Source organism: Streptomyces sp. NTD91, assembly GCF_059510455.1.
The window spans coordinates 57,672-113,478 of record NZ_JCAJZW010000022.1 but is presented as its reverse complement, the minus strand read 5'-3'; the positions used below and the strand labels follow the sequence as shown (position 1 = coordinate 113,478).

52 protein-coding genes and 7 pseudogenes (1 of these 59 running past the window's edge) are annotated in these 55,807 nt (G+C 69.4%); 37 read left to right on the top strand and 22 right to left on the bottom strand.

The genetic code is table 11. The features are described from left to right. Positions 1-109: pseudogene (locus AC5WRT_RS22740) on the top strand (pyridoxal-phosphate dependent enzyme) (its annotated part extends 239 nt beyond the left edge of the window); the annotation flags it as partial. A gap of 65 nt (positions 110-174) precedes the next feature. On the opposite strand, the gene AC5WRT_RS22735 reads toward AC5WRT_RS22740, so the two are convergent. Then, complete coding sequence (locus AC5WRT_RS22735) at positions 175-1,398, bottom strand: MFS transporter (RefSeq protein WP_496100551.1); 1,224 nt, start codon at positions 1,396-1,398, stop codon at positions 175-177. A 47-nt stretch (positions 1,399-1,445) separates the two neighbouring features. Between AC5WRT_RS22735 and pdxR the strand changes: the two genes are divergently transcribed. Next, positions 1,446-2,909, top strand: a complete 1,464-nt coding sequence (pdxR, locus tag AC5WRT_RS22730; protein WP_496100550.1) for a MocR-like pyridoxine biosynthesis transcription factor PdxR — start codon at positions 1,446-1,448, stop codon at positions 2,907-2,909. Between the two features lie 309 nt (positions 2,910-3,218). Here pdxR and AC5WRT_RS22725 read toward each other — a convergent pair whose 3' ends face one another. Continuing rightward, positions 3,219-5,507, bottom strand: coding sequence for a SpoIIE family protein phosphatase (locus AC5WRT_RS22725; RefSeq protein ID WP_496100549.1), 2,289 nt, complete (start codon positions 5,505-5,507; stop codon positions 3,219-3,221). 342 nt (positions 5,508-5,849) lie between these two features. Further along, positions 5,850-6,104 (bottom strand): annotated as a pseudogene (locus AC5WRT_RS22720) (cupin domain-containing protein); the annotation flags it as partial. Positions 6,105-6,185: 81 nt separating this feature from the next. On the opposite strand from AC5WRT_RS22720, the gene AC5WRT_RS22715 reads away from it, so the two are divergent. Continuing rightward, positions 6,186-6,536, top strand: a complete 351-nt coding sequence (locus tag AC5WRT_RS22715) for an Rv3488 family transcriptional regulator (protein WP_496095415.1) — start codon at positions 6,186-6,188, stop codon at positions 6,534-6,536. Between the two features lie 845 nt (positions 6,537-7,381). Beyond that, complete coding sequence (locus tag AC5WRT_RS22710; protein WP_496095414.1) at positions 7,382-8,671, top strand: APC family permease; 1,290 nt, start codon at positions 7,382-7,384, stop codon at positions 8,669-8,671. Positions 8,672-8,764: 93 nt separating this feature from the next. Here the strand turns inward: AC5WRT_RS22710 and AC5WRT_RS22705 are convergent, their stop codons facing one another. Then, a complete protein-coding gene (locus AC5WRT_RS22705; RefSeq protein ID WP_496095413.1) occupies positions 8,765-10,045 on the bottom strand; it encodes an FAD-dependent oxidoreductase in 1,281 nt (426 codons plus the stop codon). A gap of 407 nt (positions 10,046-10,452) precedes the next feature. On the opposite strand from AC5WRT_RS22705, the gene AC5WRT_RS22700 reads away from it, so the two are divergent. Beyond that, complete coding sequence (locus AC5WRT_RS22700) at positions 10,453-11,886, top strand: alkaline phosphatase family protein (RefSeq protein WP_496095412.1); 1,434 nt, start codon at positions 10,453-10,455, stop codon at positions 11,884-11,886. 37 nt (positions 11,887-11,923) lie between these two features. Next, positions 11,924-12,553, top strand: a complete 630-nt coding sequence (locus tag AC5WRT_RS22695; RefSeq protein WP_496095411.1) for a hypothetical protein — start codon at positions 11,924-11,926, stop codon at positions 12,551-12,553. A 36-nt stretch (positions 12,554-12,589) separates the two neighbouring features. Here AC5WRT_RS22695 and AC5WRT_RS22690 read toward each other — a convergent pair whose 3' ends face one another. Further along, entirely contained in the window at positions 12,590-12,883 is a 294-nt protein-coding gene (locus AC5WRT_RS22690) for a DUF8730 family Cys-rich protein (RefSeq protein ID WP_496095410.1), read from the bottom strand. A 1,002-nt stretch (positions 12,884-13,885) separates the two neighbouring features. Here AC5WRT_RS22690 and AC5WRT_RS22685 point away from each other — a divergent pair. Both AC5WRT_RS22685 and AC5WRT_RS22680 read left to right on the top strand, forming a co-directional pair. Next, complete coding sequence (locus AC5WRT_RS22685; protein WP_496095409.1) at positions 13,886-14,542, top strand: YeeE/YedE family protein; 657 nt, start codon at positions 13,886-13,888, stop codon at positions 14,540-14,542. Continuing rightward, a complete protein-coding gene (locus AC5WRT_RS22680; protein WP_496095408.1) occupies positions 14,542-14,958 on the top strand; it encodes a YeeE/YedE thiosulfate transporter family protein in 417 nt (138 codons plus the stop codon). Before AC5WRT_RS22685 ends, AC5WRT_RS22680 begins: the two co-directional genes overlap by 1 nt. A gap of 97 nt (positions 14,959-15,055) precedes the next feature. Here the strand turns inward: AC5WRT_RS22680 and AC5WRT_RS22675 are convergent, their stop codons facing one another. Then, complete coding sequence (locus AC5WRT_RS22675; protein ID WP_496100548.1) at positions 15,056-15,361, bottom strand: hypothetical protein; 306 nt, start codon at positions 15,359-15,361, stop codon at positions 15,056-15,058. A 1,162-nt stretch (positions 15,362-16,523) separates the two neighbouring features. On the opposite strand from AC5WRT_RS22675, the gene AC5WRT_RS22670 reads away from it, so the two are divergent. The 4 genes from AC5WRT_RS22670 to AC5WRT_RS22655 all read left to right on the top strand — a co-directional run bounded on the left by AC5WRT_RS22670 (position 16,524) and on the right by AC5WRT_RS22655 (position 18,339). Beyond that, positions 16,524-16,736, top strand: a complete 213-nt coding sequence (locus AC5WRT_RS22670; protein ID WP_496095406.1) for a hypothetical protein — start codon at positions 16,524-16,526, stop codon at positions 16,734-16,736. A gap of 312 nt (positions 16,737-17,048) precedes the next feature. Then, positions 17,049-17,306, top strand: a complete 258-nt coding sequence (locus AC5WRT_RS22665) for a helix-turn-helix domain-containing protein (protein ID WP_496095405.1) — start codon at positions 17,049-17,051, stop codon at positions 17,304-17,306. Between the two features lie 8 nt (positions 17,307-17,314). Further along, positions 17,315-18,046 carry an IS3 family transposase gene (locus tag AC5WRT_RS22660; protein ID WP_496095404.1) on the top strand — a complete coding sequence of 244 codons (732 nt, stop codon included), beginning with the start codon at positions 17,315-17,317 and terminating at the stop codon, positions 18,044-18,046. A 41-nt stretch (positions 18,047-18,087) separates the two neighbouring features. Next, positions 18,088-18,339, top strand: coding sequence for a hypothetical protein (locus AC5WRT_RS22655; RefSeq protein WP_496095403.1), 252 nt, complete (start codon positions 18,088-18,090; stop codon positions 18,337-18,339). Between the two features lie 34 nt (positions 18,340-18,373). On the opposite strand, the gene AC5WRT_RS22650 is transcribed toward AC5WRT_RS22655, so the two are convergent. Next, the gene (locus AC5WRT_RS22650) at positions 18,374-18,745 is read right to left on the bottom strand and encodes a helix-turn-helix domain-containing protein (protein ID WP_496095402.1); all 372 of its coding nucleotides are present in this window, start codon (positions 18,743-18,745) and stop codon (positions 18,374-18,376) included. 855 nt (positions 18,746-19,600) lie between these two features. On the opposite strand from AC5WRT_RS22650, the gene AC5WRT_RS22645 reads away from it, so the two are divergent. Continuing rightward, on the top strand, positions 19,601-20,158 hold the full coding sequence (locus AC5WRT_RS22645; protein WP_496095401.1) for a DUF3291 domain-containing protein: 558 nt from the start codon (positions 19,601-19,603) through the stop codon (positions 20,156-20,158). 286 nt (positions 20,159-20,444) lie between these two features. Here the strand turns inward: AC5WRT_RS22645 and AC5WRT_RS22640 are convergent, their stop codons facing one another. The 3 genes from AC5WRT_RS22640 to AC5WRT_RS22630 form a co-directional block, all read right to left on the bottom strand. Next, positions 20,445-21,443 (bottom strand): BN159_2729 family protein, encoded by a 999-nt coding sequence (locus AC5WRT_RS22640; RefSeq protein WP_496095400.1) that lies wholly within the window; start codon positions 21,441-21,443, stop codon positions 20,445-20,447. Continuing rightward, positions 21,440-22,039 carry a sigma-70 family RNA polymerase sigma factor gene (locus AC5WRT_RS22635; RefSeq protein ID WP_496095399.1) on the bottom strand — a complete coding sequence of 200 codons (600 nt, stop codon included), beginning with the start codon at positions 22,037-22,039 and terminating at the stop codon, positions 21,440-21,442. Before AC5WRT_RS22635 ends, AC5WRT_RS22640 begins: the two co-directional genes overlap by 4 nt. Positions 22,040-22,159: 120 nt before the next feature. After that, positions 22,160-22,450: a helix-turn-helix domain-containing protein gene (locus AC5WRT_RS22630; RefSeq protein WP_496095398.1), complete on the bottom strand. Its 291-nt coding sequence runs from the start codon at positions 22,448-22,450 to the stop codon at positions 22,160-22,162. A gap of 235 nt (positions 22,451-22,685) precedes the next feature. On the opposite strand from AC5WRT_RS22630, the gene AC5WRT_RS22625 reads away from it, so the two are divergent. From AC5WRT_RS22625 to AC5WRT_RS22590, 8 genes and pseudogenes are all read left to right on the top strand, one after another. After that, the gene (locus tag AC5WRT_RS22625; protein WP_496095397.1) at positions 22,686-23,243 is read left to right on the top strand and encodes a transcriptional regulator; all 558 of its coding nucleotides are present in this window, start codon (positions 22,686-22,688) and stop codon (positions 23,241-23,243) included. A gap of 406 nt (positions 23,244-23,649) precedes the next feature. Beyond that, positions 23,650-23,877 (top strand): hypothetical protein, encoded by a 228-nt coding sequence (locus AC5WRT_RS22620; protein WP_496095396.1) that lies wholly within the window; start codon positions 23,650-23,652, stop codon positions 23,875-23,877. A 932-nt stretch (positions 23,878-24,809) separates the two neighbouring features. Continuing rightward, a complete protein-coding gene (locus AC5WRT_RS22615) occupies positions 24,810-25,022 on the top strand; it encodes a hypothetical protein (protein ID WP_496095395.1) in 213 nt (70 codons plus the stop codon). A gap of 365 nt (positions 25,023-25,387) precedes the next feature. Next, entirely contained in the window at positions 25,388-27,298 is a 1,911-nt protein-coding gene (locus tag AC5WRT_RS22610) for a zinc metalloprotease (protein ID WP_496095394.1), read from the top strand. Between the two features lie 37 nt (positions 27,299-27,335). Next, on the top strand, positions 27,336-28,028 hold the full coding sequence (locus AC5WRT_RS22605) for a hypothetical protein (protein ID WP_496095393.1): 693 nt from the start codon (positions 27,336-27,338) through the stop codon (positions 28,026-28,028). 854 nt (positions 28,029-28,882) lie between these two features. Beyond that, positions 28,883-29,719 (top strand): annotated as a pseudogene (locus tag AC5WRT_RS22600) (MAB_1171c family putative transporter); the annotation flags it as partial. Further along, positions 29,665-29,790 (top strand): annotated as a pseudogene (locus AC5WRT_RS22595) (hypothetical protein); the annotation flags it as partial. The pseudogenes AC5WRT_RS22600 and AC5WRT_RS22595, both read left to right, overlap by 55 nt. Positions 29,791-30,060: 270 nt before the next feature. Next, positions 30,061-30,489 (top strand): hypothetical protein, encoded by a 429-nt coding sequence (locus tag AC5WRT_RS22590; RefSeq protein WP_496100558.1) that lies wholly within the window; start codon positions 30,061-30,063, stop codon positions 30,487-30,489. A 315-nt stretch (positions 30,490-30,804) separates the two neighbouring features. On the opposite strand, the gene AC5WRT_RS22585 is transcribed toward AC5WRT_RS22590, so the two are convergent. Then, entirely contained in the window at positions 30,805-31,221 is a 417-nt protein-coding gene (locus AC5WRT_RS22585) for a transposase (protein WP_496095391.1), read from the bottom strand. 308 nt (positions 31,222-31,529) lie between these two features. Here AC5WRT_RS22585 and AC5WRT_RS22580 point away from each other — a divergent pair, with 308 nt between their 5' ends. Continuing rightward, positions 31,530-31,958 (top strand): hypothetical protein, encoded by a 429-nt coding sequence (locus tag AC5WRT_RS22580; RefSeq protein WP_496095390.1) that lies wholly within the window; start codon positions 31,530-31,532, stop codon positions 31,956-31,958. 6 nt (positions 31,959-31,964) lie between these two features. Continuing rightward, positions 31,965-32,297 carry a winged helix-turn-helix domain-containing protein gene (locus tag AC5WRT_RS22575; protein ID WP_496095389.1) on the top strand — a complete coding sequence of 111 codons (333 nt, stop codon included), beginning with the start codon at positions 31,965-31,967 and terminating at the stop codon, positions 32,295-32,297. A 149-nt stretch (positions 32,298-32,446) separates the two neighbouring features. Here AC5WRT_RS22575 and AC5WRT_RS22570 read toward each other — a convergent pair whose 3' ends face one another. The 5 genes from AC5WRT_RS22570 to lxmK all read right to left on the bottom strand — a co-directional run bounded on the left by AC5WRT_RS22570 (position 32,447) and on the right by lxmK (position 35,509). Next, positions 32,447-32,635, bottom strand: a complete 189-nt coding sequence (locus AC5WRT_RS22570; RefSeq protein WP_388184701.1) for an LxmA leader domain family RiPP — start codon at positions 32,633-32,635, stop codon at positions 32,447-32,449. A 60-nt stretch (positions 32,636-32,695) separates the two neighbouring features. Continuing rightward, positions 32,696-32,878 carry an LxmA leader domain family RiPP gene (locus AC5WRT_RS22565; protein ID WP_388184700.1) on the bottom strand — a complete coding sequence of 61 codons (183 nt, stop codon included), beginning with the start codon at positions 32,876-32,878 and terminating at the stop codon, positions 32,696-32,698. Positions 32,879-33,090: 212 nt separating this feature from the next. After that, complete coding sequence (locus AC5WRT_RS22560; RefSeq protein ID WP_496095388.1) at positions 33,091-33,396, bottom strand: hypothetical protein; 306 nt, start codon at positions 33,394-33,396, stop codon at positions 33,091-33,093. Beyond that, positions 33,393-34,370, bottom strand: coding sequence for a T3SS effector HopA1 family protein (locus AC5WRT_RS22555; protein ID WP_496095387.1), 978 nt, complete (start codon positions 34,368-34,370; stop codon positions 33,393-33,395). Before AC5WRT_RS22555 ends, AC5WRT_RS22560 begins: the two co-directional genes overlap by 4 nt. Then, the gene (gene lxmK / locus AC5WRT_RS22550; RefSeq protein ID WP_496095386.1) at positions 34,367-35,509 is read right to left on the bottom strand and encodes a class V lanthionine synthetase subunit LxmK; all 1,143 of its coding nucleotides are present in this window, start codon (positions 35,507-35,509) and stop codon (positions 34,367-34,369) included. The genes AC5WRT_RS22555 and lxmK overlap by 4 nt, the downstream gene beginning before the upstream one ends. Before the next feature lie 201 nt (positions 35,510-35,710). Here lxmK and AC5WRT_RS22545 point away from each other — a divergent pair, with 201 nt between their 5' ends. The 13 genes from AC5WRT_RS22545 (at position 35,711) to AC5WRT_RS22485 (ending at position 49,273) form a co-directional block, all read left to right on the top strand. Continuing rightward, complete coding sequence (locus AC5WRT_RS22545; RefSeq protein ID WP_496095385.1) at positions 35,711-36,985, top strand: M16 family metallopeptidase; 1,275 nt, start codon at positions 35,711-35,713, stop codon at positions 36,983-36,985. Continuing rightward, a complete protein-coding gene (locus AC5WRT_RS22540; RefSeq protein ID WP_496095384.1) occupies positions 36,982-38,286 on the top strand; it encodes a M16 family metallopeptidase in 1,305 nt (434 codons plus the stop codon). Before AC5WRT_RS22545 ends, AC5WRT_RS22540 begins: the two co-directional genes overlap by 4 nt. Continuing rightward, a complete protein-coding gene (locus AC5WRT_RS22535) occupies positions 38,279-39,148 on the top strand; it encodes an ABC transporter ATP-binding protein (RefSeq protein ID WP_496100547.1) in 870 nt (289 codons plus the stop codon). Before AC5WRT_RS22540 ends, AC5WRT_RS22535 begins: the two co-directional genes overlap by 8 nt. After that, positions 39,145-39,942: an ABC transporter permease gene (locus tag AC5WRT_RS22530; protein ID WP_496095382.1), complete on the top strand. Its 798-nt coding sequence runs from the start codon at positions 39,145-39,147 to the stop codon at positions 39,940-39,942. Before AC5WRT_RS22535 ends, AC5WRT_RS22530 begins: the two co-directional genes overlap by 4 nt. A 7-nt stretch (positions 39,943-39,949) precedes the next feature. Beyond that, complete coding sequence (locus AC5WRT_RS22525; RefSeq protein WP_496100546.1) at positions 39,950-40,936, top strand: LLM class flavin-dependent oxidoreductase; 987 nt, start codon at positions 39,950-39,952, stop codon at positions 40,934-40,936. Next, complete coding sequence (locus tag AC5WRT_RS22520; protein ID WP_496100545.1) at positions 40,929-41,552, top strand: flavoprotein; 624 nt, start codon at positions 40,929-40,931, stop codon at positions 41,550-41,552. The genes AC5WRT_RS22525 and AC5WRT_RS22520 overlap by 8 nt, the downstream gene beginning before the upstream one ends. After that, positions 41,549-42,490 (top strand): hypothetical protein, encoded by a 942-nt coding sequence (locus AC5WRT_RS22515; protein WP_496095379.1) that lies wholly within the window; start codon positions 41,549-41,551, stop codon positions 42,488-42,490. Before AC5WRT_RS22520 ends, AC5WRT_RS22515 begins: the two co-directional genes overlap by 4 nt. A gap of 35 nt (positions 42,491-42,525) precedes the next feature. Continuing rightward, positions 42,526-42,837 (top strand): hypothetical protein, encoded by a 312-nt coding sequence (locus AC5WRT_RS22510; RefSeq protein WP_496095378.1) that lies wholly within the window; start codon positions 42,526-42,528, stop codon positions 42,835-42,837. Beyond that, the gene (locus tag AC5WRT_RS22505) at positions 42,834-44,579 is read left to right on the top strand and encodes an ABC transporter ATP-binding protein (RefSeq protein WP_496095377.1); all 1,746 of its coding nucleotides are present in this window, start codon (positions 42,834-42,836) and stop codon (positions 44,577-44,579) included. Before AC5WRT_RS22510 ends, AC5WRT_RS22505 begins: the two co-directional genes overlap by 4 nt. A 256-nt stretch (positions 44,580-44,835) precedes the next feature. Continuing rightward, positions 44,836-45,285 (top strand): hypothetical protein, encoded by a 450-nt coding sequence (locus AC5WRT_RS22500; protein ID WP_496095376.1) that lies wholly within the window; start codon positions 44,836-44,838, stop codon positions 45,283-45,285. 753 nt (positions 45,286-46,038) lie between these two features. Further along, positions 46,039-46,548 carry a SigE family RNA polymerase sigma factor gene (locus AC5WRT_RS22495; RefSeq protein WP_496095375.1) on the top strand — a complete coding sequence of 170 codons (510 nt, stop codon included), beginning with the start codon at positions 46,039-46,041 and terminating at the stop codon, positions 46,546-46,548. A 60-nt stretch (positions 46,549-46,608) separates the two neighbouring features. Further along, entirely contained in the window at positions 46,609-47,322 is a 714-nt protein-coding gene (locus tag AC5WRT_RS22490; RefSeq protein ID WP_496100544.1) for a hypothetical protein, read from the top strand. 274 nt (positions 47,323-47,596) lie between these two features. Continuing rightward, a complete protein-coding gene (locus AC5WRT_RS22485; RefSeq protein WP_496100543.1) occupies positions 47,597-49,273 on the top strand; it encodes an LCP family protein in 1,677 nt (558 codons plus the stop codon). Positions 49,274-49,388: 115 nt separating this feature from the next. On the opposite strand, the pseudogene AC5WRT_RS22480 reads toward AC5WRT_RS22485, so the two are convergent. Together AC5WRT_RS22480 and AC5WRT_RS22475 are read right to left on the bottom strand one after the other, a co-directional pair. After that, a pseudogene (locus tag AC5WRT_RS22480) lies at positions 49,389-49,804 on the bottom strand (transposase family protein); the annotation flags it as partial. 74 nt (positions 49,805-49,878) lie between these two features. Next, positions 49,879-50,307 (bottom strand): annotated as a pseudogene (locus tag AC5WRT_RS22475) (carboxymuconolactone decarboxylase family protein); the annotation flags it as partial. A gap of 86 nt (positions 50,308-50,393) precedes the next feature. Between AC5WRT_RS22475 and AC5WRT_RS22470 the strand changes: the two are divergent. Then, positions 50,394-50,534: pseudogene (locus AC5WRT_RS22470) on the top strand (sigma factor); the annotation flags it as partial. Between the two features lie 82 nt (positions 50,535-50,616). Here AC5WRT_RS22470 and AC5WRT_RS22465 read toward each other — a convergent pair. From AC5WRT_RS22465 to AC5WRT_RS22450, 4 genes are all read right to left on the bottom strand, one after another. Beyond that, positions 50,617-51,309 (bottom strand): hypothetical protein, encoded by a 693-nt coding sequence (locus AC5WRT_RS22465; protein ID WP_496100542.1) that lies wholly within the window; start codon positions 51,307-51,309, stop codon positions 50,617-50,619. A 283-nt stretch (positions 51,310-51,592) separates the two neighbouring features. Then, positions 51,593-51,754, bottom strand: a complete 162-nt coding sequence (locus AC5WRT_RS22460; RefSeq protein WP_496095371.1) for a hypothetical protein — start codon at positions 51,752-51,754, stop codon at positions 51,593-51,595. Positions 51,755-51,991: 237 nt separating this feature from the next. Continuing rightward, complete coding sequence (locus AC5WRT_RS22455) at positions 51,992-52,651, bottom strand: hypothetical protein (protein ID WP_496095370.1); 660 nt, start codon at positions 52,649-52,651, stop codon at positions 51,992-51,994. 834 nt (positions 52,652-53,485) lie between these two features. Then, the gene (locus AC5WRT_RS22450; protein WP_496100541.1) at positions 53,486-55,471 is read right to left on the bottom strand and encodes a pentapeptide repeat-containing protein; all 1,986 of its coding nucleotides are present in this window, start codon (positions 55,469-55,471) and stop codon (positions 53,486-53,488) included. Between the last annotated feature and the right edge of the window lie 336 nt (positions 55,472-55,807).

Below are 55,807 nucleotides of genomic sequence, written 5' to 3'. Positions count from 1 at the left end.
CCGCGACCGCTTCGCCGGCCGACACGTGGTCACCATCGTGTGCGGCAGCAACGTCGACGTGGACGCCTATCACCGCTGGGTCGGTGCGGCGCCCGTCCACAGGTCTTGACAATCGCCCGTGGGGCTCAGGGGGCAGGAGACCCCCTCAGCCCACCGGGTCGTCCGTCCCGCTGCTCACACCCGTGACCGGCGGTCACGCACCGCCGGCACCAGTGCCCCCGTCATCAGCAACCCCGTCAGCGCGAACCCCCACGCATACCCCGTGCGCGCCGCGAGCAGACCGAAGCCCGCAGCACCCACCCCCATACCGCCGTCGTAGGCGAGGTTCCACAGCGCGGAGACCGTGCCGTACGACGGACGGGAGACGCGGCCGTACATGAGGGCGAGGGTGGCATTCTGGAGGACGCCGAAGCCGGCGCCGAAGACCGCCGTGCCCACCAGCACGGCGACCGGGCCGGCCGTCGCCGCCAAGGTCGACAGCCCCGCCGCCGAGGCGAGCAGACCCGGGGTGATCAGCCGTGCGGAGCCCCAGCGATCGCCGTACCGGCCCGCCACCCAGCGGGCCACGGCGGAAGCGGTGCTCTGTACCAACAGCGCCGCCGTCGCGACACCTGCCGAGGAGCGTGGGACGGCCAGCGGCACGAACGTCACCAGGATCCCGGCGGCGACCGCGCCGGCGGAGAACACCAACGTCGGACGCCGCAGCCGCGCGGCACGCATGGCGGCCACCATGCCGAGCGCTTTCGCATCGGCGGTCCTGCCTTCGGCTCCTGAGGGCTTCGGCGCCTGGACCTCCCGAAGTCCCGGCACCGTCGGGATCGCCACCAGGGCCGCCAAGCCCGCGGCCGTGGTGACCGGGGTGTAGCCGAGGTGCTGGGACATCCAGACGCCCAGCGGCAGGGTGACGAGCGAGGGCACGCCACCCACCACGCCGACGAGGGCCAGGCCCTCGCCGCGGCGCTCGTCGGGGATCAGCGCCGCGGTCAGGGCGCCGCCGGCGACCATCGTGAGCCCGAATCCCAGGCCGCGCACGAGGCACACCGACGCGGTCCAGGTCGCGCCGTCGTCCAGGGGCAGGGCGAGCGCGGGGGCGCCCAGCAGGACCAACCCGGCCGCCAGCGGCCCCCGGTGGCCGTACCGGCCGAGGATCCAGGGCCCGGTCAGCTCGCCGAGCACCGTGGACAGCATCAGTGCGCCCGTCGCGAGGCCCGCCGCACCGCGGCCGACGTGCGTCGGCACCGCCGACAGCAACAGGAAGAAACTCACCGTCACAGCCACCACGCTCACGAACCGCAGCAGCAGGGCGCGGCTCAGCAAGGGCGGTCGCGACGGTGCGGTGGTCCTCGCGGCGGTGGAGTTTGAGGCGGGGTTCGCGGCCGGGTCGGCAGGAGGAGTCATGCCGTCGACGCTAGGCAGCGACCGGATCCCCGGTAAGGTCCAATTCCATGACTGTGCAGTGGACCGGTCAGTCCCCCGAGCTGCTGCTGGCCGTCGACCGGAACAGCGGTGAGCAACTCCGCGTCCAACTGGAACGGCAGTTGCGGGACGCGATCCGCAGCGGCCGCCTTGCCGCGGACGAACGCCTTCCCTCCTCGCGTGAACTGGCCCGCTCACTGGGCCTGTCGCGCGGCCTGGTCCAGGACTGCTACGCCCAGTTGCAGGCCGAGGGCTACCTGGTCACCCGCATCGGCTCGGCCACCCGTGTCGCCGCCTGCGCGCCCGCCGCCCCCGTCGAGCCGTCGGCCGAGCGCACTCCGCAACACCCGCGCCTGATCGCCGACTTCCGGCACGGCGTGCCGGACCTGGCCTCGTTTCCGCGTGCCGACTGGCTGTGGGCGGTCCGGGAGGCGACCCACCGGATGCCGACCGCCGACCTCGACTACGGCGATCCGCGCGGCAGCTTGGACCTGCGCGCGGTCGTCGCCTCCTACCTGCGCCGGATCCGCGCGGCCGCCGCCGAACCGGACCGCACACTCGTCTGCTCCGGCTACGCCCAGGGGCTGGCCCTCGCCCTCCAGTCGCTGGCCCGTGCCGACGTCCGTGCCGTCGCACACGAGGATCCCGGCAGTCCGGCCATGACGAGCGCGGCCATCCGCGCGGCGGGTCTCACCCCGGTCCCCGTCCCGGTCGACGCGCACGGCGTCGATGTGGCGGCCCTGGAGGCGACCGCCGCTCGCGCGGTGATCGTCACCCCCGCCCACCAGTGGCCCACCGGAGTGGTCCTCGCCCCGCAACGGCGGCACGCACTGCTCGCCTGGGCGCGGCGCCGCGACGCGTATGTCATCGAAGACGACTACGACGCCGAGTTCCGCTACGACCGGGAGCCGGTCGGCGCTCTCCAGGGCCTCGCGGCCGACCGGGTGGTCTCGATCGGCACCGTCAGCAAGTCCCTGGCCCCCGCTCTGCGCATCGGCTGGCTGCTGAGCCCTCCGGCGCTCGCGGCGCCGCTCACCGAGGCGAAGCGGAGCGCGGACCGCGGCACGCCCACCCTCGACCAGCTGGCTCTGGCCCGGCTGATCGAATCAGGCCGCTACGACCGCCATCTGCGCCGTATGCGCACGCTGTACGGGGCCCGCTGCAGGGCGCTGCGAGCCGCCCTCGCCGAGCATGCCCCACAGGTGCGCCTGACCGGCCTCGCCGCGGGGTTCCACGCCGTTGCCCACCTTCCGGACGGGGCGGACGAATCCACGGTGATCGCCGCGGCGCGCGCCCGGCGCGTCGGTTTGTACGGTATGAGCGCGTGCCGCGCCTCGGGCGGTCGCGAGCCGTCCCAACTCGTGCTCGGCTTCGGCGACGTGCCCGAGCGGGCGATCGCGGAGGGGATCGCGGCGGTCGGTGACCTGCTCGGTCACGGCCGCGTGCCGACGGCGGGCACGCGCAGCGAGCCGAGATCGAGAGTGGCGCGGTAGAGGAGGTGCCGAGCGGCGCGCAGCAGGTCGGTGACCGTATCGGACACGGCGTGCAGGTGCCCGACCCGGTCAGGGCGCCCGGAACTGCGGCCGGTTCGAGGACGGCGGCGACTCCCGCAGGGGCAGACGTTCCAGGACGTCGGGTGCGACGGCGCAGAGCACCTGGCCCGCGTACTTCCCGGCGTTGAAGAAAGCCCGCGGTCCGGTCAGTCCACCGGCCACCGCGAAGCGGGGGGATTGCCCGCCGACCCGCCACCTGTCCGAACCACGTGCGGCCGACCCCTGCCGGCCGGCAGACGTGACGAAGCACTACGGGGCGGGTTGCTCGGCCCACACCGTTTTCCCACCGGCGTGATAGCGGGTGCCCCAGTTGTCGGTGAGGGTGGCGACGATGAACAGTCCACGTCCCGTTTCGTCGACGGTGCGGGCGTGCCTGACCTGAGGGGCGCTGGTGGAGGCATCGCTGAGCTCGCAGGTCAGCACCCGGTCGTTGATCAGGCGCAGGCGAAAGGGCGGAACGCCGTAGCGAACCGCGTTGCCGACGAGTTCGCTGGTGATGAGTTCCGTGGTGAATGCGGTTTCCTCGTCGAGGTTCCAAGCCCTCAGCTGACGGCGTACGGCTGCGCGCGCCAGGGGTGCCGCTTCGGGTCCGGCCGGCAGGGGAAGGGTCAGGATCTGTTCAGCGGGCAGGGCCTTGGTGCGCGCGAAGAGCATGAGCGCTTCCTCCGACCGGTCCTCGTCGGTGAGTGCGTACGCGATCGTGTCGCACTGGTCGGCCAGGGGCCGGTCTGCGACCTCGTCGAGGAGGGGCCGCAGGGGCGCGTTCGGAGCGAGAGCCTTCTCGGCGAGCGGGGCCGTGCTGATCACAAGGGTGCTGCCTGCGGGAAGGTCGACCACGGTCGCGGGGAAAGGGGCGTTGCCGGTACCGGCGAGCAGGGGACCGGCGGGCACGGACAGAGTAGCCGAGCTGCCGTCGGCGTAGGTCGCGACCGGTTCGCACAGACCGGCGCGGACGATGGTGCAGGTGTGTTCCACGGGGTCGTAGAGGGCGATCAGGCATCCGGCGGTGAGCGGCTCGCGATGCAGCGGGTCGCCCGCGGGGAGTGCGGCACGTTCGGCAGCCAGGCGGGCGGCGGTGTCGTTCAGACGGGCCATCAGGTCGTCCGGCTGCAGGTCCAGTGCTGCGAGGGAGTGGATGACGGTACGGAGTTGTCCCATCGTGGTCGCCGCGGCGATCCCCCGGCCGGCTACATCGCCGACGACCAGCGCTGTGCGCGCCCCTGCCAACGCGATGACGTCGAACCAGGCGCCCCCGCCCTCGACGCCGGGAATGTGCAGGTGCGAGGTGTCCACGGTGGACGACGCTTCCTGCTGCTGGGGGAGCAGCCTGCGCTGTACCGTCGCAGCGATGGTCCGTTCGCGTGTGTAGCGGCGGGCGTTGTCGATGCACAGGGCGGCATGGGCGCACACATCGGACGCCAGAGCGATGTCCGCCTCCTCGAACGGGTCCTCGTCGGTGTGGCGGTAGAAGCTGACCACGCCCAGCGCCTCGCCACGCAATGCCAGCGGAGCCACGATCAAAGAGTGCGCGCCGGACTGCTTGATGACCTCGGCCCGGACAGGATCGGCGGCCAGCCACAGGCTGTCCTCCTCCACCGAGACGAGCCGCGGGCGCAGATCCGTCAGTACGCGCGCGAAGGGCGTCCCATGGGGCAGATGCCGCACATCGCCGACGGGATACGCCGACACCCGGCCCCGAAACGCTGCCCGCCGCAGCGGCACATCGTGATCGACGGGGATCAGGGGTGGCGCCTCGCCGCGCACCACGTCCTCGATCACCTCCACCACCGCGATTCCCGAGAAGGCGGGCACCACCGCATTCACCACGGCCTCGCCGACGGCGATCACGTCCAGCCGTTCACCCACCCACTTGCGGACCTCCTCCAGCACCCCGAGGCGCTGCACCGCCCGCTCGCGGTCGGTCACATCGACGGCGGAGGCCACCAGGCCCAGCACCTCACCGCGCGGGTTCTCCAGGCGCACGTAGCTGACGGAATAGATGCCGCGCCTTTGGCTCATCGACCTCGGCCCGCCCCGCACCAGCCGGTTCACCTCCGGCTGTCCGCTCTCCAGGACTCTGCGCGCCGCAGCCTCTTCGGCCTGCGGATTCGCCAGCTGATAGACCTCGGTGAAGACCCGGCCCAGCAGACCCCCGGCCGGGATGCCACGCAGCCCACGTGTCGCCGTGTTCATGCGAACGATGCGCAGCTGGTCATCGAGGACGTGCAGACCCACCGGCGACTGGGTGAACATCGCACGCAGGATCGCCAGATCCTGACCTGAAACAGCGTCTGCGGGGGCTCGGGCCTCCCACTCCACGGACGAACCCGTCAGCACGGGCCGCACCAGCACACCACCCGCATGCTCGATCCGCGCCCGGCGCCACTGCTCATCGGCCGCAGCCTCGCCGACAAGAGCAGCGACGGACCGCCCGACTGCCTCATCGGCAGACCACCCGAACATCTCCTGCGCGAGACGGCTCCACTGCGTCACCCGCCCGCCCTCGTCCACCCGCATGAGAACGTCACCACTCACCATGGGCACCACACCTCCGGCCCATCCATGCCCGCGCACACGAACGGCGGTGCCGCGCAGCGGCAAGTACCGCCGATCGGCGCAGCGGCCACGTCGGGCGATGGATCCCGGGATTCCCCGGTCCGGCTGAGGGCGGTGGTCACGGGTGCCGTATCAGGCAACGACCGCCCTGTTGTGATGACGCGCCGCTCGGGTGGTGGCGCAGCCGTGCGACATCATGAGCCGGTCCGGGCGGCAGAACGTGCGCGGGTTCGTGAGATCGATGACGGTGAAGGCCGGAGGTTGCAGCAAGGCCCGGAATCTGGCTCGGTGTTCCGGACTCCGCACTCTTGTCGATCCCGCGGGTCAGTCTCCGGGGGGACGCGGGGCCCGCAGGTGCGCCCGTTCCTTCAGCTCTTCCTCGTCGACCGGCGTGAGCATCGGCTGACCCGGCGCGCACACCATGGTCACCACGAACTTGGTCGGTGCGTCCGCCAGAGCGTTGCCGTCCTGGTAGTGGATCACGTCACCGCCTGGCTCCCAGAACGTCCCACCGGCCTCGACCACGCGCTCCGGCTCACCCTCGAGCTCGAACCGGAGAGCGCCCTCCATCACGTAGCCGGCCCGGCCGCGCCCTCGGCATAGACTCGTATGCCGATATCGGTTTCGTCACTGCCTGGTCAGGCGGAGTGGGGGTGGACAGTGCGTGAGTTTCAGCGCGGTGCGGTGCGGCTGCACATCCTGCACCACGCCGCCGAAGGGGAGATCCACGGGGCGTGGATGACGGAGGAACTGGCCCATCACGGCTACCAGATCAGTCCCGGCACCCTGTATCCGACGTTGCACCGGCTGGAGGCCGACGGGCTGCTCGTGTCTGAACAGCGCGTCGTCGAGGGCCGCACCCGGCGTGTCTACAAGGCCACCGAGGAGGGCGAGAAGGCACTGGCCGAGGACCGCCGCGCGTTGGCGGAGCTGGCCCGCGAAGTCCTGGGGGAGGGCGCTCGTAGTGGGCCGCCTTCCGCTGACGGGCAGCGGGAGCCCAAGCGATCTTGATGGTCTTGGAGACGGTGACCTCGTCGATGTCGGTGGTGCGGACGGTGAGCCGCGTGGTCCAGGTGCCGGAGAGCGGCAGTCGCAGGATGTCGGTGCCCCAGTAGCCGCCCTGATCGGTCGGCTTGGCGTCGCTGGGGCCGAGGTTGCGTGCGGGCGGGGTGAGGGCGAGGCGGAGTTCCGGCACGGTGCCGTCGGCGCCGTGGACCACGGCGGTCACCTCGACGCCGTGCGGCCGGTGGCGATCTCCATCTCGGCCTTTCCACGGCCGATTCGGGGGCCCGACCGAAGGGTGCCGTCGCCGCGGCGGCGCCCTGGAGCGATGCCGGGGCTGCGGATTCGGCAGCGGTCCGGCCTGGCCGGGTGTCGGTGAGGACGGTGGTGTGATCGCCATGACGAAGACGCGACGGCCACCTCCCCCGGAACCGTGCGCCGCGTGCCCCGCCTGCCGCCGGGGGAGCAGGCCGACGCCTTCGCTGAAGGCCGGCGTCACCGGTTTCGGCGCCCGCTTCACGACGCGGCCGTCGGCCGGGGCGCCTGTCGTCGGCGTGGCGGGCCGAAGGCCGTACCGGCCCCGCCGAACAGGAGCACGACCAGCAGGGCGCCTGCCGCGGCCAGTCCACCGACAGGCCCGTGGATCACTCCCGCGCCCCCTGGGCCCTGCGTCGTCCGTGCCCCTGTGCGCCCATGCCGCGTCTCTGTATCCGCCACCCACCGGTCCCGGATACGTACGGACACCGCGCACGCTCTGCTCGTCGCACTGGGGTCGTCCGGACCGAGGGGCACGAAGCGTGCCACCCGATGTTCACCCCCGGCAGGTATCGTCTTTCGATATCGGAAGACGATAGATGGGTGGGTGCGGAGTGAGCCAGGCGTCGCAGAGCGGCGGAGCCGTGGTCCTGGAGCGGAGGCTGGGCGTTTTCGACGCGGTGGTCATCGGGCTGGGCTCGATGATCGGCGCGGGGGTCTTCGCCGCCCTGGCGCCGGCCGCGCGGGCGGCCGGGTCCGGGCTGCTGGTGGGGCTGGCCGTCGCCGCTGTGGTGGCGTACTGCAACGCCACGTCCTCAGCCCGGCTGGCGGCACGTTACCCGCAGTCCGGTGGGACGTATGTGTACGGCCGTGAGCGGCTGGGCGAGTTCTGGGGCTACCTTGCCGGTTGGGGCTTCGTGGTGGGCAAGACCGCCTCGTGCGCGGCGATGGCGCTCACCGTGGGGTCGTACGTGTGGCCCGGCCAGGCGCACGCCGTCGCGGTGGCCGCCGTGGTGGCATTGACCGCGGTGAACTACGTGGGTGTGCACAAGGCCGCATGGCTGACGCGGGCGATCGTCGCCGTGGTCCTGGCCGTGCTGGCCGCCGTGGTGGTGGCCTGCCTGACCTCCAGTGGTGCTCGGGCCGGGCGGCTGGACATCGGCTCGGACGCCTCCGTGACGGGGGTGCTGCAGGCGGCCGGACTTCTGTTCTTCGCCTTCGCCGGGTACGCGCGGATCGCGACCCTGGGCGAAGAGGTGCGGGATCCCGCCCGCACCATTCCCCGGGCCGTTCCGCTCGCCTTGGGGATCACGTTGATCGTGTACGCGGCAGCCGCCGTGTCCGCGCTGACGGTCCTCGGCCCGAACGGGCTGGCTCGGGAGAGCGCGCCGCTGGCCGAGGCGGTACGGCAGGCGGGAGTGCCGGGGCTGGTGCCGGTGGTTCGGTTCGGGGCGGCGGTGGCCGCACTCGGCTCGCTGCTCGCGCTGATCCTGGGCGTCTCGCGGACCACGCTGGCCATGTCCCGGGACCGCCACCTGCCCCACGTCCTGTCCGCCGTGCATCCGCGATTCAAGGTTCCCCACCGCGCCGAACTCCTGGTGGGCACCGGGGTGGCGATCCTGGCCGCCACCACGGACGTGCGCGGCGCGATCGGCTTCTCGTCCTTCGGCGTACTGGCCTACTACGCCGTGGCGAACGCCTCCGCCTGGACCCTGACCGAAGAGGAGAACCGGCCGGCGCGCATCGTCCCCGCCCTCGGGCTGGTCGGCTGCGTGGTCCTGGCTTTCACCCTGCCGGCGACGTCGGTGGAGTGGGGGGCGGCGGTGCTCGCCCTCGGAGCCGCGGCCTACGGCGTACGGCGAAGCCTCACGGCACGGAAGGCGTCGTAGCGCCCGGCCCGTGACGCCGTGCGAGGGGTCTGCGCCGCCCCTGGTCCGCCCCGGGGGTACGGCATGCCGATCCTTCCCTCGGCCGCGTACGGCTCAGCGGAGCGAGGGGAGCCGGGATGCGTGCCGGGTGATACGTGTGGCGGCGAACTTCGTTCCTGCCACGAACCGCATCATCGGGCCGAACATCGGGGCGGCGAGCGAACCGGCGAAGTACAGGCCGGGCACCGATGACTCGAGTGATGCGGACAGGTCGGGTGCTTTCGAGCCGGGGACACGGGCCAGGCCGGCGCGCACCGAGGGAGAGAGGAACGGGACCGCGTCCAGGTCGAGCCGGTAGCCGGTGGCCGCAAGCACGTGATCGATGGTGAGCGTCTCCGACCCGCCGGGCCCGGCGAGTTCCAGGCGCGCCCCGTGCCCGTCCGCCTCGGCCCGGGTGACGCGGGTGGCTGTGCGGACCGGCACGATGCCTTCGACCCGGTCCCGCAGCCACCATCCGCCCGACGGACCCAACGCGCGGCGGAACAGCAGCATGCGCGCGGCTGCGGGAAACCTACGCACTCCTCCCGGGGCCTTGCAGACGGCGGCCAGGATCCAGCCCGTCCCCAGCGGGGAGGCGGGCTCGGCCAGGCGCTGCGTCCAGGGCCGGGTCAGCTCCGGCTTCGTCCCCCACAGCACGCGCGCTTCGCGGACCAGAACGTGAACCTCGGCGCCGGCCTCGTGCAGCAACGCGGCGCTCTCCAGCGCGGACTGGCCACCACCGATCACGGCGACACGCCGCCCTGCATACGGCGACAGGTCGGTGTGCTGGCCGGTGTGCGAGACCGGCGCGTCGGCACCCGGTCCTTCCGGAGCGAGTCGGCGCAGTACCTCTGGGATGTGGGCGAGGCCGTTCAGTCCGGTGGCCACGACCACCGCCGCGGCAGGGAGTTCCTGCCCGTCGTCCAGCCGGACGAGGAACCCCCGGCCTGACGGCGCCCGGTCGACGGCCGCGATCCGGTTCGGGTCCACCTCGCCGACGTACCGCTTCTGGAACCACATCCCGTACCGCACGAACACCTCGCACGGGATCGGCGTCAGCTCGGTCAGCTCCGGCTCACCGTGCACGCGGCGGAAGTCCGCGAGGCGTCCGCCGGGCTCGGGAGCGGAAAGGTCGGTCGCGTCCGGCGTCGACTTCAGGAACATGCCGGTGGCCATGGAGTGCCGCCAACTACCCATGACCTCACCGAAGACGCGGACAGGCATCCCGGCCGCCCGCAGATGCGCGGCCACCGACAGACCGTACGGGCCCGCCCCGACCACGACGACCGGGAGCCCGGCGCGCCCGGTGAACGCCCGCTCGCGAACAGGGCGTTGCCCCGGAAGCGACTGCGTCATGCATCCCCCTGCTGATCCCGACACCGCCTTCCCCGAAGCGGCGCGTACTTCGGGAGGGCACGTCGGCACATCGCCGCCGCACCCACCCCCCTCCGCCGATCAGTGTGACGTATCAGCCGGTATCGGTCGACGATATCGGCACACGTTGGCCAAAAGCTGGGCGAACGGAAGTGCGTGGATTGCCTCCCCGCACGTTGCCGGCTTCGGCTTCATGGCCCGCGACTCGCACCTCCTTTGCCTCATTCTGGCGTTTCTTGACGATCGGACAGCACTCCGTACCGCCACTGTTCGCCAATGCGTCGCTCGTTGTTGAGAGTTGAGTCGGGATATGTGTTGTCTGTGGGTGGACAGTGCCCCGGGCGGCGGGGGAGGTCTTCGCCGCGCGTTGCCTTCGATGAGGGAGCGACATGGCAGGGTTCATACGCGGGCGCGGACAGTGGCGCCTTGCGGCGGGGACGGCCGTCGTGGGCGCGATCGCCGCGGTCACGCTGGCGCCGGCCTCGGCATCGGCCCATGAGGAACACCACCCCACGGCCCACAAGATCGGCCATGTGTGGACGATCATCCTGGAGAACAAGTCGTACGAGGCCACCTTCACCGGCCTCAACCAGAACAGCTACCTGTGGAAGACGCTCCCGTCCTACGGCGAGCTGCTCACCCAGTACTACGGCACCGGCCACTACAGCCTGGACAACTACATCAGCCTTGTGTCCGGACAGGCCCCGGCGCCGGACAACCAGAGCGACTGCCCGCAGTACAAGGACGTTTCCCCGGGTACCCCGGCCGCCGACGGCCAGGTCAACGCCACCACGGGCTGCGTCTACCCCTCCTCGGTGAAGACCCTCTTCAACCAGCTCGATGCGAAGAAGGTCCCGTGGAAGGTGTACGCCCAGGACATGGGCAACACCCCCACCCGCGAGAACGCCTACCGGTGCGGCGTCCCCGGCAGCCCGTCGGGGACCGGTGTGCCGGACCCGGGCGGCGCGACGACCGAGGACCAGTACGTGCCCAAGCACAACCCGGCGGCCTGGTTCCACTCGGTGATCGACAACCCGAAGGACTGCGCCAGGGTCGCACCCCTCGACGGGCTCGCCGCCACTGCAGGACATCCGGCCGTCTCCGGCCTGGCGCAGGACCTGAAGAGCGAGAAGACCACACCGCGCTTCTCGTGGATCAGCCCGAACAACTGCTCCGACGCGCACGACGCCACCTGCAAGGGCGACAACCTCTCCGGTGACCCGAACAACCACCAGGGCGGCCTGTACGCCTCGGACAGGTTCCTGGAGAAGGTCGTCCCCCAGATCATGGCCTCCCCGGCGTACCAGCACGACGGCATGATCCAGATCATCTTCGACGAGGCGTTCCCGCCCTACAAGATGTACGGCAACTCCATCGCCGACTACGCCGGAAACTCGGACAAGTCGCTGAACACCCCGACCGACACCGCCCAGTCCGTCGTGGCCTGTTGCAACGAGCTGCCGGGCCCGAACACGACCCAGCCCGGTTTCCAGGCGTTCGGACAGGACACCACTCCGGGTGGTGGCATCACCGGTGCCGTGTTCCTCTCCCGCTACATCAAGCCGGGCTCCGTCTCCGAGCAGCCGTACAACCACTACTCGTGGCTGCGCAGCATGGAGGACCTGTTCGGCATCCGCCACGGCGGCACCGACGGCCACGGACACCTCGGCTACGCGGCCGCCGACGGCCTGCGTCCGTTCGGCGCCGACGTCTACAACAACCCCTCCGGCAAGGCCCTGCCCCCGGCGCCCTCGGGCAGCATCACCTACCCGGCCGTGGCCCGCATCGACGACCCCGAGCACCCCATCATCAAGGCGCCCTGACCAGGGCGGCTGACCGGAAGGGAACGACCTGCCGCCGATGACCGCTGCGCGACGTGCGGCACCACGCCGGGCCGGCCTCCGCCGGCCCGGCGCGTGGCGCACCAACCCGACAACCGCCCTGGCCACGCTCGCCTGCACCGCCCTCACGCTGGCCGCCCTGGCCGGATGCGGTGCGCACCCCACGCCGAAGGCGACCGACGATGCGACGAACACGGTCAAGAACCTGGGCGCCGTCTCCATCCCCAGCCCACCGACTGCACAGGCCACCCCCACCGCCGGCGAAAAGCACCTGCAACTGCTGGCCATGGGCTACTCCGTCCGCGCCCAACTCCCCGGTGCCAACGCGGTGGTGACCGCCGGCGGCCCGACCGAGAACCCGATCGCCAAGCCCCACGGTGTCCCCGACCACGCCACCGGCACGATCACCGTGACCGTCCGCGAAGCCACCGGCCCCCTCACCCTCCACGTCGCGGACTTCACCTCCCGCGACGAGAACGGCAAGGCCATCCCCCTGTCCGCACACGGTCCCACGACCGTCACGGCCCGTCCCGGACACACAGCGACACTGACCCTGGCCGGAACCTATGCGGCAGGCGCCGCCGAACTCACCTGGCGTCATGACGGCAGGACCGTCGCCGTCTGGGACTTCGACATCGAACTCGACTGACACGTGAACCGGCCGCAGCGCTTTCCTCCACGTGCGTCACGCGGGGCTTCTCATCCACGCGATGAGCCGGGGCCACCACCCGTCCTTTGACCGGGCCGGTGCACCGTCCAGGCGTCGAGGAACCTGTGTGCGCCGTACCGTCCCGCCCGGCCGGGCCGGGTCCGGCCCGGGTGGGGTCATCGGCTCCGCCGTGCGTACAGCCGTGCGCTGCGCCGGCTCGCACATGCACCGCTGAGGTGCCGGCACGCCTGCGAGCACTTGCTCCACGTGTCTCCCGCAGCCCTCATAGGTCACCTTCCGGCATGACTGGCAGACGACCCGTCGACACATGATTCCCCTTCAGCAGCACCTTGTTGACGCGACCAGTAGTATCAACGATTTCGTCACAGGCGAATCCACGATGCCGTCACAACCAGCGCCCGTACGTCCACTGTCTCGCACGAACAATCAATTCGCGGCGACAGACGGGCCGGCCATGAGGCCGTGTCACGCTCCAAGCGGCCTCGGTATCGGCCGTGAATTTCCAGTCATGCGAGACATGAGGTACAAATCTCGCGTGACACAGCTCACTCGGTGATGTCAAGCGGTCACGGTCGGAATACGCCCCGAGGTTGCCCGGACACCGAAACAGTGGTTGCATCTCGCCCGGTCGAAGGAATGGAGGGCACTGCTCCGCATTGTGACAGACCGTCGTCGCGCCCAATTGGAGATCGTCGGCCCGGGCGCGGCGAGGGCAAGAGACCGAGAACGGCAACCGCCCTGACGGAACGGGTGGTGTGTGTGCCGGTCAGAAGGGAGCGACGTGAGTTGCTCGCACGCCGCAGGATGCCCCCTTTTCCCCTTGCTCAGGGCTAGTTTGCAAGGTTGGCGCGACTACTACTGCGACAGCGAGGATCATTGGCTCGGCTGTGCGCGCTACCAGGTGTCACTCACCGGCGAGCGCGTGCCGATCAGTCTGCTGCCCAACGGAGCCCGCGCGCGGCACCTCGACGACGCGGTCGCCGGTCAGGACCGGTCCGGTGCCGCCGGCCCGGAGCAGGCACCCCGGCAGGCCCCTCCACCGCAACACGATCCCTGGCCGCCGGAGAACGCGTCCTGGTCGCAGCCGGCACCGACTCGGCCACCGCAGCCATCGGAACCTGTGACAGGGACACCGGAGACCGTGGCTCGGTTCGGGGCGGCGTCTCCGACGATACCGGTGTCGCACCACCGACCGTCACCGTCGCCGCCGTTTCCCCGGTCTCCGGACAGCCCATCCCGACATGCCGGGCGAAGGCCCGGGTCGAAGCGGGGCTGGTGGGCTCGATTCACCGAATGGATGGGAGGACCCGCATGAGTGGCTACTGGCCCTGGTGGGCCGGCGCTGCCGGACTCGCTCTGATCACCGTCAACTACGCTCTCGCCACGGACCGGTCCTTCGGGGTGTCGTCCGCCTGGGATCGCGTGTTGCACTGGCGCAGGGAGCGACGTCTGGAGCGGATGGACGAGGAGTTCACCGACGAGCGTGCTCTCGCCGACGCTCTCGCCGCAGCCACGGCGGAGCACTTCGGCACCAGCCCCGCCGCGCCCACCGTGCCGCCGCTTGCGTACGGGACGTCACAACCGCTCGAGACGGACGCCGAGCCGACGGCCAGTGAGGACACCTCGGTCACGAGCCCGGGCCCCGCCCCGCTGGTCACCCAGGCCGCCCTGCTGGTGTCGATCTTCTTCGGCGGATTGATCGCCGCTGTCACCTCCGGGCGGTTCCACCTCCGCTTCGACATGGGCCCCGGATTCCGGAACGTGGTCACTGCGAATCCGACGACCATGCTCGTCCTGCTGTTCGTGGGAGGGGTGTTGGTCGGCTTCGGCACTCGGCTGGCCGGTGGGTGCAGCTCCGGCCACGGACTCAACGGCTGCGGCCGTCTGCGCCCGGTCAGCCTCGTCGCGACCACCGTGTTCTTCGGTACCGCCGTCGCGGTGTCGTTCCTGCTGTGGAAGGTGATCTGATGCGTACTCGGGGCGCGATTCTGCTGGCCAACATCATCACCGGCCTCACTCTCGGCTACACCGTCTCCAACATCGGCTTCGGCGACTACACCGAGCTGAACCGCATGTTCACCTTCCAGGACCTGCGCATGCTCCTCTCCTTCGCCGGCGCCGTCGTGATCACCATCTGCGCATTCGCCCTGCTGCGGGTCCGCCGTACCCCGGGACGCATCCACGCCGGCGTGGTCCCGGGCGCCGTGCTGTTCGGGACGGGCTGGGCGATCTCAGGCGGGTGCCCGGCCATCCCGATCGTCCAGGTCGCCAGCGGGTACCTGCCCGCCCTGGTCACCATCGTCGGCGTCACCGTCGGCATCCGGCTGTGCCGCTGGGCCGACGCCCGGTACTTCCACCTCGACCGCGGCTCCTGCGGGCTGTGACCCGAGGCCGCCTGCCGGCACGCCTTGCGCAACGCGGGCCGCCCGCGGCCAGGGTTCCTGACAGCGGGCGGCGCGGATGTCGTCCCGACTGACGACGTCAGTAGCGGTCCCAGTAGGGAACGCGGTGGTGGTTGCCGTACCCGTACCGGTCCCAGCGGTCCCAGCGGTCGTCGCGGCAGTGGTTGCGGTGACGCCAGCGGTCGTAGCGGTCGTCGTCGCGGTACCACCGCCAGTCGCCGGCGTGGCGGTATCCGTAGGCGTGGTGGTTGCCCGAGTGGAACGAGGGCGCCGCCGCCGTCACGGAGACCGCCGCCGGAGCAGCGGCTGCTTCCATCGAGAGAGGCACCATGACAGCGCCGGCCGCCAAAAGCGTGCCCGCTACTGCCTTAGCAATGGTCTTCACCTGATCTCCTTTCAAACACCAGGGCCTGTTTCGCCCTGCTGCTGAACCTGACGCTACATCAAATAGTCGCAATTCATCCCGAGCTGAGTGCCTCTCAATTCGCCGCTGAGCGAAGTGGTGCTTGAAAACAGCAGCTCAGCGGTGTCATCGCGTGCTTTGCGGGAATCCGTGCAGGCGCCTGGCAAGCACATCCGACCAGGTGAACTCTTCGGGTGGCAGAGCTGGTCGCACGTGTGCGGTAAATTGAGTCCGTCGGCGTGAATGCGCCACTCGAAATGGCCTGTGCTTTTCGGAGTCGTGCGATGAGAAAATGTGCGGTGGTCTGACGCGTAAACCGATGGTGACAGGTTTCGGTGCTGCCCTGGCTTTTGTGGAGTGCGTTTCTCTCCGATGAATGCCCGCCGACTGTCCGCGGGCGAACGTCACCGGCCTCCTTGCGTGTCGCCCTGTGTCGACTGCACGGCGACCGCGGGGGGTGAGGGCCGCCCGGGCGCCTCCCGGTCGGTGCGGCGCGCCGCCCGGCACAGGAGCGATGCGGTCCAGGGCCGCCGGCCGGGGCCCTTGACGGGGAACTTCGGCGGCGGTGCCTGTCGGTGTGCCGTCGAGTGGAGAACGACCGGTCCTGCCGCTGGGCTCATGGCACGGTCCGCGGCCGGCTGCGACTGCTGGTTGCCGGGCGACGGGTCCTCGGTCCCTCGGCGCACGGGGAGTCGCCCCGCCGGCGCCCTCGCAGCTGCGCACACCGCCGACGCGGCGACCGGTCGGAGCCGCGGCGACCGCAATGTGCGTGGCGGCGCACAGGTGAGGCCCGGGGTCATGGAATGAAACAGGTTTGCACTTATGAACGAATGTCGGAAATAGGTGGTTTGCGTTGGCCATTCCTTTTCGACTACCGTCCAAGCTCTCTGGACGAGTCGTCCAGAGGCTCCGGACGCCGGGGTCGGCGCATGCCTGCGCGTTCCCCGTGGCCCGGCCGCCCAGGGTTGCAGCCACCACCCCGGCTCCCTCCGACCCGGTCACACCCGGTCCACGGCTCCTGCGGCGGCCCGGTGGCAGGCGGCGCGGCCCCGGGGTGGAGCACGGTCGACGGCAGCAGTCGGTCTGTTCGCCGCCTGGCCCGGCTCCTGTGCCGTGTACGTCCCTCCTTACGAAAGGCTTCCCGATGAACAACGACCGGCTCGAGGCCGAGACCGCCGAACTGCTGTCCGGCCGCGCGGCGCTGGGCACGTTCTCCCTCAACTTCGCCAGGACGACGACCATTTCGAAGAAGATCGCGCACACGGACGCCCACAACGAGTCGCTGGCGATGAACCAGTTCTCGCCGTTCGCGCTCGCCCGGTCCCAGGCCTCCCAGGCCGTCGGCGTCCGGCAGTGACGCGGCCCCTGAGGGGAGGGCCCCGGGCATGGCCCTTCGGCGCCGCAAGGATCGAGGCTCACACGGCATGCCCGGTGACGGACGCGGTCGGCGGCTGGTGTCCGTGCGGGTACCGTACGGACGATGCCTGACAGCACGGTCCTGGCGGCGCCTGCCAGTTGAGGGAGGACAACCTCGGCGCGCGGCGGCCCTCGCACGCCGGGCGTGGGCGGAGGACCTGGCGGCGTCCACGGTCGGACGCCAGGCAGTGAACCGGCCCTCACGCAGTCCTCTCGCCCGTCCTCCGGCAGCGGCATGAACGAGTGTGATCCAGTGAGCAGTCCTCACCCCGCAGCACTGCGCACCCGCGCAGCGCAACTGGCCTCCGAAGGGCACCCGACGAAGGAAGTCGCACGGCAACTGGGCGTCTCCCCGCAGACCGTCTACCGCTGGCGGCGCTTCCGTGCGGCCGGGTCGGAGCTGGCACAGGCCCGAGCCCGGATCGACGAACTGGAGCAGGAAGTCCTCCTGTGCCGCGAAGCCATCGCCACGATGCGGCAGATGATGCCCCCAAAAGACGTTACGCGGTGATCCACCGCATGGCCTCGCAGGGATTCCCGGCACGCAGGACCGCCGCGCTCCTGGACGTCTCGGAATCCGGGTACTACGCCTGGCGCGCACGCACTCCCTCCCCACGAGCACTGCGTCGGGCCTGGCTGACCCGCCTGATCCTCGACATCCACCAGGAGTCCGGCTCCACCTACGGATACCGCAAGGTGAAACAGGAACTCGCCCACCGCTACGGCATCGACATCAGCAACACCACCGTGGAGCTCATCATGAAGGGGGCCGGGATCCGCGGCAGAGCGGGACGGCTGCGCGAACAGACCCCGCGGGAAGGCGCCCGCACGCCCAGCCGGCGCTGGACCGTCGACGTGCTCACCTTCGTCACACTCCAGGGCCCCCTGTACACGGCCGTCGTCCTCGACACCGCGTCCCGCTGCCTGATCGGCTGGAGCACCGCCACGGCAGCACACAGCACCCTCGTCCACGACGCCCTCATGGCCGCCATCACCCGCGCAGCCCACGCCGAACCGGCTGCCGGGACCGCGTACGAGAGTCCTTTGGCCTGTTCCTTCACCGAGCGGGCCTGCTTGCTCGCCTGCGCGCCCGTCCGCGGAACAGTGGGGGACCGGTTCGACCACGCGCTCGTCGGAGCCTTCTGGGACACCCTCCACCGCGAACTGCACGGCCCGGCCCCCTGGCCGGACACACACTCCCTCGAGAACAGGCTCAGGGAGACCTTCGACCGCTTCACCCGGCAGACCTGAGCCGCCGACCCAGCCAACTCGCCCACACCAAGGCGGATCCATTGGAAACGACACCACCTCTGCGCGCCACCGGCGGCTCCGGAGGCGACATCCATGCAGGGCAGGACACCTCCACCGCCCACGCGCACCGCCTGCGCCTGTACGGCGCCCTGGACAGGGTGTGCGTTCCCCTCGCCGCCGCTGACGTCCAGGCCGTCTTCCAACTGGCCGAACTCGACTGCGTCACCGTGCACACCGTCATCGACTGGATCACCACGGCACGAACGCTTCCACCGCTTCCGCGCCCGAAGTGACGGCCCCGGACGTGCGGCCGGGAGCCGGCCCTCCCTACGGGGTGCCGTTCGCCTGGAGCAGCGACTCGACGAGGGCGGCCACATGCCGGCGGTCCGTCGGGCTCAGCTTGTGTACGCTCGCGATGAGGATCGCCACCTCGGGATCCGCGGCCTCCGGCGCGTCCTCGAGGTACAGGTTGACGCCGGCTGCCTCGGCGGCGGCCCGCTGTACCGGCGCCACCGGGATGCCCAATCCCTTGGCCAAGCCCTCGAGAGTGGTCTGCTGGGGCATCTGCGCCAGCCGCGCCGACGTCGCCAGATGGTGGACCGTCGAACGGGAGATGCCACCGCGGCGCGCAACATCGCTGTAGGACCAGCCGTTCTGGTCCAACTTGAGCTTGATCATTTGCTGCAGTGTGTTGGGCACGCCGGTTCTTCCTGTGGAGAGGGAGTGACCGCCTGTCAATGAGTCTAACGGCCGTGCCGCCGGGGCGTTCTGCACCTTCTTCTCCACCGGTACCGGCAGCGCTGCGTCGTGGCTGCGCGTCGTGGTCGGCTCCTGCGGACCGGCTCAGTCGGGCAGCCTGGACAAAGAGACATCCGCCGGCTCGAGTTCCGTACCGCGAGCTGTGCCACCACGCGCGCCGCGCCTCCTCGAGCCCCCGGTCGGCCGGCGCTCCCACGGGGTGCCGACCGCCCCATGCGCGGCCGGCTCCACGCGAAGGCCCGCTGCCGAGGCAGCCGCGACTGCTCGCCGACGAGAAGGCGTGAGGCAGGCGCAGGCTCGGCCGCTGAGCGACAACCTCGAGGTCGACCTGAGGGACGATCTACTGCTCAGACAGTCGCCCACGACCGGCGTGAGCATTCCGGGAGACCGTCACACCAGCCCCTTGGTCCGCAACGTCGAGTTGGCGGAGGCTCCTTCAACCGCACGCGTTCGGCGGCACTCGGGGCTGTCGGACAGGGGCGCGGACGCGCACGGCGGGCGAACCGATCGGCCCACGCGGATCACCGGTCCCCCGCGACCTGCCCCGCGCGTCACCGTCCGTCCCCCCCACGGAGCCGTGCAAGAGGCCACGTGGACAGGGAAATTGCAACTTCGACATGGCTCGCAGAGGCAGCTACCTTCATCCGGTCCTCGGTGGTCGCCGCGGTCGCACAGGGTTCCTTCGGGCTGGGCCGGCCGCGACGGGATGGGTCGGTCACGTCCCACGAACCCTGGCCCCCTGCGTAAGCCACCGAACCGGGTCCACGCCAGGCAGCCCCAACCAGGGAGAGACGCATGCCCCATCTTGCTCTGTACACCTTCGGCGTCCTGAAGTCACCTCTTGCCGATCCCGGACCTCTCACGCGCGAGTTCTACGACACCGGTGAGGGCGTCTACCGGAAGATGAGTCAGCATCCCGGGTACCTGGCGCGTGCTGAAGCGGCAGACGGTGACCGGGGCATGCTCTTCGAGGCGGACTGGGGTGCATGGGGAGAGTTCGCCGTACCGACTTGGTACGACAAGGGCCGCACGGTGGAAACCACCGCCCTGGCCGCGACCCTCTCGCTCTGGACCGACCTGCGCCCCGCCTTCGACGCCGTCTACACCGGTCTGCACCGTGAGGCGCTGAACAGGCGTTACGACTGGTTCGAGAGGACAGGGCACCCGAATTACGTGTTCTGGTGGGTCTCCGACGGTGTGACACCCACCTGGCGGGACGGGGTTTCCAGGCTGGAGCACCTCCACGACCACGGCTCCGCGCCGCACGCCTTCACCTTCCACGACTCGTTCGCCCCGGACGGAACTTTGACCAGGATGAAAGGCATCGGGCCGAAGACGGACCGGGTTCGCTGACAAGGAAGCCTGAACGACCGGGTGCGCTGTCGAACGCCTCGACTGAATGACGGCGAACAGACGCCTCTGCGCCACGGCGGATCCGTCAGTACCGAGACGCCACCCCGCCCACCAGCGGCTTCGCCGGCACCCCCGAACACGCCCTCGACTGCGCCTGCGGCCGCCCGTCGGCTGCCCTCCGGCAGCCGAGGTGGTCTTTTGCGGCCTGGGCGGCCATCGTCGGGCGTGCAGCGCTCTCGTGTGAGGCCCCGGAACTGCCGGGGACGGCCGGCGACGCGACGGACGCTCAGCGGGTTCCGGGGTTGTCGGGGTTCACGGCGGCGGGGGTGAGGGGTCCGTAGGCCATGACGATGGAGGTGAGCGGGTAGGGCGGGCCGCTGGTACCGGCCAGGGTGAAAAGGGGGGTGTCGTCCTCCTGACGCCGGCCGTTGTAGTGCCAGGTCTGACCAAGGCGGTCGGTGTGGCCGAGGGCGAGGTCGTAGACGCGGCCCCCCAGGCAGAAGGGTTCGGTGGCCCTCTGCGCCGCCTCCTCCAGAAGGCGGGGCACGACATCCGCAGTGAGATGGACCTCCACACCGTCGAGGTACCCGACGGCGGTCTGGACCCATCCGCTGCGCCGGGTCGGCGCGTTCAGGGGTGCGCCGATGGCGGTCAGCCAGTACTCCCAGTCGCCCAGCGACAGGGCGTGGATGTGGATGCTGACGCGTTCATGATCGGAGGTGATCTGTGTCACCTCGAGCCGGCCCGCGTTCTCGGCCCGCAGCCGGGCCGCTGTGACCGCGGCCGACGGCTGCGCCCGGTCCCCGCCGCCCGTGCGCGGCTCCTCGACGCGGGCGCTCACTTCGGTGAACGGCGTGGCGGGTTGCCGAGCGGGGAGCGGAGGGGCCCAGGCGGGCGTGCCGACCGGTACGTGGCACGATGCGAGCATCTCCCCGCTCGTGGGGGAAGACTCGGACACGCCAAGGATGCGCAGCGGACGTGGCCTCTCGGGTACGTCGGGTGCGTCTTCGCCGACGGGGGACGCGCTGATCGTCTCCGGCAGGGCCGGGGCGCCCGGTGCGGGATGCGCGGCGGTCTCGGTGACCTCGACGTCGCCGCGTTCCGCCGCCGGCGGACTGTGCTGCGTCCGGTTCTGTTCCGAGAGCCGTCTGAGGGTGTCGGCCCCGCCGGACTCCACGAGACGGCCCTGTGCGTTCAGCTCGGCGATGAAGGCGTGGGCGAGTTCGCGGAACCGCGCGGTGAGTTCCTGCTCGACGTCCGTTCCCTTGCCGTCGGCGATGGTCATGCCACAGCTCCCACGTAGACCTTGCGCAGGGAGTGGAGCGCGCGCCACTGGAGCGTCTTGACGGCGGCGTCGGTGGTGCCCATGGTGCGGGCGGTCTCGCGGACGGACATCTCGCCAAGGAACCGCAGGCGGATGACGACCTGCTGACGGGGGGTGATCTCGGCCAGGGCGTGATGCAGGTCGTCGAGTGCCAACGAGGACAGAACGGTGTCTTCCGGGTTGCTCACCACGGGAGCCCAGGCATCTCCTACCTGGGTGATCTGGTCGACGAAGGTGAGATGGCGTGTCGTGGCGGTCTTGAAGTGGTCGGCGACCACGTTGCGTGCGATGGCGCACAGCCAGGCACGGATCGACGTACCGTTCCAGGTGAAGGTGGTGATCTTTGCCCATGCCTTCACGAAGACGTCCGCGGTGAGGTCCTCGGCCAGGGCGGTGTTCGATCTGACGCGCTGTCCGATGAGCGTGGCGATGAGACTGTGGTGCATCCGGTACAGCTCGGCGAACGCCTCGCGATCGCCCTGCTGGGCACAGGTGATGAGGTCCAATTCCCTCATGGCGCCGCCGTCGAAGGCAGCGTCGTGAGCCTGACTGGTCAAGGGTGCTCCCGATCGTGCGTGGACAGAAGTATGTGTGTGTGGGGGAGGCTTTCGACTGAACCGAGACGGTGGTGCGAAGACCGCCTCCAGGGCGAGAACCCGGGGACACGGGGCCGGTTCTCAACCGGCCGCGTGCCGGTCCCGGTCCTCGTGCGGCAAGCGGTGCCGGTCCTGGGCGGGCACATACCGCCGTTGAAGACTGCTGCGCTGCATCATCTGCGGGTCGTCGTAGACGAGCGCGTCGAGCCGGACACTGTAGGCGTCGCGCAGCGTCCAGAGTGTGGCCAGGCTCGGCTGTTTCGTGCCGGTCGCGAGCCGGTGGAGCGTCGACCTACTGATACCGGTGCGCTGCGCCATGTCCGCGACGCTTTCGTCACCGAGCTCCTTGGCCTTTACCAGGAGCGTGGACATGTGGAGGCGAAGCATGGTCAAAAGACCCCCTCAGCGACGTGCAATCATGTGGCTAACCCACACGCGCGCAACATATGCAAGTTGCCAGGCAAGAATGACGCAAGGGTATTTTGATTCGCACACAGATGCGAGATTAGCGAAGTGGCCTGCGGAAATGCCGATCTAGGTTTTGACCTGCAAAGGTGCACGCGTGCAACCAGCGTGTGACAACATGCTTGCGCGCTACTCTCCGACCATGCGGAGTGCGAAAGATTCCCCCCACGAAATCAGGGCCAAACGGCAGGCTCAGGCCCAACGGGTCGGCGCGTATCTCACGAGAGTCGCGACCGCTGCCGGTTACGACGTCCGCCGGCGGCAGGGCGGCCGGGCGCAACTGGCTGCCGCGACCGGTCTGAGCCTGACCACCATCAGCCGGACGCTGGACGGCCAGACCCTGCCGCTCACCTCATTGACGACGTGGGCGACGGTCCTGGGACTTGATCACCGCAGGCTCCTGGTGGATTGCGGTCTCATTCCCGAGCAGCGGGGGCCTCGATCACCGCGGGGACCGAACTCGGCGACGCTCTCGCCGGACGAGGCCATGACCGCGTGGAGAATCACCGATCCCATCATCCGCAGGACGCTGAACGGAAGCATCGTTCACGCGATCGAACTCCAAGCGGAAATCGATGCGGCCCAAGACCCTGGGTCTTGCAGGAGAAAAAGCGCGCGCGGCGCACACGCGGATGACGCCGCTGCGGCCAGGATCCCTTTTCGTGGATCACTGCATGCGGGTCGTCGCGGCATGAGCTGACCGCCCGGCGAGGAACTTCACCGGCCGATCCGGCAGCACGGACGAGCGAGCCGGTGGACGCCGTCCGCTCCTGCCACCGCCGGCGTTCCGGTGCTGCGGCCGGGTCGGCGCGGCGACTTGACCGGATCACGGCCGGGTCGCCGCGCACCGCGGTCACCGACGGCGCCATAGGACCTGCGGCCGCGGGAAATCGAGCACATGCACGCCCGTCAGGTCCGTCCACTCGGTAATGGGTCTCCCGCTAAGCTCGGCGAATCTTCCCGTAATCCACCGCCTGCGCCACGGCTCGCTGTCACAGGGAGAACGGGGGATATCCTCCTGCCGTGCCGGCGTCCAGCGGGTCGGAAAGGTCACGCGAGAGGGGTAGCGGGTGCTTGTCGTACTAGGATCCCCGACGACCGCTGTTGTGCGCAGCAGTACCGGCGAGGCGGTAGTTCTGCTTTCCGGTGACTCGCTCCGGCAGGTGACGGAGACGACCTTCACCGACATGATCAGGGCTGCTGCCGCCGTTCTCAGCGCCGCGGAACTCAAGACCGTCAACAACGCCGTTCCCAGGCTCGGCACAGACACGCCGGATTTCCATTTCCATGCCGGCGACCACGACTTGACGGTCTACAGACTGACCGTCAGCTGAGTTCCGCTCGCGTGCTGACGAACGCGATGCAACTCCCCTTTGCCGCGCGGCAACCGGTCCTTCCCGGCGGAGCTCGCGTCGGGCGGCCGGCCCCGGCCGACGCACGCATGCCCCACCCCTGACACCTGGTGCCGAGGAAGGCGTCGCGCGGGAAAGAGGCAGGCGAAACCGCCCCTGCCCGGGACCTGCTGAACGAGACGAGAGCAACCGCTGCAGGACACCGCGCCGATGCGCCGAATCGCCGCCGGGCCGCCTATGTGCGCGCCGCCCGCGATCGCGCGCGAACACCACCCGGTCAATGCGCACGACGACTCCCGTGAAGCGGAAAACACCCGTCCTGCCGCCACATGCGGCGCGTTCGCACACACAGGTCCGTACATGCTCACGTGCCGCATTCGGTGCGACGGCCGTCCCCGCCGTTCCACGACCGCGCGGTGCCGCGCCCGGCCACAGGGGGCGCCGCGTGCACGTCTCGGCCCTCGCGTCCGACCGGCACGGCGGATGGTTGCCGAACGCGTGCAGCCGTGCCGCGCCATGGGAGTCGGCCCTGGTGAGGCCGCGCGAGTGCACAGCAGTACGACTTTGAACGGATGTCGCATTTAGGCTGTTTGCACTTTTACTTCGGGTTCGGCTACTGTCCAGAGCCTCCGGACGAATTGTTCGGAGATTTTGGACGGCGGGCGGCTCTCCCACAGTTCTGCCGTGCCTCGACTCCGCAGCCGGGTTTCCGCATGACCCGGCTGCGGAGCAAGGGATTTCTCGCCGTCCACGACCCTGCCGCGCGGCCGGCCGACTGCTGCTCACTCACTGTCGGCCGGAACGCGCCGGCAGGCCGAAACGAGGCCGGACAGCGGCCCAACGACATGTTGGAACGTCACTCATCGGAACTCGTTTTGTTCACACACCACTTGAAGGACGAAAGGAGTCTTTTCATGAACATGGACCAGCTCGAGGCCGAGACCGCGGAACTGCTGCCCGGCCGTGAGGCGCTCGGCAAGTTCTCATTCAACTTCGCCAGGATGACCACCGTCACGAAGAAGGTGGCCCACGTCGACGCGCACAACGAGTCGGCCGCACTGAACCAGTGCTCGCCGTACGCGGTCGCCCAGTCCGAGGCCACGCAGAGCATCAGCGTGCAGCAGTAGCGCGCGGACCAGGCAGGGCCGGGTCGACGGACGGACCTGGCCCTGCCTGGCACACCCCGCGGACACCGCACCACACCACGCACGCTTCCCGCTCACCGTGCGCCAAGGGCCGTCACTGCCCTCGGGATCGGAAGGGAACGCCACGCGTGTGCGTCCGGCCGCATCGGCCTCGCCGGCCGCGCCCCTCCTGGGGCGGGGACGCTCTCCTCGCACCGCACATCACGGCGCACCCGCCGCCCGCGACCGCCTCCACGCGGTCGTGCCCTTTTCGGGTGACTGCCGGGATGCAACGACACACACCCACCCGGTATCCATCGCACACCGCGCACACATGTCGAACCGTCAGACGCGCCCAGGAGGAGACCATGCCGGCGTCCGAAGACGAAAGCAGGCTCACCACGCTGCAGGCCCACGCTCACCCCGCGCATCTTCCCGAGCAGCCGGCCACCACCTTCGCGCCCGATCCCCTCGCGCACCCGGCACCCGCCCTGACGGCCGGCACATCCGCACCTCCGAGCGCCGCGCCCGTCCCGCAACTGAGCCCCGGTCTGCAGACTCTCGGTGAGTACAAGGGGTCGGGCTTCACCGAGCGCCGATACATCGTCCGCCGTGACGACGGACAAGTGATCCAGCTGTCGCGCCTGCTGTACCTCGTCGTCAGCAGCGTCGACGGCGTCCGCGACGCCGAGACGATCTCCCACAGGGTCAGTGGCCGCTACGGTGCCGAAGTCACCACGGACAACATCGTCCACCTGGTGGAGCACAAGCTCACCCCGCTCGGGATCACCGTCCCCTTCGGAGACCGGCCCGGCCGGGTCTTCGCTCCCCGCTCCGATCTGCTGCTGGCGCTGCGCGGCCACCAAGTGATCTTCCACGAGCGGCACGTGGCCCGCATCGCCGCCGCGCTTGCATGGCTGCACCATCCCCTGGTGGTGGCGCTCACGCTCGCCGGCGTCGTCGTCATGGACGTCTGGCTCTTCGCCGTCCACGGAGCGATGACCCCCGTGCTGCAGGTGCTCGAACAGCCGCTGTGGATGGTCATCATCTTCGCGCTGACCGTCGCCTCCCTCCTCTTCCACGAGTTCGGACACGCGTCAGCCTGCCGGTACGGCGGAGCCGTGCCCGGGAAGATCGGTTGCGGCGTCTTCCTGATCTGGCCGTCCATGTACACGGACGTCACCGACGTGTACCGGATCGGGAAAGCCGGCCGCCTGCGCACCGGCCTGGGCGGCGTCTACTTCAACGTCATCTTCATGCTGGGTCTCACCGGGGCCTACCTGCTCACCGGCCAGTCCTTCCTCCTCGCCGCGGTGTACCTCGCACACTTCGAAGTCCTCGAGCAGCTCGTACCGGCGGTGCGGTTGGACGGCTACTACATCCTGGGCGATCTGGCCGGCGTTCCCGACCTGTACGGCAAGGTCAAGCCGATCCTGCTGAGCCTGCTGCCCGGGAACCACCGGGCCGCCGCGCAAGTGGCCGACCTCAAACGCTCCGCACGAACCATCGTGACGGTGTGGGTGCTGACCATGGTCCCGCTGCTGCTCGCCGAGGCCGCGTACGCCCTGTGGAATCTGCCACGCCTGCTGGCCACCGCCGCGCGAGGCCTGCACGACCAGTGCCTCGGAACGAGCGAGGCGTTCACCGACGGGCACCTTGCGGCCGGGCTGGTCGGAGTGCTCGGCACTCTCATGCTGCTGTGCCCGATGGCAGGAGGCGCCTACCTCACCGCCCGGCTGGCGGCCCGTCTGTGGCGCGCTGCCGCGAGGGCGAGCGAAGGAAGACCGATGGTGCGTCTGGCCCTTGCCGCCGCGACCGCCGCCGGCTGCGCCGTCCTCGCCACGGCCTGGGTGCAGGGCCTGACCCCCAAGCCGCTTCCGGAAGCGGCCCCGGTCACCCCCGCCCTGCAACCGGGCAGACCCGCACCGCGCACCCGGTACCCCACCCCTACACACTCCACCGAGACACCCCCGCCCGCCCACCGCTCCGCCGGCGCCACACCCGGGCAGAGCCGCCCTCGGCAAGCCCCCCGACCCGCCGCGAGCGGCCCGCACACCCCCGCGGCCACACGGTCCGCCACATCCCCGGCGGCCCCGGCACCCGGCACCGGCACACCGAGCCCGACGACGTCGGCCGACACCACGCCCGGTCCCGCACCCAGCGCGTCCCCGAGCCAGACCCCCGTCGAATCCCCCACCCAGTCCTCCTCTCCCTCGCAGCCTCCCCCCACCTCGCCCCCACCCTCGGCGACCGCGTCATCGACCCCGAACCTTTCCTGACGCCACGCACCACCGCACCCTTTTGCAGGAGAAGACCATGCACCATCGCAAGCCGCACACTCCCAAGGCCGCCAGGACAGCCGTCCGTCTCGGCGTCGCCGTCACGGCCGGCCTGACCATGACGGCCCTCGCCACCGCGGCACGTGCCACCCCCGGCCGTACCGGCATCTCCCACGACGTGGCCATCGCTGTCGACGCCGCGCTCAGCCACGCAGACAGGACCCACGTGAACCAGTTCGACGCATCCTTCGTGATCCACGAATACGGCCCTTCCGTCGCCGTCACGGCCAACAACCGGGCCACCGCCGTCTCGGCAGGATGCTCCCTGGACAACCCCTGCCGTTCCGTCGCCCTCTCCTACCAGATCCTCACCACAGCCGGCCGGAACGCACGCCTGATCAACGCCACCAACATCAGCAGGTCCGTCAACGAACACTGCCCGCAGTGCCAGACCGTCTCCGCCGCCTACCAATTCGTCGTGGCCACACCCCGCCAGTTCATCCTGAGCCGCCAGGCACGCAGCGAACTGAGCAGCATCAACCGCAAGGTGGACGCTCTCAAGGCGTCCCACCTGCCGATCGACCGGATCACGCAGCAGGCCGACGAGCTCGCCCGGCAGGTGAAAGCCGTCCTCGAGCACGAGGCGGCACGCGCACCGCGCACCGGAAGCGGCAACGACCCCCTGGCCGACTTCATGCCGACCGTGACGATGCACCGCTACGTCCGCTGAACCGGTCCCAGGACCCGGCCGCGGCCCCGATCCCCGCCCGGACCGCGGCCCCGCGGGCGACGGCGGGCCCAACATTCGCCCAGGCGAGACGGAGGGGTCACCACCCCTCGTTGACGGCTGCGACGAAGACGGTTGCCCCACAGGGGACGGCACAGTTTTCGTAGCGGGTGGTCAGCGGCCGCAGGTGAGCATGCCGAGCGTAATGTGGGCCTGGCGCAACCACCTGCGCCTCGACCGCGTCGATCAACTCGGGGAGTGCCGCCGTCACACGGCTCGTCGGATGCTGTCCAGTGCACTTACCGTGGCTTGTCTGCAGTCGCGGCAGATGCCATCGGGGTGCGCTGGACCGACCATGGGCCTGCCGCAGTCGCGACATTCAGGCCGTCGCCGCCTCGTGATCCCGTGAGCGGCAGCACTCGGTCGGGCGACGTCTCCGTTGCGGTGATCGCGCCGGTGCTCGGCGCATCGGGGGCATGACTGATGGGTGTCGATGATGACCCCGTCTTCGCACCGTGGGTCAGGGCATTCGCGGCCACACCTGCTGATGGGACATCGGTGGGAGGCCAGGAGCCGTACAGCGACGCCCACGGGGTGGGCCAGGCCTGCTCCGCCGGTGGACGTGTCGGCGATCGCGGCGAAGCCCCAGGCGTACCAGCGGCGGTCGACTCGTGCGATCAGCTCTACGGCAGTGCGGTGCTGGTGTTCGCGCAGGATGGTGTCCCGCAGCGCCGTGGGACGGAACGCGGGGAGCGAGGCACGCAATTCCTCCGGAAGTCCGGCCTCGACGGCCTCGACGACCTGTCTTTGCGCCGGGGTCGAGCGTGGGCGGACGCCGCTACGGGGTGGGCGCCGCGATGCTGACAGTTCAGGTCGTCCGTTGTCGGTGTCGTTGTGGCGTGCGTCTCTGCTACTTGCTGCATGGGCCTTCGGCCGGGAGCGACGCTTCGCGCCGCACGCGCGGGTTCTTGGTGTTGTTCTTCGTGGTCTGCTTCAACCCCCTGCCGGGGGGTGCGAAGCGCTGTGCCGTGGGGGTACGTACCCCCACGGCGGGGAGCACGGTCTGGACTGATGGTTTCGCCGAGTTCCCAGGTCGTCCCGTGCCCCCTGCCGCGGGGGTACGGGACTCGGCCGCCCCTGATGCGGTTGAGGGCCACAGACGCGCCCGCCGGGAGGCACTCCTGCTGGCTCTCGCCGCAATCGGCCTCATCAGGGCGACCGTCGCGGCAGGCGTTCATGACCACGGCGCGAACTTCCGGGGATCCGAGCTGCGCGATCCGGCTCTTGTGAGTTTCTACCTCGTCGCGGACGCGCATCTCGTCTACGTCCTGGCCACGGCCCTGCGGTGGACCTGCGCCTACGCCCGGGCCTCCCAGCGACAGCTGGCAACCGGCCTCTGTCTGGCGGCAGTGGGTATCGGCGCGATGGCCGCCTCCTGCGCGATCCGCACCGTGCTGACCGCGGTTCGCTGGCAAGGGGGCACGGCGGCCCAGGCTGTCACCTGGGCCTCAAGCGTGATCATTGCGCTGGCGGTGCCGCTGTTCCTCATCGGAGTCAGCTACCCCGGAGCCGCAACCCGGATCGCGGCCATGCGGCTACGCCGCCAGCACCGCCGCATATATCACCGTCTGGGACCGCTGTGGCAGGTGCTGAACGAGGCGTACCCCGAGCACTCGCTCTACCGGGTGCCGACCAAACCGTGGCGAGACTCCTGCTGCCGCTCGGCGTGCACCGGCGCTACTACCGCAGAGTCATCGAGTGTCGTGACGGACTGGTACGGATCAGTCCCCACCTGGCGCCGAGAGCGGCCGGGTCGAGGAGCAGTCGGGGTGGGCCGACGAGCTCGCTGACCAGCTCCACACCGCACTGCTCGGCGAACGGCCCAAAGCGGGGCCCGTCCACGCCGTCCCGGTCGCGATGCCGCCGACGCAAAGCCTGGAAGACGACGTGGTGCAGCTGGCCCATTGTCGGACGCGGTGAGACGACGACGCGTCATCGCCGGGGCCGAACCATCCGATCGAGAAACCGAGACGTCATGAACCAGACACTCGTCACCGCGGCCCGCATACTGCTCGCTCCCGGCGGCACACACATCGACGACGGCGCCGTCCTCGTCTCAGGCGACACCATCGTGGCAGCCGGGGCACGCAACGACGTACTCGCTCACGCGGAACCGGGCTGCCCGATGATGGAGTTTCCCGATGCCACCGTACTGCCCGGGCTGATCGACTGCCACGTCCACCTGGCCTTCGACGCAGGACCGGATCCGGTCGCCACGCTGACCGGCAGCGAGAATGCATGCTTCTCCTGGGCATGGCAGGCCGGGCCCGCCAACTGCTCGACGCCGGCATCACCACCGCCCGTGACCTGGCTGACCGCGGCGGCCTGTCCGTCCGGCTCCGGGACGCGATCAGCGAGGGTGCCGTGGCCGGACCGCGGATTCTGGCCGCCACCACGCCGCTGACCACCCCCAAAGCGCACTGCTGGTTCCTCGGCGGCGAGGTCGAGTGCGAGAACCAGATCCGGCAGAAGGTGCGCCACGACGCCGAGCAAGGGGCTGACGTCGTCAAAGTGATGGCGACAGGCGGAGGCCCGACCCACGGCGGCCCTTCGATCTGGGAGCCCCAGTGCACCACCGACCGTACGGGGGCCGGGGAGCTGCTGGTACTGGGGTGCTCCGCGGCAAAGGGCCGACGCGATGTCAGCCAGGACCGCGCTCGGCCTGCGCGCGGGCCGCATCCAGAGCAACGGTCCGCGAAGTGCCGCTACTGGCCTGGTCTCATGCGGCCCCGTAGCGCATTGCGTTGGCTTGTGTACGTCTGTCGGGGGACTCCAATGATGTGGCAGAACCTCGAAACGCTGAGCCCCCGCGCAGCCCGTACGGTCTCGAGGTCTGTGTAGGGACCGCCCGCGGGTCCAATGCGGCGCGTCCTGCTTTGAGTTGGAGGAACGCTTCGCCCAGCGCTGCCTTGAGTCTGTCGATCTCGTCGAGGAGTTGCCGCTCACGCTGCGACTTCCCCGACCCCGCCTCGAGGCCGCGTTGTCCTGCGGCGATGAACTGGCGTCGCCAGTTGCCTATTGACTGTTCTGTGACATTTGCTTCCCGGGCTGCCTGGGACACTGTGGTCTGCCCGGACAGTACGGCGAGAACCAGTTGAACCTTCTCGTCTGGCGGCACGGCCGGTGGACGAGGCATGTGCCTACTCCCCCTCATTAGCTCTTGCAACCAAGGCGCTGATGCGGCGGGTGCAGCCGTGTGTCGAGCAGGCTCGGAGGGGAGCAGCGCGTCGCCGCGGTCCCCACGCGTAGCCCCCGTGTGCTCTCGACCGGCCGACCGACCTGGTCTGCATCAACAGCCTCTCTCAATGATCAGACCACATTTGCACGCTGGTTGCACAGCCCATGAGTTCTACAACGTGCAAATCTTGCCACCGGCCATCTAGTTGCCTATCTGGAAACTATATGCCACTCTGGCAGCAACGCTTCTGCTGGAGGATGAACGCGATGAACACGTACGACGACGCCCGTGCGGCGCTGGACGCGGCCGCTACCGCACGAGGGGCCGCCCGCTCGCGCCCTGTAGCAGCGTGGCACCCGCCCTTCGTCGGACTCGGCTTCGCCATCGGACTGTCCGCGCTCGGCCTGGCCGATGATGCGCACCCCTGGCAGTGGGTGATCCGCGCGGTCGCTCTCCTTCTGGTAGTCGCGGCCGTCGTCGTGCCTCTGGTGGCCGCACGCCGTAGCGGCGTCATGGCCTGGTCGGCAGGTGCGGACAAAGACGACCGCTGGAAGAACGGCGCTTCCATGTCGCTTGTCGTGGTTGTCGCGCTGCTCGTCGACGCGGCGACCGGTGGGCCTTGGTTCTTCATCGTGCTGGGCTGTGGTCTCGGTGCTTCCGCCTGGATCCGCCTGGCCGGCGCACGCAAGGCGTGAGAACCGATGTCAGGGCAGCTGCATGAGCAGATCCACCACCCCACGCGTCTGGCCATCGTCGCCTTCCTCTCCGGCTGCATAGAGGCCGAGTTCAAGGCGGTCCAGGAGTGCTGCGGTGCGTCAGCCGCTACGCTCTCGAAGCTGGTCACAGCGCTGGAGAGCGCTGGATACGTGCGGGTGCGCAAGGGGTACCTCGGCAGGCGACCGCGTACGTGGCTCTCTTTGACGCCCGAAGGCAGGAAGGCTCTGGAGGAGCACCTCGCCGCACTGAACGCGCTGGTGAACACAAGTGTCGAACAGGGCCGACGGCACGACACGGCCGCCACGCCCGACACCTGAAACGCCGGTAGGTGCCCGTCCTGTACACGGGCACCTACCGGTTCACCCGGCGCGCGGGCGGGAGAGTCACATAGGGGGACATGTGACGGGCTTCGTTCCGTCAGTTCGTGAAGACGTCCACGAAGTGACCGAAGTCGGCGTTGCAGCTGTCAGCAGCCACCGTGGATGGTCTGGGAGATGCTGTAGCCGATGGTCGCACCGCAGGCCGCGGACGAGGTGTCGATCGACACCAGGATCGACGGCGTGGTGGCCGGGGCGTCGCCCTCGGCGGTGACGCCGAACTCCTCGGCGGAGGTGTAGGCGGTGTAACCGGCGATGAGCTGGTCGGCAGTGTTCACGTGAACTCCTTCGAATCGGTTCGCCCGGTGGCCGGGCGGAGTCGGCGGTAGTGAGGCAGGTCAGCAGTGGCCGGACAGCGTGGTGCCGACGACGGAGGCGGTGAGGGAGACGCACTCGGTCGACGAGACCGTGGTCACGGTGACCGGCGTGGTGGCCGGGGCGTCGCCCTCGGCGGTGACGCCGAACTCCTCGGCGGAGGTGTAGGCGGTGTAACCGGCGATGAGCTGGTCTGCAGTGTTCACGTGAACTCCTTCGGAACGGTCGGCCCGGTTTCCGGGCGACGGAATGCGATCCAGACGGCCGGCCGGTATCCGGCCGACGGCCTGACGCAAAGAAGTTGACCACGCGCGGCGAGACCGGGCGAGGAAGAAAGGAACCGGTCACTTGCCCTCATCAGCACCGTCACCTGCGGTTTGTCAGTGCGAAGGAAAAGAATGCGAGCGGGCGGATGAGTTCATTCCGTTTCCTGCGCACGTGCAGCCAGGCGCAGAACCTCGTCGAGCACGGCCAGTTCTTCGAGGGCTTCGTCCAACGCCGACCGCAGCTGCTGGACCTGGGCGACGGCCCGTTCCGAGCCCGGGGACACTGCCACGCTGCCGGACAGCCGGCGGGAGCCGGCGCGGACGTAGCACCGGATCCAGGACTCGACGCAGGCCTCGGGAACCCCCAACGTACGCGCCGCGGCACGGGCCCGTGCTTTTCCCCGCAGCACCCGCAGCACCGTATCCACCTTGACCTCTTGCGGGATCGCGGTCATCACGCCGGCGACAGGAGCGGTATCGGGGGCGAGCCGAGGTTGCGCGCCGGATCCAACGGATCGATGGAGGCGTCGAGGAAAGCACTTGCGACCATCTCCGCTGCTTCCGTGGGGTCCTCGTCCGGAAGCAGGGCGTGCTGGACGAGAGCCTCGGCAAGGATCGCGGTGCGGTGCTCACCGAAACTCTGGCCCTTGTGGCCGGCCCGGCGGTCCGTGGGCTCCCAGGCCACACCGATACCGGGAGCCACCTCACGGGTGAAGGGAGAGGTGGACTCTCCCACGCCGTCCAGGCCTCTCAACCGCTCGGCCAGGGCGGAGACGGCGTACTGGGCACGAGGACCGAGATAGACCACGAGCGCGTCCCGCCGGGGGTACAGATGCGGAGAAGAAGAAACCTTGGCTCGGTAGGGCAGGCCGGCCTTTTCCAGGTACGTCAGCACGGTGTGCCAGGCGTCAGGAGCCGCTTCCGGATGAGTGAGATGGACGTACAGGCGCAGCATGTCACCGCTGCGCTCGCGGCCCGTGCTGCCGTCGGCCAGGAAGAAACCAGGGGAGAGACCGGGGCGGCCGGCGGGGAGGACCACCGTCACGGGTCGCTGCGGCGTTTCGGGAAGTGGCGTGATCTCGGCGTCGGGTGGCATCAGGACCCGAACACCGTCCAGCTCGACGATCACCTCGTTGTGCTCCGCGCGATAGGAGTGGAGCAGGGCCTGCGTCCGGGTGCGCTCGTGCGGCATCGCAGCGGCCAGGCGGTGGTCCAGGTCCCGGTCGCGGAAGCTGCGAGGCCGGGAGGTCAGCGCCTCGCTACGTCCCATGTGCAGAGTCTGGTAGAGGCCGGCGGCGAGCTTTTTGGCCAGGGCGGGAGCGCTGTCGGTTTCGAAGGATTCCTTGCCCGCTACGGCCTTGAGCCCGCCGGGCTCGACGTGGATGTCGGCGAGGGATGCGGAGACCCGCGGGGCGAGGTGGAAGCTGCTCATGCTGCACCTTTGCCTTCAAGTCCGAGAGTGGCGGTGAAATCGATGGGGGACAGCAGGATGGTGCGGCCGATGCCAGCGGCGGCCCGGTGAGCGGGGGAGAGCCGTACGGAGTGGACAGCATGGGCGATCATCCGGTCGATCATGTGCCAGCCTGCGAAGGCGGCCGACCGGGTGGCCAGCCCCGAGACATGGCGAACGGAGGGCTTGGCGGCGTGCAGGTAGCTGTTCCAGAACGCGGACATCAACGGGCGCAGTCGGGCGAGCTCCGCGACACCGTGGGCGAGGATCTCGTCGTGGGTGGCAATGTGCCCGAAGTCGGTGTCGTCGCTGATGGACTTCGGGATGCCGTGGATGGCCTTGAAAAGCCATTCCCCGATGAAGCCCCCGATGTCGCGGGCGGGGTCGCCGAGACGGAATTCCTCGAAGTCGGTCATGTACAGGGTGGAGCCGCTCACGAGGAACTGGTCCAGTCGTACGTCGGCGTGGATGGGGCACAGGACGGCGGTGTGCTCGCTGTCGCGCAGGTTGTGGAGGGCTTCGATCACCTGCGCGTCGTTCTGGAGCAGTTGCCAGGTCTCGATCTCCGCGAAGCTGCGTTCGACGAAGTAGTCCAGGGACAGTCCGCGCAGTCCCCCCAGCGGCGGCAACGGGTGCGGCGAGGCGTCGATGGCCGCCTGGTCGGCGGGGAGCCGGTGAATGACGGCGAGCGCCTGAGCCGCCTGCCGGCACAGCCCCTCGTCGAAGCCGTCGTCCGCGGCGACTTCCGATCCGGTGGTGACATCGGGCAGCAGTTCGAAGGCCACCAGATGATGCTCGGGGTCGGCGCCCAGCAGTGCCGGGGTGCGCAGGCGGCGTGATGGATGCTTGGCAGCTAGGTCTTCGAATACGGTGATGCGCTTGAAATTCTGCGCAGCGGTCACGTCTCCCAACTTTTTGACGAACACTTTCGCGCCCGTGGTGGTCGTTCCGGACCAGTTGTCGTTGCGACCGACTAGCGAGGTCAGGGTATCGGCTTCGTAAGCACCGAGCCCCAGCCTGCCCAAGAGTTCGTCCACTTCCGGGAAGCGCTCAAGCGAGACGGGAATATATTCCGCTCTCTCGCCCGCATTATCCGTATTGATTTCGGATTGAGGTGTCATGGCGAGGAGTCTAGGCAGGAGGCGATATGCGAGCAATCCTGAAAGTTACGGTTTATTTTTTCTGAGGTGTTCAGCGAAGGAGGCGAGCGTGCAACTTGAGCTTCTTACCTGCACATTCTCCATCTTTGGGCATGCGTCTGGGTCTGTTCGACGGAAAAGAACTCGCTTCTCGGAGAGCTGCCGAACTCTACAGTGGTTCGCATGCCGAAAACATCTCCGCAGCGTGCGACCCTACCCAACGGGCTTCGCGTGGTAGCTCAGTCCGTGCCAGGTGTTCCCGCAGTCGGAGTGGCCGTTCACTATGGCGTCGGATTTCGATCCGAGCCCTATGGGCGGTCCGGGTTCGCGCACCTTTTCGAACACATGATGTTCCAGGGGAGCCGGAATGTTGCGAGAGGCGAGCACTTCTCCTTGGTGCAAGGGGCCGGCGGGGTGGTGAACGGAAGCACATATCCGGACTACACGGACTACCACCAAGTGGTGCCGGCCGCCGCTTTGGAACGCGTCCTGTTCCTGGAGGCGGACCGTATGGCATCCCTGGACGTCGCCGAGACCAAGCTGAGGACGCAGCGGGACGTTGTCAAGGAAGAGATCAGGCTCAACGTCGACAACCGCCCCTACGGCGGATTCCCCTGGACCGTGCTGCCCTCGGTGCTGTACGAGACGTGGGCGAACGCCCACAACGGCTACGGTGACTTCGGGGACCTGGACAAGGCCACGGTCGCCGAGTGCGCCGAGTTCTTCGCCACCCACTACGTGCCGGGCAACGCCGTTCTCACGCTCTGTGGAGACATCGATCCGGAGCAGGCGATCGACGCCGCTGCCAGGCAGTTCGACGTGGTGCCCAGTCAGCCGGTGCCCGCGCCCGTGCCGCTGGCCGAGCCGCGGCGTCCTGAACCGCGGCACGGTACCGTCCGGGACCTCTTCGCACCCCACCCGGCGACCGCTCTCGGCTTCCGGCTGCCCGACCCCGGCACGGACCTCGACGCATACGTTGCGCACATGGTGCTTTCGACACTGTTGACCGCCGGTGAACAAGCCCCCCTCAAGCAGGCCCTGGCCGCCATGTTCGTTGACGTCAGCTCCGGCTGCGGCCTGTTCGGCCCCCTGCAGGCACGCGACCCGGACACCTTCGTCATCGTCGCCACCCACCCGTCGCAGGTCTCCTCGCAGCAGATCGCCCAGAGCGTCGATGCCGCATTCGCCGACATCGCGTTCGGCAAACTGGACGAGCAGGACGTCGCCAGGGCCGTCGCGATCACCGTCAGCCGTCTCCTCCAGACGCTGGACTCCCTGCTGGCCCGCACCCGTCACCTGGGCGCACGTGAACTGCTCTTCGGACGGCCCGAGCTGGGCGAAACACTCCCCGACCTGGCGGCCGGCATCACTGCGTCCCAGGTCGTCGCTGCCGCAGCACGGCTGCGCGAGCAGCACCCCGCCCTGCTGTCCCTGCTGGCCGATGGAGGCAGCCGGTGAACCGGACTCTGCCCCCGCTGGGCCCTCCGCCGAAGGTCACGCTGCCGCCCACCGCCGATACGACGCTGACCGGTGGCCTGCGTATCGTGGCCTGCCGGTTGCCCTCGGTCCCCCTGGTCCAGGCCCACCTCGCGGTGCCGGTCCACCCGACGGACGAGCGTGAACTCGCTGCGCTGGAGGTGCTCACTGCTGCCCTGCCGCACCGGTCCCAGGCCGCCGAACGCCTCGAACACATCGGGGGGAGCCTGAGCTCGTCACGGCGCGGGGCTTGGTTGGGTCTCAGCGCCACCTGCCCGGCCTCCCGGCTGCCGCTGCTGGGGGAGGCCCTGACGCAGACTCTCGCACCCGGCGCACAGTCGCCGACCGGCATCGGCGAAGCGCGCGACAAGGTCGTCCGGCAGGCACAGCTGGCCGCCGCCCAGCCAGGCCTGGTCTCGCAGCAGGCCCTGCTGAGGCAGCTGTACGGCACCGTCCCGGTGCCGCTGCTTCCGCTGGCCTCGCCTCTCCACCTGCGCGAGGTCGCTCCGCATGAGATCGGCACCGTCCATCATCAGCTGGTGCGTCCGCAGGAGGCGATGCTGGTCGTCGTCGGCGACCTCGACCCCGAAACCGCCGTTCAGATGCTGCAGAGGCGGCTGAGTAGCTGGGAGCCGGGCGCCGCCGGTGGCAAGCACACCGGGTCAGCAGGCTGTCCCGCCCCGGCCACGCCGACACTGCAGCAGAAGCAGCGGTCCGGTTGGGTGCAATCCCATCTGCGGCTGGCAGCGCCGGGAGTGGACCGAGACCACCCCCAGTTCGCGGCCCTGTCCGTCGCCTCGGTCGTCTTCGGCGGCTACTTCTCCTCCCGGCTGGTGTCCGTACTGCGTGAACAGCTCGGGCTCGCCTACCGCGTGGAGTCGGCCTTCACCGACCACCTCGACCGCCTGCTCATCGGCGTGGAGGCGGACACGGCCACGGCCGCGACCGGCCCCGCCCTGCGGCAGCTCCTTCGTGAGCTGGACCGCTTCGCGCACGAGGGACCGACCAGCGAGGAGACCGACGCGGCACTGCGCTACATGACGGGGGTCACCGTGCTGTCCCTGGCCTCCCAGAGTGGTCTGGCCTCCACCCTCCTGTCTCACCTCATGCTCGGCCAGCCCCTGGACTGGCTTGTCACCTTCACCCAGCGCTTGGAGGGCGTCAGCGCGGCCGAGGTGAGGGAGGCGGCCGGCATGTTCTACACCCCCGCCCGCTTCGGTGGCGTCGTCGTCGGCGATCTGAAGAACTTCGAGATGAGCGGCCCAGATGATGGAAATGTCTGAGAACACACCGGCCGACGCGGCCGTATCCGTCAGCGACCTGCGCATGTCCTACGGCCCGCACGATGTGCTGCAGGGCATCGACATGACGATCCGGCAAGGCGAGCTCTTCGCGCTGCTGGGCCCCAACGGAGCCGGCAAAACCACCACCGTGGAGATCCTGGAGGGCTACCGCAAGCGCTCCGCCGGTGAAGTGCGGGTACTGGGCGCCGATCCCTCCGCGGTCGACGACGCATGGCGCCGCCGCGTGGGCGTGGTGATGCAGTCCTGGCGCGACCATGCCCGCTGGCGGGTGCGGGAACTCATGGTGCACTTCGCCGGCTACTACCCGCGCGCCTACGCGCCGGACGAGCTGCTGGAGCTGGTGGGTCTGCAGGAACAGGCGGACCAGGAACTGGGCAGGCTCTCCGGCGGCCAGCGCCGCCGGGTGGATGTCGCCCTGGGCATCATCGGCCGCCCTGAGCTGCTCTTCCTCGACGAGCCGACGACCGGCTTCGATCCCCGGGCCCGACGCACCTTCCACGAGCTCATCCTGAGCCTGAAGGACGCCGGAATGACGATCCTGCTCACCACGCACGACCTGGAGGAAGCTGAGCGGCTCGCCGACCGTACGGCGATCCTGATCCGCGGTCGCCTCGTCGCCTGCGGTACCCCGACGGAGCTGGCGCACAAGGTGCGAGCCTTCGCACAGGTGCGATGGACCGCCGACGGCATCGCCCACAGCCAGGCCACACACGACCCCTCTCAGCTGGTGTGGGAGCTCCACGAGAAAATCGGCGGCCCCATCCCCGGCCTCGAGGTGATCCGGCCGTCCCTGGAGGACACCTACCTCGGTCTCGTACGCGCCGAAGGAGCGGAAGCGTGAGGGAAGCAATCAGCAACGGAATGCGCCGCGGCACGATGGAGCTTCGGCACCTGGTGCGGTCCTCCAAGGACCTCTCCAACTACCTTTTCAACGTGGTGGTGTTCGTGCTCATCGCCAACTGGCGCCACCAGCAGGCACAGCTGATCGTCGCCGGTGGCATCGCCTCACTGTCTGTCCTGACAGCGCTGACCTCGCTGCCGCAGGCCCTGGCCAGTGACAAGACGGACGGAACCCTGCTGCGGGTCCGTGGCCTGCCCAGCGGACTGCTCGCCTATGTCACCGGGAAGATCCTCTTCGTCACCTGCGTAGCCCTCACCTCCTCCCTCCTCCTTCTTTTTCTGGGGGCGGGCATCAACAACAGCGGCTTGCCCGGCACCCCGACCGCTTGGCTCACCCTGATCTGGATCCTTGTGGCCGGCTTCGCCGCGACGGCGCCGCTGGGCCTGCTCATCGGCGCCGTGCTGCCCAACGCACGCGAGGCCCTGGCCATGGTCATGTTCCCCGTCTACGGGCTGCTGGCCATCTCCGGCGTCTTCTTCCCGCTGTCGCAGCTACCCGGCTGGCTCCAGGGCGTGGCCGAAGCCTTCCCCCTGAAGTGGATGGCCCAAGGCGTACGAGAGGCCCTCACCTCCGGCGGGGACAGCGGCTGGCAGCTTCCGGCGCTGGGCGTCTTCCTCGCCTGGGCGGTCCTGGGCAGCACCCTCGCTGCATGGCTGCTGCGGCACACCACGCGCCGCGAGTCGGGAAGCACCCTGGCACGCCGCCGTGAACTCTCCATCGACCCCGCGAAGTAGAGGCACCATGACTTCTCCGCAAGTGACCAGCGTGATGTTCCCCATCCAGGCCTCCGACATCGGCGCGGCCGTCCCGTTCGCCCGGCTGGTGCAGCAGCGGGGAAGCGGCCGGTTGTGGATGGGCCAGTCCCTGCGCCTGGAGACCCACCACGTATTCGCCGCGCTCGCCGGGATGGGGCTGCGCATTCCCTTCGGGTCCAGCGTCGTCCTCTCGCCGTTGCAGCACCCTTATCAGGCAGCCGTGGCCGCCCGGTCCGTGGCCGCCCTCTCCGGCCATCCCTACGTGGCCGGCATCGGCCCCGGCAGCAGTGAATTCCAGAGCACCGTCTCCCCGGCCACGCGTACCCGGCCGGTCAGCACCGTGCGGGAGTACGTCAGCACCGTACGGGCGCTGCTGGACGGACAGTACCCGCATTCCACAGCCGGGACGTTCACCACCGACGGTGCGGGGCTCACGGAGTTCTCCCATCCTGAGGTGGAGGTCGGGCTCGGTGTACTGCGCCCCGCCATGGCTCGTGCCGCCGGACGGGCCGCGGATGTCGCGATCACCTGGCTTGCCCCGCCCACTTACCTCCGGGACACCCTCATTGCGGAGATGTCCGCCAGCGCACGGGCCGCCGGCCGGACGCCGCCGCGCGTCGCCTCAGTCGTGCACGTTGCGGTGACGCGGCCCGGCCGAGACCCCGTCCAAGCTGCGTACACCGCAGTCGGCCCGCACCTGGCCAGCCGGCATTACACCGACATGCTGCGTCAGGGCGGAGTGCCCGCCGATCCGGCCGAGCCGCTCCAGGGCGCCGAGCAACTGGTGAAGTCCGGCGTGTTCGTCTGCGGAACACCGCAGGAAATCGCGGCGCAGCTCGCCGACCTGCACCGCCTCGGCGTGCACGAGGTCATCCTCAACGTGTGCGGAGTGTGCCTCACCGAAGGCCCCGGAGCCGCCCTGCGCGATCTCACCGCCGTCCTTGCGGCCGTGGACGAGGCCGCCCATGTCTGAGACCACAACGCCCGAGCAGGGCACACCACCGGTCTTCGGCGGCCGCCGCCTGCTCTACATCGCCACCGGCAGCATAGGCACCATGTTCCTGCCCATGTGGCTGCACTGGCTGCGCGGGGCATACCCGCAGCTGGAAGTCCGCTGCGCCTTGACCCGGTCGGCGCACCAGTTCGTCGGATCCACCGCCGTAGCCGTCACCGGCGGCCGGCCCGCCCTCCAGGACGTGTGGCCCGACAACCCCGCAAGCGCCACGCACGTGGAGCTGTCCCGCTGGGCCGACACCGTCCTGGTCCACCCCGCCACCTTCCACTTCACCGCCCGCTTCGCCCTCGGCCTCGCCGACACCCCTCTGCTCCTGGCGCTGGAGTGCACGTCCGCGGCGATCGCCGTCGCCCCAGCTCCACCGCCGGGCGCCGACACATCTCCCGCCTACCGCCGCCACGTCCACCAACTGTCGCAGCGGCCGAACGTGGTCGTTGTGCCGCCCAAGCCCGGCTTCAGCCTGACCACCGGCGAGCCCGGCCCCTCAGCGGCGACACTGCCCGACGCGCTCCACGCCCTGGAGAACCTGCGCCGGTCGATGACCGCCCCCGAGCAGCCGAAGGAAACGGTGTGAGTGCCCCGGCCACGGGCCCCCAGCAGGAGTTCGGTACCGGATACCTGAAAACCCGGATCAGCAGTCTCTCGCCGGAACGCTACGCCTGGCAGCGTCGCCCCGGGCCCGACCGGACGACCCCGCTGCGCCGGCCCACGACCTCTTTCCGACGGCAGGCCGCGGCCGCTGTCCACGGCACCGTGCAGTTCGCCACTCCCGTGCCCGGTACCGCCCCCGACGGCTCTCTCACCTACCTGGTGCCCGGCTCGATGACCGCCGCCGGCCTGCTGTCCCGTACCCCCACTCCCCAACAGCACGAACAGTTGCTGCGCACCATGAACGATGCCGGGCACGCACTGCGCGCGCTCCACCGCCACGCCCACCCCAGTACCGCCCCGGGCCCGGTGCCGGGGCCGGCCCGGCTGCTGGCCTGGCTGGATACCGGAACCGGCCCGCGGGCCGCCGCCGCCCTGCACCAGCGGATGACGCACCACCTAGGCGCCTCCCGCTGGGACGACGTACGCCAGTGGAGTCGAGCCGCCGTGGAGCACCCCGGTCCCGCCGCGGTCACCCTGCACGGTGCATTCGGTCTCGGACAGATCGTCATGGCCGACTCCCCCGACGAGGGCGCCGTGATCCTGGCCGGCGAGGACACCGCCGGCGGACACGGTGAGATCGACGTCGGGTGGCTGCTCGGCGAGCTGGCCGAGTTCCAGATGATCAGTACCGCCGCGAAGAAGCCCCGCCCCCTGCTCGGCGAGGCCCGCGACCGCTTCCTCGCCGCCTACGGCCCGGTGGCGGACCGCCCCGCCCTGGCACGAACTGCGGTGCTACGGACCCTCACCCACGTCCACGACTTCGCCGCCTTCGTCGGCTGGCACCCAGAACTCCTGCTCTATCTCCGATACATCGCCGACTTGATAGACGATCAGGGGGCCAGCACGCTCCATCCCTGCTGAACCCACCGCAAGCCGTTCCTGCTTCAGGAGTAGACATGTCTTCCTTCTTCGACCGCCGCCGCAACGTGACCGTCATCCGCGACGTCGAGGTCGCCTGCACCCAACTCGAGCAGGCCCTGGCCGACGCCGACCCCGCGCTGGTGCCGGGGCTGCAGCACGCCCTGGACCTTCTTCGCAGCCTCCCGTCCTCCGAGGAGGACCTGACGACGGAGTGGGCCAGGGGAGTCCTGGCGGCCGCCGGTGTCGACCCCAAGCACGAGGTGCGCGCCACCAAGGCACTGCGCGACGCCAAGCCGGAACTGTCGCTGGCGGCCGCAGTGGAAATAGCCAAGAAGGTAGCTCGGTGATCACTTCTCACGCCGCTTCGCAGCAGGTCCGCATCGGTGCGGACCTGCTGCGGCGGAACCGCCTCCAACTCGGTTCCGCGCTGCTGCTCGCCCTCGTCGCCACAACTGGCACGCTGGCCGTACCGTTGCTCGTTAGAGACATCATCAGCTCCTTCGGTCAGAACGCAACGATCACCCCGCCCGTGATCCTCATGGCGGTAGCCGCCCTGGGATCCGCAGGCGCCTCGGCAGCCTCCAGCTACCTGCTCTCCCGCATCGGCGAGTTCATGGTCCTGGAGCTGCGTCAGCGCGTCATGGAGCACAGCCTGCGTCTGCCCATGAGCACGGTGCGGGCCCAGGGTGCGGGCAATCTGGTCGCCCGTGTCACCTCCGACGCCATGCTGCTGCGCGCCGTCATCGACATCGGGGTCGTCCAACTGCCCTTGGCCGCCCTCACCGTGGTCTTCACCCTCGTGGTCATGGCGGTACTCGACTGGCTGCTGGTCCTGATCACCGTGGGTTCCTTCGTCCTTGCCGGTGCGGCGATCGGCTGGGTGCTGATCCGCGTGCGCCGCAACGTCGTCGACCAGCAGGACGCCGTGGGCGAGCTCGCCCAGCACTTCACCGCCTACCTCTCGGCCCTGCCCACCATCAAGGCATACCGGTCCGAGGGACGCTCTGCCGGCCAACTCGGCGAAAGCGCACAGCAACTCACCGGGGTCTCCCTGGTCGGAGCCCGCCTGCAGATGTGGATCACCCCCGTGATGCAGCTGGGCCAGCAGGTCGCCCTGGTCGGGGTCATCATCGGCGGTGGCGCCCGCATGGCCGACGGCGATCTGTCCGTCCCCAGTTTCGCGGCCTTCTTGCTCTACCTCCTGCAGCTGGTCTCCCCCGTCACCGTCGTCGCCACCGGTATCGGGCGCCTCCAGGCCGGTCTTGCCGCCCGCACCCGCTTCAACGAATTCTTCGACCTCGCGCAGGAGGCCGACGGCGCCCGGTCCGGTCTCAGCGCGCCGCAGCCCCGCCCCGGCACGGCGGCCGTCTCCTTCGAAGACGTCTCCTTCTCCTACACCGGCGTTCCGGTTCTGGACCGTGTCACCTTCACCGCACCGCGTACCGGTCTGACCGCCCTTGTCGGCCCGTCCGGCGCCGGAAAGTCGACGTGTCTGACACTCATCGACCGGTTCATGCACCCCGACGACGGAAAGATCAACATACTGGGCCGTGCGATCACCGACTGGCCACTCGAAGAATTGCGCAGCCGCGTCGCCTACGTCGATCAGCAGTTCACCCTGCTGGAGGGGACCGTCCGCGACAACCTGCAGCTCGGCCGTGCCGAACCGGCATCCGAACAGGAACTGGCCACCGCCCTGGAAGCGGTCGGGCTGCTGCAGGACCTCACCTCCTTGCCCCAAGGACTGGACACGACGCTGGGACGGGAGAACGATCTGTCCGGTGGGCAGCGGCAGCGGCTGGCTCTGGCACGAGCTTTGCTCGCGGATGCCGACATCGTGCTGCTGGACGAGCCCACCTCGCAGATGGACAGCATCAACGAGAAGCGATTCCGGCGGGTCGTCGACGACCTGGCGACCACCCGCGCCGTCATGGTCGTGGCCCACCGACTGTCCACCGTGCAGCATGCCGACCACGTGGTGATGTTGACGAACGGCAGCATCACCGACGCCGGCACCCACCAGACGCTGATGGACCGCTGCTCTCCTTACCGGGACCTTGTCAACAGCCAGCGAATGCAGGCCGCCTGACGGTGCCCCGCAGACCGCGCGAGCGGTCTGCCCACCTGCCCTGGCACCATCGGTTCGGGTCGCGGCGACCCCGCCCGCCGCACCGAGCGCTCCGTGGGTCGTGCGTCGCTGTTTCAGGGTGACTCTCCCAGGTCCGCAACAGCTGGGGAACCGGCTGGGGGCTCAGGGTTACGGCCTCCTCCCGTATGCCTTCTCGAGCAGGGGCTCACGTGGATCGTTGTGGAAGAGGGATAAAATCAAACCGATTATGTGGGTGATGGTTTTTCTCGTGCCGCTGGAGATTCTCGCCGTCGAGTTCTTGGTTCCCTGGTCCGTGGCGCGCATCGTCCTGCTGGCGCTCTCCATCTACGGAACTCTCTGGGTTCTCGGCGTCATCGCGACGCTGTCCATTCGCCCGCACATCGTAGGCGACGGCAAGATGGTGCTGCGCTTCGCCCACTTCGTGCAGATCGCGATCCCTCTCGACCTTGTCGAATCCGTCCGCACGAGCCGGCACAGCGGATACCGAAGGGCCGTCCAGATCGAGGGCGGGGTCCTCGCGATGCCCATCGGCGACTCCACCACGCTGAGCGTCACTCTGCGCGAGCCCTATCCAGTCGCGCCCGAACCCGGGAGGACGCTCCAGGAGGTACGGGAGATCCGATTCGCCGCGGACAGCACCCGGGAGGCCGTTCGCGTCCTCACTGCCAACATCTCCGCCAACTGATCTCTGCAGCTCTGGTCCGCGCGTCACAGCAGGCAGGCTTCCGTGCCGGCGGTGCCGTCATCACCGCTGGCGCCGCCGATGCGCCTCGGCACGTGGAAACACCTGGCCGTAACGAGCCTCGCCCGCACGGTGATCGCGGTGATGACGGCACCGCACCTCGGCACCGGCCCCGAGGCTCGCCCAGAGCACCAGGTCGGGTGCGAAGTCGGCCGTGCCATGACGAGACGGGTGCCGCGGCCTGCACGGGACTCGGCCACGGCACCCACCTCCCGGAACACCACGGACGGAACGCGCCCCGGGACGGGTCGCCGGTTGCCCAGGAAACGCAGCCGTATGCTCGCCCGTAAGGGTGATCACCAGCCAGCCCTCGTGCCGGGAGACGCGGGTCTCCTCGAAGTTACGGATGTGGTCCATGCCGGTGGTGGCCGGACCTTCGGGTTGCTCATGGCGCGGAGCCGCTGTTCCAGAGCATCCGGGAAGGGCTCTGACGGTGAGGACCAAGTCGACGTGTTTCCTCTCCGCCAGGAACGGTCCGGATACATGCTCCGACGGCTCCACCCGTTTTCCGGCGTGTACATCAGGCGTCGTCGGTGGAGCGGATCGCCGGGACTGGAACGTCAGAGCGCTCGGGCCCGACGCCAACGTCGCCGAGAGGAAGTTCGCCCCAGGCGGCCAGGTTCTCTGCTTTTCAGGGTGGGACGTAACCCCGCTGCCACAGCGTCTTCAGAGTGTGGACGACGAACAGGATCTCGGATGAAGCGCCGGTACGAAGAGGAATTCATGGCGTTCGCCGCTGCGCGCTCCGCACCTCTGTTCCGCTCTGCGTGTGTCCTCACCAGCGGTGATGTACACCTCGCGGAGGACCTGGTGCAGGACACGCTGGGCCGCATGTATGCCACCTGGCGCAAGATCGCGCAGATAGACGACCCAGCGGCCTACGCCCACACCGTCCTCGTACGGATCTACCTGTCCTACCGCCGCCGGCGCAGCAGCTCTGAGCGGCCCACCGGCATCCTGCCGGACTCCGGTGCCGTCACCGAGCACGACGCCACGCTGCGGGTCACGTTGCTCGACGCTCTCGGCCGGCTCTCCGCACGGGACCGGGCCGTGCTGCTCCTGCGCTACTGGGAGGACCGCAGCGTCGAGCAGACCGCCGAGATCCTTCAGGTCCGGCCGGGCGCGGTACGCAACCAGAGCATGCGCGCTCTCGCCCGGATCAGGGACCTTCTGGGGCACGACCTGTCCGAGCTCGTCAGCTTCTGACCCCGGTCCCGCGGCACCTACCTCGCCCTCTGCACCGACCCCGAAACGCGGTGACCCGCCATGCCCATCGAAGAAGACTTCACCGAAGCCCTCCGCACCACTCTCCTGACCTTCGAGCCGCCCAACACCCCGTCACTCGTGCAGGCCGGTGTCCGCAACGGCCGACGCAGGCGCCGCCGCCGCGCCACGGCCGTCGGCGTGGGCGGAGCAGCCGTACTCGCGCTCGTCGGGCTCGGCGCGGCGGCTGTTCCCGGACTGCCGACGGACGGGCGAACAGCCGGCCACACGCTCGCCGGTCCGGCGGTCACGGCCACAACCGGCTCGGCCACGGCATCCGCCACCCCGAAGCCGACCTTCACCGGCACACTGCCCGCCGACCGCGCCCTTGCCACCCTGACCTCGCTGCTGCCGCCCGGCCTGTCCCATTCGAGCGCGCCCGGCGGCAGGCGGTCCGGGCAGCTGTGGGTGCATGACGGCCACGGCAAGTCGCTGCTCGAGGTGCACGTCTCCCGGCAGACCTCCACCACCGCGATCCGCGACCACGTTTTCGCCGGCACGGCACCCTTGGCCGACGGAACCCTGATCGAGTCCCGGCAGGCACCGCCCGGAACGGGCCCCGGGCACGTGGTGGTGAACGTCCTGCATCCCGACGGACTCTACGTCACCATCATGGAGTGGCAGGCGGCGAGCCATAACGCCCCCTCGACCCCTTCCACGCCGGTCCTGACACTGGCCCAACTGCGAGCCCTCGCAACCAGCTCGCAGTGGCAGTAACGCCCGCAGCGGCCGTGCGGCGGGCCGAGACGAACACGGCGCGGGCAGACCACCTCGGCGTTCGGCGACTGCCTGGCCGCGCCCGCGCTCGCGCCGGCGGTACTGATCTGCCTGCAGGCGCGGAACGACATCGAGCGGGCGGCGCGAAGCCGGCACGGCTCCCTGGTCGGACCTCCCTCGCAATGAGCCGCACCCAACCCAACCGGCCCTCCACGAGTCCCCCTTACGGATGTTCCGTCAGCCGTCACCCCCCTGAAGGTACGAGGAAGTTCTCATGACGCAGCCCCTCAGATCGCGGAGGCATGCCACCGGCCGGAACAGGGCCGAGAAGGCGGACCCGGCGGAGTTGGTCGGTGGTGGCAGGGCTGCCGTGCGCCGTGCGAGCAAGAAGCCTGGCAGAAGGCGCGCGCTCAAGGTCGTCGGGCTGTTGCTCGGGTCCGTGCTGGTGCTCGGCGCCGGCACTGCCGCCTACGCGTACTGGAAGCTGAACAGCAACATCGAGTCCGACGACCTGTCCGCCAACGGCAAGGACGGCGCCGGGCACGAGAAGGTCGACGGGTTCGGACGCAGCCCGATCAACATCCTGGTCATCGGATCCGACGCCCGTAACAGCGCGGCGGACTGCAAGCTCGGGGGCGCTTGCGGAACGGCCGGCGGCGCACGAGCCGACGTGGAGATGATCGTCCACATATCCGCCGACCGGTCCAACGCCACGGTGATGAGCATCCCCCGCGACCTGCGGACCGGCTGGAGCGGCTGCCACGACCCGGGCCACCCGAGCATGCCGGCGCAGACCCGTGCGCAGATCAACTCGGCGCTGAACGGCGGCCCCGGCTGCAGCGTCGTCGCGGTGCACCAGCTCACCGGGATACCCGTCGACCATTTCATGGTGATCGACTTCGCCGGCGTGGTGGCGATGTCCAACGCGGTCGGCGGGACGCGCGTCTGCGTCGACAGGAACGTCTACGACCCCTACAGCCACCTGAAGCTGAAGGAGGGGTGGCACACGCTGAAGGGCGATGCCGCGCTGGAGTTTGTGCGGACCCGGCACGGCTTCGGTGACTCCAGCGACAGCCGCGGCCGGACCGACGCCCAGCACATCTTCCTCAATGCCCTCCTCGACCAGATGGAGAGCAAGGGCACGCTGAGCAGCCCGTCGAAGATGTGGGGCACAGCCGACACCGCGACCAGGGCGCTGACCGTCGACAGGACTCTGGACTCCGTCAGCAAGCTCATCGGCCTGGCCCTCGACCTCAACAAGGTGCCCGCCGGCCGGATCACCTGGGTCACCATGCAGACCCGGGACGTCGACCTGCCGGGCGGCGGGTCCGAGACGCTGATCGGCTCGGGCGCCAAGGAGATGTTCAAGACCATCGCGGACGACGAGTCGCTCACCGCGTCCACCGGGAAGAAGGACTCTCCCTCGGCGACCGCCGGCCCGGTCTCCGCCGCCTCGGTCGCCGTCCACGTCGAGAACGGCACCGGGGTGTACCACCGGGGGTCGGCGATCGCCCAGGCGCTGATCGACCAGGGCTTCAGCAAGGAGACCGACTCGGGCAACGGGACTCTCTCCACCACCACCGCGCTGACCTACCCGGCCGGGCAGAAGGCGCAGGCCCAGGCGGTCGCCAAGGCGCTCGGCCTCCCGTCCGAGGCGGTCGAGCAGGGTACCGGTTCCCAGATCGTGCTGCTCATCGGCAACGACTGGAGGACCGGCGACACCTTCCCCGGCGGCAGGCCGGCTCCGCCGCACGTCGACACCCGGGTGGCTCTGAAGGGCTCCCGCCAGCAGACCGGCGACACCAAGAGGTGCGCGACGGTCAGCCCGTACAACGACGTCATCGGGCTGGACGCCGACGGTATGCCCACCAGCGAGGACCACCCGCCGTCCAGCACCTCCCCGACCGAGGCGTACGCCCTTGCCAAGAACGTGAAGGACTCTGCGCCGTAGGCCTCCGGTCCCCCGGGCACGGTCGCTCGACGACCCGCACGGCAGTGCGGGCACCGGGCTTGTCCGTCAGCCGACTCGATGAGCGGGCGGATGGGCTTGAGCAGGTGTTCGCCGGGCGGGGGCTTGATGGCCGTGAGCGGGCGCACTCGGCGGGGGTGGAGTCCACGATCCAGGTGTCGTCGTGCCACAGGTCGCTGTCGTGGGCGGGAGTGCGGATGAACCTGCTGATCGGCGTATTGGCGGCCCTCAGGCGTTAGTTGTGCGCGGACCGCCCGGGCCGGTACGGGAACGCGGCCGCCAGACGGACTCGGGCGAAGCGCAGTCGGCGGGTCTCGGAGACGAACCCGCGCAGGCCCGCATCACCGCCGGCGCCAACAGTTCGGCATCGCTCAGGTCCGGCGGGCGGCCCCGTCGGCGCGAGCCCGCCGGAGAGTCGTCGATCTTCACGTGCAGTGCAGTCGCGAGGGCTTCGGGGCCTTCGTCACAAACGGGCCTCCGTCGGCTGCACGTGGTTCGGCTGCGGCGCGGAATCCGAGTCGTTCGTACAGGCGGACCGCGCTCGTCTTCTGGCTGAAGACCCCGAGCTCGACGCGCTGCAGGTCCAGTAGGGTGCGGTTGATCCGGTTGAAGAAGTTGGTCAGCGCGACCTCCAGCTGGATGGCGCCGATCTGCTCCTCGGTGAAGTGGGCGTTGATCTCTTCCCAGATCTCGTCAGTGACGCCCGGCGCACCGTCCTGCAGTCGGGTTGCGGCCTCGGTCAGCGCCAGCGCCGCGCGTTCCGCGTCGGAGTAGAACGGCGCCTCGCGCCACGCTGCGACGTTGTGCAGCCGCTCGTCGGTGTCACCGGCCTTCTTCCCGCCGGCGACACTGGCGTAGACGCACGCCGAGCAGCTGTTGATCTGGCTGGCGCGCAGGTGGACGAGCACGAGCAGCTTCGGGTCGACACCGCCGACGGCGATCGCCGTCTGGAGGTGCTGGATCGCGGTGCACACATCGGGGTTGTGCGTGTTCTTGTTCTTGAGCCGGTTTTCCATGGGGGAGTGCTCTCCTTCGGCGGGTTACGTTGCGGCGCCTGTGCGCGTCATCCCTATGACGGAGCAGCTTCCAGGGAGGTAACAACATGGCCGGCACCCATCCCGCGGACCCGATCGCCGATGCCTTCGAGTCCCACCGTGACCGGCTCCGCGCCGTCGCCTACCGGATGCTGGGATCACATGCCGACGCGGAGGACGTGGTCCAAGAGGCGTGGCTGCGTCTGTCCCTGTGACCGCCGGTGGCGGTCACACCCCCGGTGTGCCCTGCCCGTGCCGTCCGGCACCGGACACGGAAGAGCCGTTCCGATGTCAGGCGTGGCTGAGCCGGTAGGTCATGGCACGCAGTACCGAGGCGGCTCCGGCGTTGTCGATCTTGTCGTTCATGGCGTAGAGGCCGAGCATGGAGATGGTGGCGCCATGCTGGACGAAGAGCTCCTGGCTGTCTGGGGACAGGTCAGGAGCGGAGGCGGGCTCGCCGGCCGAGTCGCGGCCGACCAGGCGGTAGGCGGCGCCGTCGCCTCGGGTCGCGGTCCGGGTCAGCGTCCAGTGGTCCGGCCTGCCGGAGTCGATGTCGATCGGGTGGCCGCTGTTGAGGTGCTCGGCGCACCCGGCGTAGTCGTGCCCGATGACGTCCAGCGCCTTGCGCGCGGTGGTGCTGTCCTTGAAGTGGAAGAGCGCCTGGCTTGCCTGCACGTGCCGGTCCACGCCCTGGAACTGCATCCCCGTGACCGAGGTGACGTGCAGCTGTTCCGGAGAGCTGAATTCGCAGGAGTACAGCGCCTGCCAGGGCCCGGTGCTGGTGTGACGGGTCTTCGGCTCCGCCTTCCAGCGGAACGTGGACGCGAGCGGCAGCTCGCCGCCGGACAGCCAGGGCGAAGAGTGCGCGGTCCGGGCGGCCGGGGTGGCTGCCTGGGCGGCGGGCGCCAACGAGGCGGCCGCTCCCAACGCCACGGCTGCGGCGGCCGCGGACGCGGCGATACGCGAGGCGATGCGCTTGTGCATGTCGATTTCCCCCATGTGTACGGCTGGTCTGTCCAGTCGTACACATCGCCCCCCGGATCGTGTCGGCACCCCCTTGGCAGAGCGTTTCCCCGCCGTTTGCGGCCGTTTCCGTGGTGAGCGATGGCCAAAGCCTTTCAGTCGCGCGTCGCCGTTGTGTTCGTCGGATGCCACCGCTGTGCAACGAAGATCGGCAGCTCGCCGCCATTCCTCGACCGAAACGGTTGAGATGCCTGCTCGAGGGCAGTGTGGCACTCGGCTTCCTGCGGCCCATGCCATGTCCGGTTCACCGGTGGAGCAGCGCGCTGACGATCTCCCGCGTCTCGCAGCGGCCCTCGTGGCCGCTACGAAGGGGTCCTGGGCCTTCCATCCATGCCGTGACCACGGGCTCGATCAGGGCCCGGCGTTCGTCGGTCAGATCGCTCCCGCAGGGCTCGCGACTGTTCACGCAGCCACCTCGGCACGGCATCGGCCCGGACACCGGCCCCGGGTGGCAAGGCCACATGTTCAGGCAACGTCAGAACGGATATCGAGGCGCGTATCGCCCTCTCGGAGGGCGGTACGCGGACTGATGCCCGTTTGCTGTTGCAGCTGGGTGCGGATCCCTTCAGGGACCGCACCTTTGTGGATACCTGGAACATCGCAGGTCGCTCTTCCTCCGGCGCTGATGGCCAGGCGTGGCACGTCACTCCTCGTCGACGGTCTGCAACTCGATGGGCCCATCGGCCACGTCCATCGTCTGTGGCGTCGCCAGCAGGTTGTTCAGTCCAAGGGTCAACTGCACGACGAACATGCTCAGTAGGACGGCCAGGACTATTCGGACCAGGCTGTAGATGGCGTCGACGTTCGCGGCGGTCTCGTAGTCGCCGGGCGTTCGGAGATTGGAGTTGATCACGAAGGAGACGTAGACCGCGGCGAAAACCGACAGGAACCACGCCCCGTAGGTCCAGACGACACCGCGGCCGCCTGGCAGGGCCCTGGTCCATCCCAGCCCGATGTCGGTGCGCGACATGGCGTTCGCGTGGCCGGCGCGTGCCCACCGCTGGTAGGCGTACAGAACTGCCATGAAGACCACGAAGCGCAACATGCTCGTGGTGTTGATCGTTTGGAGTGCGGTGTGCAAGGTCTGCGGGTCGTAGCCGTGGTGAGCGGCGGCCAAGGCCCACTGGTGGGCCCGCGTGCGCTCGGCGGAGAACCGCACGGCCTCGCTGACGATGGCCGCCGCGGCCGCAGCCAGTACCGTGAGCAGTGGGCCCGTCATCGAAACCCGCCCGGGACTCACCTTGGACTGGACCAGCAACGCCGCCTTGGCGTTGCGCCCGCGGCGCTGAGGCGGCTTCGACAAGTCGCTCTCCTGCTGACAGTCCGGACACAGCCCTTTGATCCCGTCAAAGGCAACTTCACGCCGCCGACACTTCCGACACGTCAGTAGCATCCCGCGCCCCCTCTTTGCTTGATCGCGGTTGAATTGAGCGCCGCATCCTATTGGGCCCGTCGGAGAGGCGTCGATACCTCTGACGCAGTGAAGATCGAGAAGGGGTGCAGGTCCCCTGAGGGGATCTGCACCCCTTCCCAGGAGACTCCAACACGGCCGAGCCCTCCGGCCGGCGCGGATGCCGCGGTCCTGCACGTTCCGGTCACGACAGATGGTGACATTACGTCACGTGCCGCCCGCTGGGACGTCTTCAGGCGCTCGTGGATGTCGATGAGGGCGGCGACGACGTCCGGGTTGTCCGCCAGGCCGACGCACTGCCCGAGCGCGGCGAGGACGGGCACGGCGTCGGTCTCGGCGGCGAAGTGACGCAGTGGTCGCCGGAGCGGTCCGTCACCATGTCCCGCGGGACCGGGATGAGTCCGGTGTCCAGGATCTCCAGCGCGTCGACGGTGAGCCGGGCCGGCTCGCCAGGTGCCGGCGGCCGGACCAGAGTGCCGGTGACGTGCGGCAGGTCGGCGGGCGGTATGCCGTTCAGCAGCTCGTGGGTGATCCGGGGGTCTCCGCTGTTGAGGTGACGACTGTGTCTGGGGCGTCGTCGGCGGGAGCGTCGGTGTCGGCGGGGCGGACGATCAGGTCGAAGGTGGCGGTGCCGCGCGGGCCGGGGGGGCGGGTGTCGCGTCGACCCGTCCGTCGACGGCGCAGTGCTTCAGGGGCGTGATTGGTGGTGCAGGCAAGTAAGGCATGTCAGCGTTTGATGCGTCCACGGATCGCGAGGACACCGAGGGCGAGGAGGGTGGGCTCGAGGAGGCGGGAGGTCATCTCGATGTAGGTGCCGACAGTGGTGAGGTTCTGCCCGCTGGAGCGGAACACCACGGAGTTGACGACGACGCGGGTGGCCTTCTCTGTGCGGGCCCAAGACCACCGCTGTGACCATCCGCCGTGCAGGGCGGGATCGGGGGTGCTGGTGTTGAGACTGATCTTGCTGCCGTTCAGGGTGCCGGTCGTGGCGGGATCGGGGTCGCGGGTGGGCAGGCCGAGGACCATCAGCAGCAGCACGGTCAGTGACATGGCGGCGAGCAGCCATGTGAAGGCGCGCGAGGCGCGCAGGCCGTAGCCGGACAGCAACCAGTACCCCCACAGCAGGCGGCGTTCGCCCTTCGTGGTGCCGGTGGTGTCATGGCGGCGCATCTCGCACTCGCCGTAGTAGAAGTCGGCGGCGCCGGGTTCGTTCTTACCGTCCTCGAAGGCTTTGCGTAGCTGCCTGTACAGCGCGGCGACGTCTTCCGGGTCGGGGGTGCGGGCGGGGTCGGTGTGATGCGGTCCGGGACGCCACAGCCGGGGTTGCGGCGCCGCGCCTTCGGTAGGGACGGGCTGGTCGGCGATGTGGGCGCGCCAGTGGTGTTCCTCGGCGAGAGTACGTCGGGGGGTGAAGCGCACCGGCCGGATGCCGCGGCGCTGCCAGCCGATGGGAGTGGGGGCGAACGTGGTGCGGCCCTCCAGGCGGATCTGGTCGAGGTGGAAGGCCCCGGAGAACAGACAGTCGGCCAGGTCGATGTCGGTCAGCACCAGGTGCGCGGCATCCACGCCCTGCACAGAGACGACCCGCACCCGGTCCGGGGACCTCGGCTGCCGACCGGGGCCCGCGAGCAGGCCCTCACTCACAGGGCTGTCGCTGTGGATGAAGTGAAAAGGGGCGGGGTGGGCGATGACCGCGACGGGGTCCGCCAGAACCGCGTGACCGAGGTCCACCGCCGCGTACCGCACGCGGAGCGTTGCAGTCGACTCCCAGCGCGTTCGCTCACACACCACCTCCAGAGCCGCTATCTCCAATGTCACCGGCAGGACGAACACCGCCCCCGACAACACCACTTGTCCCGCACACACCAGCGGTCCCAAAACCGACACGTCTTCAAACCGCACCCCGTCGAACGAAACGTCGTCGGAAAACTGAGCCGACGCAAACATGGCGTGGCGGGTGAACTGCGCCCCGTCGAACATGGCATAGCCGGAAAACTGTGCCTCGCCGAACGAGGGGATGCCGCAGAACTGCGTCTCGTAGAACCCGGCGTGGCCGGAGAACTGTACATGGGAGAACCAAGCGTCGCCGAAGAACTGTGCCCAGGAGAACCGGACCTCGCCGGAGAACTGCGCACTGCCGAACGTGGCCTCGCCGGAGAACTGCGCCCTGTGGAACCAGGTGGTGCCGGAGAACTGCGTGCCGACGAATATCGCCTCGCCACAGAACCGTGTATCAGTGAACTCTGCGTCACCGGAGAACCGTGCGTCAGTGAACTGGGCGTCGCCGGAGAACTGCGCACCGGTGAACTTGGCTTCGCCACAGAACCGTGCATCAACGAACTCGGCGTCACCGGAGAACTGTGCATCAGTGAACTCGGCGTCACCGGAGAACCGTGCGTCAGTGAACTGGGCGTCGCCGGAGAACTGCGCACCGGTGAACATGGCGATGCCAAGGTGGGGTTTGCCGGTGGAGGGGTCTTTGAGGGCGTTGAGAAGATCTCCCAGCAGTTGTTGGGTGAAGGGGGTGCCGCGGTGGTCGCTGTCGGCGCGGGGGGACAGGCCGGCTAGGTAGGCGGTGCGGTTGGTCTCGGTGAGGTGGGCCAGGCACGTGCTGTGGCCAGGGACGTGAATACCGGGGCAACCGGCCGGAGCGGTGGCCGTGTTCGCGCCGTGCCCGCAGTGCGGCCAGGGGGGAGGCGAAGGGGTGTTCATGGCGCGGCGTCTCCACGGGTGTGTGTCGGGTGCCCGTATGGACGCTCGGGGGACCGAGGCCGGTTCAGGCCCCCCGACGGACGTGTCCGTCATGCAAATGAGCAGCTCAGACACCGCAACCACCCACTGAGCTGCTCATAAAGCAGTGCTTGGGGCGGTTCTCGATGCCCTTGGCGCCGGTCAGGATACGGGTGACGTGCGACGTTCGGACGCAGATACCGCGGATCCAGTCGCCCTCAGGGAGGGGCGCCATGCTCATGCCGCTCGCCCCGCACGGCCGTGCCCGGCCTGCCCGCGCGGCGCCCGTTGACGGACGGCGTGGCAGCGTGCGCGGCG

Excerpts from the sequence above, each read along its gene's own strand:
- AC5WRT_RS22735 (WP_496100551.1), bottom strand. The coding sequence starts at position 1,398 with ATGACTCCTCCTGCCGACCCGGCCGCGAACCCCGCCTCAAACTCCACC.
- pdxR (WP_496100550.1), top strand. The coding sequence starts at position 1,446 with ATGACTGTGCAGTGGACCGGTCAGTCCCCCGAGCTGCTGCTGGCCGTC.
- AC5WRT_RS22725 (WP_496100549.1), bottom strand. The coding sequence starts at position 5,507 with ATGGTGAGTGGTGACGTTCTCATGCGGGTGGACGAGGGCGGGCGGGTG.
- AC5WRT_RS22710 (WP_496095414.1), top strand. The coding sequence starts at position 7,382 with ATGGGTGGGTGCGGAGTGAGCCAGGCGTCGCAGAGCGGCGGAGCCGTG.
- AC5WRT_RS22705 (WP_496095413.1), bottom strand. The coding sequence starts at position 10,045 with ATGACGCAGTCGCTTCCGGGGCAACGCCCTGTTCGCGAGCGGGCGTTC.
- AC5WRT_RS22700 (WP_496095412.1), top strand. The coding sequence starts at position 10,453 with ATGGCAGGGTTCATACGCGGGCGCGGACAGTGGCGCCTTGCGGCGGGG.
- AC5WRT_RS22695 (WP_496095411.1), top strand. The coding sequence starts at position 11,924 with ATGACCGCTGCGCGACGTGCGGCACCACGCCGGGCCGGCCTCCGCCGG.
- AC5WRT_RS22690 (WP_496095410.1), bottom strand. The coding sequence starts at position 12,883 with ATGTGTCGACGGGTCGTCTGCCAGTCATGCCGGAAGGTGACCTATGAG.
- AC5WRT_RS22685 (WP_496095409.1), top strand. The coding sequence starts at position 13,886 with ATGAGTGGCTACTGGCCCTGGTGGGCCGGCGCTGCCGGACTCGCTCTG.
- AC5WRT_RS22680 (WP_496095408.1), top strand. The coding sequence starts at position 14,542 with ATGCGTACTCGGGGCGCGATTCTGCTGGCCAACATCATCACCGGCCTC.
- AC5WRT_RS22670 (WP_496095406.1), top strand. The coding sequence starts at position 16,524 with ATGAACAACGACCGGCTCGAGGCCGAGACCGCCGAACTGCTGTCCGGC.
- AC5WRT_RS22660 (WP_496095404.1), top strand. The coding sequence starts at position 17,315 with ATGGCCTCGCAGGGATTCCCGGCACGCAGGACCGCCGCGCTCCTGGAC.
- AC5WRT_RS22645 (WP_496095401.1), top strand. The coding sequence starts at position 19,601 with ATGCCCCATCTTGCTCTGTACACCTTCGGCGTCCTGAAGTCACCTCTT.
- AC5WRT_RS22640 (WP_496095400.1), bottom strand. The coding sequence starts at position 21,443 with ATGACCATCGCCGACGGCAAGGGAACGGACGTCGAGCAGGAACTCACC.
- AC5WRT_RS22630 (WP_496095398.1), bottom strand. The coding sequence starts at position 22,450 with ATGTCCACGCTCCTGGTAAAGGCCAAGGAGCTCGGTGACGAAAGCGTC.
- AC5WRT_RS22625 (WP_496095397.1), top strand. The coding sequence starts at position 22,686 with ATGCGGAGTGCGAAAGATTCCCCCCACGAAATCAGGGCCAAACGGCAG.
- AC5WRT_RS22615 (WP_496095395.1), top strand. The coding sequence starts at position 24,810 with ATGAACATGGACCAGCTCGAGGCCGAGACCGCGGAACTGCTGCCCGGC.
- AC5WRT_RS22610 (WP_496095394.1), top strand. The coding sequence starts at position 25,388 with ATGCCGGCGTCCGAAGACGAAAGCAGGCTCACCACGCTGCAGGCCCAC.
- AC5WRT_RS22605 (WP_496095393.1), top strand. The coding sequence starts at position 27,336 with ATGCACCATCGCAAGCCGCACACTCCCAAGGCCGCCAGGACAGCCGTC.
- AC5WRT_RS22590 (WP_496100558.1), top strand. The coding sequence starts at position 30,061 with ATGAACCAGACACTCGTCACCGCGGCCCGCATACTGCTCGCTCCCGGC.
- AC5WRT_RS22585 (WP_496095391.1), bottom strand. The coding sequence starts at position 31,221 with ATGCCTCGTCCACCGGCCGTGCCGCCAGACGAGAAGGTTCAACTGGTT.
- AC5WRT_RS22580 (WP_496095390.1), top strand. The coding sequence starts at position 31,530 with ATGAACACGTACGACGACGCCCGTGCGGCGCTGGACGCGGCCGCTACC.
- AC5WRT_RS22575 (WP_496095389.1), top strand. The coding sequence starts at position 31,965 with ATGTCAGGGCAGCTGCATGAGCAGATCCACCACCCCACGCGTCTGGCC.
- AC5WRT_RS22555 (WP_496095387.1), bottom strand. The coding sequence starts at position 34,370 with ATGAGCAGCTTCCACCTCGCCCCGCGGGTCTCCGCATCCCTCGCCGAC.
- lxmK (WP_496095386.1), bottom strand. The coding sequence starts at position 35,509 with ATGACACCTCAATCCGAAATCAATACGGATAATGCGGGCGAGAGAGCG.
- AC5WRT_RS22545 (WP_496095385.1), top strand. The coding sequence starts at position 35,711 with ATGCCGAAAACATCTCCGCAGCGTGCGACCCTACCCAACGGGCTTCGC.
- AC5WRT_RS22535 (WP_496100547.1), top strand. The coding sequence starts at position 38,279 with ATGTCTGAGAACACACCGGCCGACGCGGCCGTATCCGTCAGCGACCTG.
- AC5WRT_RS22525 (WP_496100546.1), top strand. The coding sequence starts at position 39,950 with ATGACTTCTCCGCAAGTGACCAGCGTGATGTTCCCCATCCAGGCCTCC.
- AC5WRT_RS22520 (WP_496100545.1), top strand. The coding sequence starts at position 40,929 with ATGTCTGAGACCACAACGCCCGAGCAGGGCACACCACCGGTCTTCGGC.
- AC5WRT_RS22510 (WP_496095378.1), top strand. The coding sequence starts at position 42,526 with ATGTCTTCCTTCTTCGACCGCCGCCGCAACGTGACCGTCATCCGCGAC.
- AC5WRT_RS22500 (WP_496095376.1), top strand. The coding sequence starts at position 44,836 with ATGGTTTTTCTCGTGCCGCTGGAGATTCTCGCCGTCGAGTTCTTGGTT.
- AC5WRT_RS22495 (WP_496095375.1), top strand. The coding sequence starts at position 46,039 with ATGAAGCGCCGGTACGAAGAGGAATTCATGGCGTTCGCCGCTGCGCGC.
- AC5WRT_RS22490 (WP_496100544.1), top strand. The coding sequence starts at position 46,609 with ATGCCCATCGAAGAAGACTTCACCGAAGCCCTCCGCACCACTCTCCTG.
- AC5WRT_RS22485 (WP_496100543.1), top strand. The coding sequence starts at position 47,597 with ATGACGCAGCCCCTCAGATCGCGGAGGCATGCCACCGGCCGGAACAGG.
- AC5WRT_RS22465 (WP_496100542.1), bottom strand. The coding sequence starts at position 51,309 with ATGCACAAGCGCATCGCCTCGCGTATCGCCGCGTCCGCGGCCGCCGCA.
- AC5WRT_RS22450 (WP_496100541.1), bottom strand. The coding sequence starts at position 55,471 with ATGAACACCCCTTCGCCTCCCCCCTGGCCGCACTGCGGGCACGGCGCG.